Origin of the sequence: Rheinheimera tangshanensis (genome assembly GCF_014645135.1) — a bacterium.
Lineage (GTDB): Bacteria > Pseudomonadota > Gammaproteobacteria > Enterobacterales > Alteromonadaceae > Pararheinheimera > Pararheinheimera tangshanensis.
Genome location: NZ_BMLH01000004.1, coordinates 1 through 57,671 on the forward strand (window position 1 = coordinate 1; position 57,671 = coordinate 57,671).

Sequence of the window (57,671 nt, forward strand, 5' to 3'; positions counted from 1 at the left end):
AGGTTTGTTTGGCGATAGATCTGATCACCGAACACCATGAATGTTCTCACTTACTTAATTTTTTGTATCACCTCTATGATTTTACTCATATTTTTGTGGGGATACCTCAGGATCTGACCCCAATTTTATTCCTGTTCGGGATCTTGAGGTTTGGTTTTGCGGTTCTTATGCCAGACCTTAGTTTCCTGACCATTCCATAGCCTGATAATATTGTCTTTGTGGCGGATAATAATCAAAAGGCTCAGCATAGACACAGGAATGGTATACAAAGGTTTGATAAACCAGGTGAAAATGGGCGCAAGGCCTACAGTGACAATAGCTGCTAACGACGAATAACCGGTAGCTCCTACCAGCATCATCCAGGTCGATATTAATAAACCCGCTAAATCAAGCCCTATAGGCATCATGCTGCCAAAAGCTGTCGCAACAGCTTTGCCGCCTTTAAAGCCAAAAAAGATGGGGAATATATGACCTAAGCAAGCGCAAACCGCAATCATGCCCAGATAAAAGGCCTCTATGCCTAAAAAATACGATCCCCAGACCGGAATAGTGCCTTTGAGCACATCAAACACCAGTACCATAGCAGCTGGAACAGCGCCGCCTAAACGTAACACGTTAGTCGCGCCAGGATTACAGGAACCATGAGTGCGTGGATCCGGCAGTCTGAACAGTCGACTGACCAGAATAGCAGACGAGATTGAGCCGCTTAAATAAGCCAACAGCATCAATATCGCTATGGTTAGGGTCATGGATTAAGGTTCCTCAGTCCGACAAAATGCGCTAAAATCGCGACCTGTGTAATAAGCTGCTCAGAGTATAGGCTTTTTTAGTTTTTGCCTATCCGACCAGCCTACCTGAAACAAGTCTTTAACAAAAGCGGAAATCTATGACGGATATAGTTTTTATCAGGCAATTCAAGGTTCAGACGGTAATAGGTGTGTATGAGTGGGAAAAAGCCATACATCAAACACTGGAGTTTGATTTGGAGCTGGCCACCGATATCCGCCAGGCTGCAGCGACCGACGATTTACAATACACTTTGGATTACAGTGCTGTCTGTGACGCTATTGTTGAGCTGTGTAAGCAACCCCATGAATTAATTGAAACTGTGGCTGAAAAAGTTGCAGCTATGGTGCTGCAGAAGTTCGCTACTAAGGCGGTAAAAGTGACTATTGCTAAGCCAGCCGCTGTGCCTGCCGCCGCCAGTGTCGGCGTGTCTATTTCGCGTGGCAGCTGGTAATGGCGCTGATTTACATCAGTATTGGCAGCAATATAGAGCGGGATCTGCATATTCGCGCTGCTTATCTGGAGCTCACAGCACTATTTGGTGAAATTGGTTGCTCTCAAGTATACGAAAGTGAGGCTGTAGGTTTTACCGGTGATGCCTTTTACAATTTGGTGGCAGAGGCCAATACCGATTTATCTGTGGCTGATTGTGTCGCAGCCTTTAAGGCGATAGAACAGAAATATGGTCGTCCTGCTACATCGCCCAAGTTTTGTGGCAAACGGCTGGACCTGGATTTGCTGACTTACGATCAACTGGTCTGTAAAACACCTGTTGAATTACCGCGGGACGAGATTACTAAAAACGCCTTTGTGTTGTTGCCTTTGTCCGAGCTGGCACCAGAGCAAATCCATCCGCTGACAGGCTTGAACTATCAGCAGATGTGGCAAAACTACAAAGAAAACCAAAAGCTTTGGCCCATAGACTTTAACTGGCCGGATGCAGTTGCTGCCAAAGCTGTTTAGCGGTGCTGATAGCTTCAAGCCTTGCCTTGGCAACTTCCAGTTTAATCGCCTCACCTTTTAAACCCAAAGCGACTATAGCCTTCACATCAATAGCCCGAGCCGCCACTGCAAGCTGGCGCAAATAATCTGCTTGCGGATAAGCAGCCTGTTCAAAGCCAGTACGGCCGCGTAAATCGGCTATGGCACAGAGCAGCAATAAGTCCAGACGTTCGGGTTTACGCCATACATCTATGCCATCAAATAATTTTTGTACTGTGGCAGGCCGAAGCTCAAAAGCTTTGTGCAGCAACTGATGGTATTCACAGGCCAGCAGCGCCAAATCACGACAGTCATTTGGCACCCGAATACGACTACAAAGCTCCTGCACCAAAGGCAAGCCGCTATGCTCATGACCATGATGTTTAGGCCATAAAGCAGGGTCTGTGATGCCTTTGCCCAGATCATGGCAAAGCGCGGCAAAACGCACATCCAAACGGTCAGACAAGAAAGCCGCTTGTTTCAGCACCAGCATGCAGTGGATGCCGGTGTCTATTTCCGGATGCCACTGCGGTGGGTTGGGCACTCCCCACAGTTGATCCAGCTCTGGCATCAGTACTTTTAACGCGCCGCAGCTGTGCAGTAATTCAAAATAAGCTTGTGGGTCTTGTTCTGTTAAAGCGCGAGCCGTTTCCTGCCAGACCCGCTCAGCCGTTAAATGCTGTAACTCACCACTATGACTAAGCTCCGTCATTAACTGCAAAGTTTCAGCGGCAACAGTAAAACCTAAGTGAAAATAACGAGCATAAAAACGCGCCACTCTTAATACCCGCAATGGGTCTTCACTAAAAGCAGGCGAGACATGGCGCAGAATTTTTGCCTTGATATCAGCAATACCGCCGTAAGGGTCGTGCAGCTGACCAGCTTCATCCTTGGCGATGGCATTGATGGTTAAATCACGGCGCTGCAAATCCTGCTCAAGAGTCACATCTTGAGCAAAATAACAGGCAAAACCTGTGTACCCCTGGCCTTGTTTACGTTCGGTGCGGGCCAAAGCGTATTCCTGCTTGGTTTTAGGATGCAAAAACACCGGGAAATCTTTACCCACAGCCTGATAACCCAACCCCAGTAATTGTTCAGGTGTAGCGCCGACCACCAGCCAGTCCTGGTCCAAAGCCGGGTAGCCCAGCAGCTCGTCGCGAACAGCGCCGCCTACAAGATAAATGTTCAATCTCTTTCTACTCCAGCGACAACATAAGTTTTCAAAGCTTTCATGCAGTCTGTTTTTTTGCCATTATAACGCCTTGCTTACAATTGTCGCCCTAACTCAGCATCAGGAAGCTTATGTACACCGGATTTTTCGGTTTAACCAGTCAGCCTTTTTCGATAGCCCCTAACCCTGACTTTCTATTTTTAAGCGCCCGTCACGCTGAAGCGCTGGCGCATTTGCGTTATGGTTTGGGCGAAGCCGGTGGTTTTGTACTGCTGACAGGCGAAGTGGGCACTGGAAAAACCACAGTGTCCCGCTGTTTGCTGCAGGAACTGACCGATAAAACCGAAGTGGCTTTTATCTTAAATCCGACCTTAAACGAGCTGGAATTGTTGGCTGCTATTTGTGATCAGTTAAAAATTCGCTACAAAAAATCCGAAGCCAGCTTAAAAATGCTGACTGACAAAATTACTAACCGTCTGATGAAAAACCATCAGGCCGGCAAAAATACTATTTTAATTATCGACGAAGCACAGCATCTGCAACCTGCAGTACTGGAGCAACTGCGGCTGTTAACCAACTTAGAAACCAATACTAAAAAGCTGCTGCAGGTGATTTTAATAGGTCAGCCTGAATTGCAGCAGTTGTTGCAGCGCCAGGATTTACGTCAGCTCGCGCAGCGGATAACGGCCCGTTATCACTTAATGCCTTTGACTGAGCAGGAAGTACAGCAGTACATCAGTTATCGTTTGCAGGTAGCGGGTTGCAGCCGGCCTGTATTTACAGCTTCTGCAGTAAAAAAATTATTTCAATTATCTGGTGGTATTCCGCGTTTACTCAATTTAATCTGCGACCGCGCTTTGTTAGGGGGGTATAGTCAGCAAAAGGCATTAATTGATGCAGGTCTGGTCAATCAGGCGGCTTCAGAAGTGCTGGCAATAAAACCTCAAGCGGAAAAAGCGCCCTGGCCTGTTTGGGTATGGCCGCTATTAACGCTAGTGGCGTTAGGCGCAGGTGCCGGGCTGTCAGCATTCATTTGGTAGGAAACTTTTCATGTCGTTATTAATGGATGCGTTAAAGCAACAACAGCAAGTGCCAGTGGCCGCAGCAAAAACTGCATCAGGTCATGGCTGGCGTATTGCCGCTTTAACCTTATTAGTGGTTTTAGGTTTAGTGTTGGGGTTTTTTATAGGTCAGTATCAATTCGATACTAAAGAACCTGTAGCTGAAGTGGTGGTTGCTCCGGTTCAGGTTGCACCTGCTATTGCCAATGCAGCTGATATAGCGATGGAACTGCAATTGGCAGCTGACTTACTAAAACCAACAGAGCCAGTGCAACTGGAAGAAGTACCTGAAGAAGAGCCGCAATTGGTGGTATCTGCCAAACGTGGTGAGAAGGTGCTTGGCCGTTCACGAGCAGAAGAAATAGAAGAGGACTTTATAGATTTTGAACAAATGCAGGAAGCGGATGCAGAACAGGAACTGACCCCAGTTGATGAGCTACTGCCAGCAGCAGAACTGGAGCAGTCTGAAGTATCTGCGGAACTTCGGGGGAAATTTGAATCGGCTTTAGCTGCTGAAGATGGCTCGCAGCGCCGCAAACAAGAAATTAACTATCATGATGCACCGGCTGTGGACATTAACCAGTTGGACGATTTATTGCAGCGTCAGTTACCTGCTTTACGTTTTGAAGCTCATGTCTATGCCACAGAGGCTAAACAACGTTGGATCAAAGTAAACGGCAAAGACTTACAGCAAGGCCAGTGGGTGACAGCGGATATTCAGGTGAAAGAAATATTACCTCAGTATGTAGTGCTGCAATTTAATCAGGTACAGTTTAGTGTCGAAGCTTTAACAGACTGGAGTTATCAAGGCCGCTAAAGGTCTTGTTACTCCAGCACTGACTGGCGGAAAAGACGGATCATATCAATACCAAAATCTTCCGGCATCGCAGCGCTTTCAATCTCCAGATCCACTTTGAGGTTTGCCAGATCAACAACTGAAACTTCAATATAACGTTTAAATTTGCAGTTATAAAATACTTTAACGACAGGACGTAGCGGCTCCAGCTCATTGGCTTTAAGTACTATCCCCAGCTTTTCATTACTCAGTTTCACTAGCGTACCAACCGGGTGAATGCCTATAGCTTTAATAAACTGGGCCAAGAGCACAGGATCAAAACTCTGAGGCGATTCTCGTTTTAATATTTTCAGTGCTGAAATACCGCTCTGGCCTTCTTTATAGCAACGTTGTGCGGTAATGGCATCGTAGGTATCAACAATAGCGATCATCCGGCCATAGACTGAAATTTGTTGTTCAGCTAAGCCGTGAGGATAACCTTTACCATCCAGTCGCTCATGATGCACAGCTGCCACATCAATACTGACAGGACTTAAGCCTGGGATCTGCTGCAGAATTTCATGGCTGTACACCACATGACGGCGCATTTCCGCGAATTCTTCCGCGGTCAATTTACCTGGCTTATTCAGTATATTGTCAGATACCAGAATTTTACCTATGTCGTGTAATAAGGCGCCTGTCGCCAGTTGTTGGATCAGCTCTTCGTCAAACTTCATTTGTTTGGCAAAAATGGTCATCAGAATAGAGACGTTGACCGAGTGCTCCAGCAAGTAGGCGTCTTTTTCGCGGATGCGGCTGATGCAGAGTAAGGCATCCTGATTACGAAATACCGAGTCGATAAAGCCTGTAGCGCAGTCTTGAAAGGGTTGCAGGTTCAACGCACGGCCCGCCTGAATATCGGCAAAAGCTTTTTTCTGCAGGCTTTTTGCTTGTTGGTACAGCGCATTTGCCTGGCCAAGCTCTTGCTCAAAACTGACTTTTTCGCGGTTTCTGCCCGTTGTAGTAAGAGGAGTTATAGGCGTTGCAACCTCTGGTTTGGGTTGATCTAATGTTTTACTTAAATCAACAACCAGTTCCAGCACGCCCTTTTGCTTTAGCTGCTCTATCACTGCTGCAGTTCTGGCCCAGCCTTGAGTTTTAATTTCGATAGTGCCTTTTTGTTTGTGCACAGACACCACATACATACCGGGCTGTAACTCGGCAATAGACAAAACTTTAAGCTGAGCTGGTGCTGTCATAAACTGACTCTCTCTGATTGCCAAACTGGTTGATTCGCTAATATGTGTAAATATGAAAAAAATGATACATCATTTTCAGTTAAAAAAAAAGCCCGCAACAAGGCGGGCCCGAGATTTAATTAGCTTTCGCTGAAGTTTTAACCCAGGTTGTCTGTCATCGTCATTAACGAGGCATTGCCACCTGCAGCTGTGGTATTGATAGTGACGGTTTTTTCTGTCACTAAACGATGCAATAACTGATGATCAGCAGGGCTGGTGACCAAAGCACTGATAGCGCCATCACGGGCCGCCATCCACTGCGCAGATAAAGCTTTCAGTGGGTTGGTGCCTTCAATCACAGCTGTTGCCAGCGTTGGATGCGCTAACACTGCTTTTAAGCTTGGCAGCTTGACCCAGTGGAACAGGTTTGCTGGTAAACCGGCTTGCAGTAATAACTTACGGCAGGTATCCATCTCGGCTTGCTGAGCTTCGCCTGCAGTACTGACCACTGCATTACCTGATACCAAAGCTGTGATTAACGCCAGCATCCAGTGTTGGAAGCTGCTGTGTTCGCTACGAATAAGTGCCACTACACCTTTGGCTTCCAGATGTAACTGGTTAGATTCACCTGTAGGTCCTGGCAGAGTTATAGGCTGAGCCAGCTCTTTTTCGATAAACTGCAGCTGTTCGCGGGCGGCGGTGATCACCTCGTTTAAGTCGTGTTCTTGCTCTGATACCAGCTTGTTACCAGCCAGCTGGGCGATAAAACGACGTAACACAGAACCGCGATTCGTCACGTTTTGATTCAGCCAGGCCACCTGAGCCACAGCCATTTGCTGCAGTTGAGTATTGAGCTGGGCATCAAAACCGCTGGCCGCTTCTAACTGTTGTTGGACATCAGCATCCAAAGCAGGAGCCTGTAATTCATGTTCTTTCACCAGACGGCTTAAGTAGAAAGGGCCACCGGCTTTAGGGCCAGTACCCGACAAACCACGGCCACCAAAAGGCTGAACACCCACAACAGCACCAATCATATTGCGGTTCACATAGATGTTACCTGCTTTGATTTCGCTGGCAACTTTCATGGTGGTTTGTGCAATACGGCTATGGATACCCATAGTCAGGCCATAACCTGTGGCGTTGATTTGCTGAATGACTTTATCCAGCTCTTCGGCTTTAAAGCGGATGATATGTACCACAGGGCCAAAGACTTCACGTTCCAGCAGATTCAGGCTGCTGATTTCATACAAACGTGGTGCGAAGAAGTAGTGATCGCCAGCAGCTGGTGCATCACAAACATAATGCAAGGTGGCTTTGCCTTCCAGATACTGCACATGCTGGTTTAAACGCTCCAAGGCTTTGCTGTCAATCACAGGGCCTAAGTCAGTGCTTAACCAGGCCGGGTCGCCAACATGCAGCTCTTTCATAGCGCCTTTGATCATAGTGATGATCTTATCGGCCACATCTTCTTGCAGGAACAGCACACGAAGGGCAGAACAACGTTGACCAGCGCTTTGGAAACCAGAAGAGATCACATCGTCAACCACTTGCTCTGGCAGAGCGGTAGAGTCAACAATCATACAGTTCTGACCACCGGTTTCGGCAATCAGTGGCACTGGCTCGCCACCACGTTCGGCCAGCTTACGGGCAATCCAGGCACCGGTTTCAGTCGAACCTGTAAACATCACGGCCTGAATACGAGTATCCGGCACTATGACTTCACCCACCTGACGACCTGGTGCTATCACCAGTTGCACTACATTGTCCGGGAAACCAGCCGCTTTCATCAGTTCCAGAGTACGCACAGCAATTAAGCTGGTTTGTTCGGCAGGCTTAGCTACTACTGTATTGCCGGCCACTAAAGCGGCGCTGACCTGACCTAAGAAAATAGCTAATGGGAAGTTCCACGGGCTGATACAAAGCACTACACCACGGGCTTGAGAAGCTTGCAGGTTTTTAGTCGCTTCAGCAGCGTAATAACGACAGAAATCGACCGCTTCGCGTACTTCGGCCATGCTGTCTCCCACTGTTTTACCTGCTTCTTTAATACATAAAGCCAGTAATTCATCGCGGTGTAATTCCAGCTGATCAGCCAGTTTATTTAAAAGTGCAGCGCGTTCAGTCACAGCAGTCGCAGACCAGGCCGGGAATGCGGCTTCAGCGTTGGTTACTGTCTGCTCCATCTGAGCACTGTTGCTGTGATGATGGAAACCTATCACTTCTTTGGTGTTGGCTGGGTTAGTCACAGCAAAAGCACCTGCTGGTACTTCAATCTGGCTGACAGATGCTAACCATGTATCCATAGCTTCGCGCATAGCCGTGATTTGATCGATATCGGTAAAGTCCTGGCCTTTAGAGTTCAGGCGAGCTGCACCATACAGTTGGTCTGGTAACGGAATAGAGTTATTACGTTTTTTGCTCCAGGCACGTACTGTTTCTACCGGATCTTTTAATAAAGACTCAACCGGAATATTTTCATCCACAATGTTATTTACGAAGGAGCTGTTAGCACCGTTTTCTAATAAACGACGTACTAAGTAAGCCAGTAAGTCTGAGTGTTCACCCACAGGGGCGTAAATACGGCAAGGTACTTTGTCATCAGCAACAACCTGGTCGTATAGCGCATCACCCATACCGTGTAAACGCTGGAACTCATACCCAGTGCGATCCGGTGCCATTTCTAAAATAGTGGCCACTGTATAGGCGTTGTGGGTAGCGAACATAGGGTACATACTGTCGCGGTATTCCAGCATCTTTTTGGCACAAGCCTGATAAGACACATCGGTCGACGGCTTGCGGCTAAATACCGGGAAGTCGCTTAAACCTTCGGTCTGGCTGACTTTTACTTCAGTATCCCAGTACGCGCCTTTCACCAGACGCACCATCATTTTGCGGCCCACTTTCACCGTCAGCTCACGTAGCCATTCAATGACAAACAAGCCACGTTTAGAGTAGGCCTGAACTGCTAAACCAAAACCTTCCCAACCGTTTAATTCCGGATCGGAGAATACAGCTTCGATAATATCCAGGGATAAATCTAAACGGTCCGCTTCTTCAGCGTCGACAGTAAAGCTGATGTCATAAGCTTTGGCTGCAATCGCCAGTTGTTTTAAGCGTGGTACTAATTCACTGATCACGCGGTCGCGATGAGTAAATTCGTAGCGTGGGTGAATGGCCGATAATTTCACTGAAATGCCTGGGCTTTTTAATGGGCCACGTTTTTTCGCTGCTGTACCTATGACTTTAATCGCCATCATGTAGCTGTCGAAATAACGGTTGGCGTCGTCCATGGTGCGGGCGCCTTCACCCAGCATATCGTAGGAATAAGTAAAACCTTTGCTTTCCAGTTCTACGGCACGTTCTACCGCTTTTTCAATGCTGGTGCCCATGACAAACTGGGTGCCCATAATTTGCATCGCATAACGCACAGCCTGACGGATCACTGGCTCGCCCATACGACCACAAGTACGTTTTAATAAACCAAACTGAGCTTTTTTCTGATCGTCGCTGTAATTCACCAGCTTGCCGGTCAGCAATAAACCCCAGGCCGAGATATTCACAAATAAAGAGTCACTGTTGCCTAAATGCGAGCTCCAATCGCCGTTGGATAACTTGTCGCGGATCAGCAGGTCAGCCGTGTGTTTGTCTGGCACACGCAATAAGGCTTCGGCTAAACACATCAGCACTAAACCTTCGTCTGTCGACAAAGAAAACTCGTTCAACAGGGCGTCTACACCGCCTTTACCGACCTGAGCTTCACGGATATTCACTACCAACTGACGGGCTTTTTCCCAGGCACGGCTGCGCGCCGCAGGGCCAATATCAGCAATAGGCAATAAGTTGTTGAGTACCTGATCTTCATCAGCGCGGTAATGGTCGCGCATGGTTTGACGAATAGCGTGACTAGTGGTCAGTTGGCCTTGGAATAACATAGGGTTTTAATCCAGTGAATTGAAAAAAATTATGCTGCATTTTAGTGAAAGCGCAGCCCTATTTGGTGGTTTCTTTTTCAAACTAACCTTATATAATTCGGTTTATAAATCATAAAACCCGAAAAAATACTGCCATGACTCAAAGCGCCAAAGGCCGGTTACCGGACCGTATCGACATGACAATTCTAGACACGCTGCAAAAAGATGGACGTATTTCTAATGTCGAACTGGCAAAAAAGGTCAACTTAAGCCCAAGCCCTTGCATAGACAGGGTTCGCAAGCTGGAGCAGGACGGTTTTATTGAAGGCTACGGCGCCCGTTTAAACGCCAGTAAACTAGGTTTTGGTACTGCCGCTTTTATTCAGGTGACCTTGGACAGAACCACAGGTGCAGTCTTTGATCAGTTTCGCGATGCGGTGGTGAAAATTCCACAAGTGGCGGAATGCCATATGGTGGCCGGTGGTTTTGATTATCTGCTGAAACTACGCTTATCCAGTATGGAGGCGTATCGGGGCGTCTTGGGTTTGATAGTAGATTTGCCAGGGGTTTTGCAGACTCATACTTATGTGGTGATAGAGCAGGTAAAGCAGGATGCGGGTTTGCCTTTGAAGTTTGCTGCGGCGCCAGAGGGGAAGACGGAATAATTTTTGTTATTTGGCATGGTGCTGATCGGGCCATGTCGACTAATCACATCTGGGGGGAAATTGTAGGGGCGGGTCTTGCGCCCGCCCGTTGTGTTAGAGGAGTGAACGAAGCTGGTGTGTAGTTGTAACTGTTTTTGATTGATATATTTTTTGCTTGAAAGCTCTCGTCTTTGAGTTCACGTCGCAGGTGATTTTGCTTGGTTAAGTAGCTCAGACTAGCGTAAGGCACAAGGTTTCAGTACAGGCCTGCTGACGACCATTGGCCTTGGCGCGGTATAACTGCTCGTCGGCCCTGCGAATGGCATCTTCAATATCCTGATGTTTCGTTGTACCTTGCGCATTCACGCTGGCTATGCCTGCAGAAAAACTCACTTCAACGCCTAGTTGTATGTTCTCGGAGCAGTGCTGAGTAAAGCTGTGTTGCAGGCGCTGTAGTAGCGCTGCAATGGTCAAGGTATCTTGTTCTGTGGTGGCAAGGATAAACTCCTCACCGCCAAAACGGCCGATAATATCTGTTTGTCTGAGAGTAGCTTTCGCAGCATTAGCGAATGCAGCTAGCACCGCGTCACCAGCCTGATGGCCATGCTTATCATTGATTTGTTTAAAGAAGTCGAGATCCAACAATGCAATAGATAGTGGAAATCTTTGACGATGTGCAAGTTGGTGCAGTTGCATAGCTCGCTGAATAAAGGCGCGTCGGTTTAACAGGCCTGTTAATGGATCCGTGTCGGATAGCTGCTGCAATTTCTGTCCGAGCCGGAAGCTGCGGTAAAGGTACAGCGACAGCACTAGCGTGACCAGTACGCCAGAACCAATGATAGTCAGCATCATATACAACCGGGAGGTGGCCTTTTGTTCAGCAGCAGCCAATTGTTCGGCTTGTTTCGCTTTTTCTGCCGCTTGAGTTTCCTCCTGCGCCATCTCTAAGCGTACTTGATAGCTACTCAGCATCAGGCTTCTTGCTTCGGCATCTTTTTGTGCCCGCAGTTGTTGATAACGCTGGCTGGCTTCAAAAGCGGCTTGATAATTCCCTTCGACCTTGCGAATTTGCTGCAATAAGTCATACCTTTCCCAGTTGTCCGGATCTGTGATCCGGTTCAGCATAGCTTTGGCGGAAGGGAGATCGTTCAGTTGCAAGTAGGCTAGTCCGGCGTAATAAGCCGAACGCTCGTTGAGGCGGGGCATTTGCTGAGTAGTATTAAACTGCACTAGTCTGGCTATGTTAGCCAGATTGCCTTGCTGCACTTCGCCAAGCAGTACCAGCTTATCCATTACATCAGAGCAGGCTACATTGGTGTGAGCTGCTAGTGACGCTTTGGCGTAGCGGATTTTTTCTTCAAGAGGCAGAAAATAAATATTTGCCATGTTGCAGTATTGAATCGCGATAGTTTCATTCATACCTCTCTGTTGTGCGCGTCTGATCGTTTTATTATAGAGTGCTAATGCCTGCCCAGTATCGCCAATGGCCCCGCTGTGATAAGCCAATTCAGCTTCTAAATCTAAATAAAGCTCTTTGAATTGCTCCATTGATCCTGAATTCATTACTTCAGCTAATTTGAAGAGCGGTTTTGATATTTTATGAAACTGTTTGAGTTTGTAATAAACTTCAAGCTGATTCGTTAAAAACATTAAATGAGTTTGAGCGTCATTGATTAAAGCGGGATGTTGTTGCAGGCTGTCCAGCAACACTGCAGCTTGCTCCGCCTGATTCTGGTAGGTGTACATACCATAGCTTTTCATTGCCATTGCATATAGATAGAGTTCAGGCTGTAGTTCTGGTTTAATGAGTGCCAATGCTTTACCAAGATTCTCCTCAAGAGGAGCTAAGCCCAAATGCATCTTTATTCGGGCTTTTTCAAGGTATAAAGCTGCTTGACGAATCTGATTATTATTTGTCTTTGCAAGACGCTCATCAATTAATTCAATGGTTTTCGCTGCATCTATTGCTGAAGCTTTGTCTAATTCTTGCCGTTCAGCAAAAATCTGCTCAAGACTATATCGCTCTTCAGCCTGTGCGAAAGGAATGCAGCTCAATCCAGTCAGGGTTAAGGCGAATAATCTAAAGAAGAAACTTTTAAAGCGGTAACACACAGAAGTTCGCGGCTGTTCTAAAAAACGGCTCAAAAGGGGCAACAACCACAACATGAGTAGGTTCACTCCATGAATAAAAGGGCGCTACAGGCTCCTTAGATAGTGGCTAGTTATAAACGATTTTTAGCTTTAAACACAATGGTTTGGTGCTGCGGCGGTTTAAAGTCAGTGGGGGGCATAAAAAAACAGCTGCTGAGATCAGGGCATCAGTAGCTGTTTTTTCAGATCAGTATTGTGGGTATAGTACATGCCGCATTAACTTGGCTTCAATCACATCCAGCGTTCTTTGCGGCGGCGGCCTGGGATTAGGGATGGAACCACTAAACCAAACAGTAAACCGGCGAAACCTAAAATAGAACCTAATACCATTTTGTCTTGCCAGAAGGCGGATGGTTTTTCCTGCAGTTGTTGAGTCAGCAGGGCAATGGTTTGCTGCGCCGTAGCTGTGGCTTTTTCTGCTTGTTGCACTGCGGCGTCTGTTTCATTGAGTTGTTGTTGTAACTGATCTTTTTCTTGCTGCAACTGCGACACCAGACTTTGCTGTTGTTGTAATTGCTGCTGTAGTTGCTCGCTTTCACCGCCAAATACCGGAGTTAAGCTGACGTACTGTTTTAAAATCCAGCCGGTGCGGCCTTTGCTGTCGGTGAGTTGCCAGTATTCGGAGCTACTGTCTTCTGCAACCAATTTAATTTCTTCGCCAGCGGCTATGCTGCCAATAATTTTGTAGTCGCGGCCCGGGCCGTTGTAGAGATAAGTGATCAGCTTATCGCTGATATAAGCATTTTGTGGGCTGACCGGGGTGCCTGTTGGTTCTTGTTGTGCAGTGACGCTGGTGCTCAGCAGCACTGTGGCTAGTAGCATGCCTGCTTGCCATGGTCTTGAGGTGATCAACATAAAAATCCTAAAAAAACCGACCAACATCTGGCCAAAATTGAGAATTAAGCCGATCATAGGCCAGAAGCTAATGACTTGACAACTTCTTCTTACAGAACAGGAATTAAGCCGCTATGGCGATGGAAGCTGAACTTAAATTTTTACTCACCCAAAGCACACTACCTGCTTTGGACTCTATGTGGCAGCAGTTGGCTGTGGCAGTGCAAAAACATGAAAGCGTGCAGTTACTCAATGCTTATTATGAAACGGATGAGCTGTGGTTTCGCAGTCATGATGCGGGCCTGCGTACCCGGCTGAAGAAAGGTCAGTTTGAACAAACCATTAAACTCTCAGGGCAGCAGCATGGCGGTTTGCATCTGCGGCCTGAGTACAATTTGCCTTGTGCTTCGGTTTGGCCTGAACTCAGCGCTTTTCCTGCCGAAATCTGGCCGCAAGGTACAGATTTAGCGTTGCTGCAACGTCAGCTGAAACAACTGTTTCGCACCGACTTTGTTCGTCAAAGCTGGTTACTTACTTTAGCCGACGGCAGCACAGTGGAAGCCGTGTTGGATCAGGGCGAAGTAGTCTCAGGCGAACAAAAAGAAGTGATAGCTGAGCTGGAACTTGAGCTGCAACAAGGCGATGTGAAAGCCTTATTTGATGTATCGCGCCAACTGGTGCAATTGTTGCCGCTGCGTTTGGGCTGGCAGTCTAAGGCGGAACGGGGTTATCGTTTGGTGCAGAAGCAGCCTTTGGTCTTTATGCCACTGGATAACAGCAATACTGCAGCGTTATTAAAATCGCTGCAGTATCACGAGAGTTACTTTTTGCGCAGCCAGGATCCGCAGTCATGGCAGGTGATCGAACAATGTATCCAGGCCTTGTCTGTTATCTCTGAAGACTTTGCCGCTTTGTCATCGCCTGATGCAACACAAGCCTTGAGTTTTTTCAGCAGTGCAGCTTATAACTGTGCTTTGCTGAATTGTTCTGAATCTTTGTTTTCTGCCTGAGGTATAGATGAGCCAACCGACCGCCTTGTTAAGCCCTGTATTGCCTGCTGAGTTACAGCATGAAGTGGATTTGGTATGGCCTACTTTAGTCAGACCGGATTTAACTTCGGAGCAGCATCAGGATCTGCAATTACTGCTGGCGGTTAGTCCTTTTTTAAGCCGGGTGATGCAGCAGCAACCAGAGCTGATTGCTGTGCTGCTGAATAAAGATCTATTGGCTCAGCCTTTAATACATCTGAACCCATTGTCTGATCTTGCTGATCAATCCGAAGCTACTGTATTTAAAGCTTTGCGCCGTTGCCGAAACGCACAACTGGCGCAAATTCTGGCGGCCGATATTCTCGCTGTGAAATCGACAGAGCAGTGCTTGCTGGATATCTCCGCTATGGCAGATAACCTGATTAACAGTGCTTATCAGTGGGCTTATCAGGATATAGCTACTCAGTGGGGCCAGCCTTTGGATCAACAAGGCAAGCCTATGCCTTTACTGATCTTAGGTATGGGAAAATTGGGTGGTGGTGAGTTGAATTTCTCATCCGATATCGACCTGATTTTTACCTATCCGCACAACGGTGAAACCAGTGGTGGCCGCAGGTCGGTTGAGAACCAGCAGTTTTTTACCAAGTTAGGTCAGAAGCTGATATCCGCTTTGCATCAGGTCACAGCCGATGGTTTTGTCTTCAGAGTGGATATGCGCTTGCGGCCTTTTGGCGATTCTGGTCCGCTGGTGCTGAGTTTTGCTGCGATGGAAGATTATTATCAGGCGCAGGGCAGGGAGTGGGAACGCTACGCTATGCTCAAGGCGCGTATTCTGAATCCTGACTCTGTGCATGCGCCTGAGCTGAATCAGCTGCTAAAACCTTTTGTTTATCGCCGCTATATCGACTTCTCCGCCTTGGAATCGCTACGCCGGATGAAACAGCTGATCGAGCAGGAGAACCGCCGTCGTAATCGCGTGGACAATATTAAGCTTGGCGCTGGCGGTATACGCGAAGTGGAGTTTGTGGTGCAAACTCTGCAGTTAATCCGAGGCGGGCGTCTGCCTGAGTTACAGCAAGTCTCTATTTTCAAAGCCTTAGAGGCTTTGCAAAGTCAGCAGCTGTTAGAGCCACAACAGTATCAGCAATTGCGACAGGATTATTTGTGGTTACGTAAAGTGGAGCAACTGCTACAAGGTTTGGACGATCAACAAACTCAAACCTTACCGTCTGATGAGCTAAACCGGCAACGACTGGTGCTGGGGTTAGGTTTTAGCAACTGGCAGCAACTGACTGACACCACAGCAGAGGCCATGGGTCGTATTCACCAGCACTTTAAATTAGTGATTGATCAGGGCGATAACCCTGAACCGGAAGAAATGGTGTTAGGTCGTTTATGCTGGGACAGTGAATTGCCGTCAGCAGATTTAGCTGAGCATCTGGACTGGTTAGCAGCTGATGAAGCAGTGCAATTGCTGGAGCATTTAAAGCAGTTTAAACAGGATTGCCAAAAGCGCAGTGTGGGTCCCCGTGGTCGTGAGCTTTTAGAAAAACTCATTCCGTTTTTATTGCATCAACTGGCAAAACAGCAAGGCTCGGCTGTGGTATTGCAGCGGGTGCTGGGCGTGTTCCGACAGATTGTCAGCCGTACTGCTTACCTTGAGTTGTTATCCGAAAATCCGCCTGCGCTGCAGCAATTGGTGATGTTATGCCATAAAAGCGGCTGGCTGGCTGAATATCTGGCGCGCTACCCGTTGTTGTTGGACGAGCTGATAGACCCGGCTCAGCTGTATCAGGTACCAGACTCGACAGATTACAGTGACAAACTACGGCAAGTGATGCTGCGGGTACCAACGGATGATTTAGAGCTGCAAATGGAAGTGTTGCGTCAGTTTAAACAGGCCCAACAACTGCGCATTGCAGCGGCCGATATCACGGGTATTTTACCTTTGATGAAAGTCAGCGACCACCTGACCTTTTTAGCCGAAGCCATTATTGCCGCAGTAGTGGAGTTGTCCTGGCAACAAATGGCAGAAAAGTACGGCCTGCCAGCAGGTTTAAAGCCTGAAGATGCCAAAGCTTTTGGGGTGCTGGCTTATGGCAAACTGGGTGGGCTGGAGCTGGGATATGGCTCGGATCTGGATCTGGTCTTTGTGCACCAGTGTGACAATCTTGCGCCGACTCAAGGTGACAAAGCCATTGACTCCCGTCAGTTTTATATCAAGCTGGTGCAGCGCATCGTACATATGTTTACTACCCGAACTCCAAGCGGCGTGTTGTATGAGATAGATACTCGCCTGCGTCCTGCCGGTAATTCAGGCTTATTGGCCGTACATATTGATACCTATGCTGAGTATCTGGAAAAAGACGCCTGGACCTGGGAGCATCAAGCCTTAGTGCGCAGCCGCCTGGTGTATGGTGATGACAAAATTGCCGGGCGTTTTAATCAAATACGCAATGAAGTCTTAGCCAAACCACGGGATTTAGCCGTGCTGAAAACTGAAGTGACAGAAATGCGGCAAAAGCTGCGACAGCATCATGGTGAGCAGTCAACAGAAGTCAAACACGCGTCCGGTGGCATAGTGGATCTGGAATTCATCAGTCAGTATCTGGTGTTGGCGTATGGCCATCAGCATGCAGATTTGTATTTTTACAGTGACAATATTCGTATTCTGGATGCGGCTGCTGCTGCCGGTTTATTGCAGTTGGAACAAACTCAGGCCTTACAACAGGCCTATCAGCAATTGCGGGGCGTAAGCCACAGACAAACTCTGGATCCTGCTACCGAAACCGCACAGCAGTTAGAGCAGGCGATGGAGCAAGTACGGCAGGTATGGGAGCAGTTATTCGATTGACGAGAGGCAGCACGCGCCGCAAGAGGTTTAACTATTGACCCTGCGGCGTGGCGCGTTGATATTAATGCAGTTTTGCTGCAAAAACGGAATGATTTTGTCAGTCAGTACCACAGCTCTGGAGACATTACAAAAGTAAGCCTGAACGGGTTGTTCAAAGTCTGAGGAGATAGCTTGTGATGCTTCCTGAATGGCACTGATATAACTGAAGTCAGTTTGGAAATAATGTTTTACTTTATAGTCTTTGGACAAGACCCAAAAAAGTTCCACACCTTCTTTTCTGCCTTGCATCGTCAGCACTGTTTTTAAGGTATCACCCACGCGGAAACGTCGGTCGGTTTCCTGTCCTTTCCAGTTCTCTGGCAAGGCGACCATACGATTGGCTCTGTCCTGCAACAGTGAGACCAGATTACTGTGATCATCCGTCAGTTCTATGACAAAATCAGCCGAGTCTTCGTCGTTATTGGTAAAGGAGCTACGGATATTGCTGTAAAAGTTAGTAAAACCTTTTACTGCTTCAGAACCTTTTTCAGACAGTGTGTCCGGCTTGAAGTACAGCAATTCAGGTTTAAACATCACAATAGCAGCAAGTATAAACAATAAAGCCGCAAGCAATAAGTGCTTGATCCAAAACCACATAGCTTTTATCCCTGGTCAGCGTCAACGCATCATAACTTGCCTTGACGCCGCCCTGCAACTTCAGTTCATTGCTGCTGAGCCTGATGCTTTTTTAATACAAGCTCGGGTCGTCCGGATTTGGCCGGGTTTTAAAGCGGCGATGTAACCACATATATTGTTCAGGGTGCGCCAGAATACCTTGCTCCAGCCACTGATTAACACGAGTCACATCAGCTTTAGCATCATCACTTGGGAAGTGGTCAAAAGCAGGTAAGGCATCGACACGGTAACCCTGATACCCAGGCAAACGGTAACAATGAATGGGCACAGTTTCACAATTGGCGCTGCCGGCAAACAATAAAGTGCCTGTGGTGGTCGCTGTCTCTTTGACGGCAAAAAAAGGCACGAACTCAGCTTTATTGCGGCCATAGTCCTGGTCGGGCAGATAAAAGCAGACTTCTTTTTCATTTAAAGCCTTAATCATGGTGCGAACATCCCGCTTACCTATCAGGTAGCGATTGGAACGAACCCGGCCATGGTATTGGAAATACTCCATAATTTCATTGTCGTTTGGACGGTAAAAGCCGACCGCAGGGCAATGAAAACCAAAAGTACGGGCAATCATTTCCAGCGACAAAAAATGACCACTGAGCAGCAACACGCCTTTGCCCTGATCTAAAATGGCCTGAATATGTTCTTTACCGGTGAAGTGGCATAAAGGACGGGCGCGCCAGTCTGGCCACCACCAGCCGATAAAGGTTTCAAAAGCGGCTTTGCCGGTTTCTTTAAAGTTTTGTTTTACTAAGGCTTCGCGTTCAGCTTCCGGCATATCAGGAAAACATAATTCCAGATTGCGGCGGGTTACTTTCACCCTGGATTTCATGGTTTTCATTAGCAACCAGCCGACGCCTTCGCCCATTTTCATCAGCACAGGGTAAGGCAGCCACAGCAGCAGCCACATCAGGCCTAAACCACACCATAAGGGCCAGTGTTTTGGATGCAAAAAACCAATGGTGAAACGTGGGACATGAACCACAGCAAATCCTCGGGCAAAAAAAGAGCGGCTATTGTAACGAAAAAAAACGGGGAAAAAAGCGCTAACTGGTAGGAACAGGCTCACCTGAAACTGCAATTACAGCCTCAGGTGAGAAAGTCTGGAAGAAGCTTTAGTTACCTAAAGCTCTGTTTACAGTGAATAAATCTTCTTCAGTTAAAGTACCAGCTGCTTGTTTTAAAGCTAAAACAGACAGGATGTAGTCGTAACGGGCTTTGGACAGGTTACGGCGGGCATCAAACAGGTTACGGGTACTTTGCAACACGTCAACAATAGTACGAGTACCTACTTCAAAACCTGCTTCAGTGGCTTTTAACGCACTTTCTGCTGAAACCACAGCTTGTTCCAAAGCTTTGGTACTGGAGATCAAAGCGCCTACGTTGTTGTAGTTGCTGCGAACCTGACGAATGACGCTGCGGTGGCTCAGTTCTAAGTCTTCAGCTGCTTCAACATAGTTAGCTCGCACTACTTCTTCATTGGCGACAGTGCCGCCACCGGCGTACAACGGCAGAACCAACTCAATGCCTACTGAGCTGCTGTCTGAGCGTGGAGAGTTAAAACCAACTCCGGTATCACGGTTTTCACTGGTGCTGTTACTAAAACCTGTCTGAGCTGTCAGATCAACAGTAGGGTAGTGGCCAGATTTGGCAATCTGGATATTGTGCTCTGCAATATCTAATGACAGCTTACGAATTTTCAGCTCCAGGTTATTGTCCTGCGCAGTTTGCACCCAATCCTGTGGATTATTTGGTGTCGGCTGGCTGGTGCTGAAACGTGCTGTGTTTAATGGATCCAGTTGTGAATGGTATTCGCCGGTAATTTCGCGTAAAAATTCACGGGCTGTTTCTAAATCATTCTGAGCACTGATTTCACGGGCAACTGCACTGTCGTACTGCGCCTGAGCTTCATGTACGTCTGTGATAGCCGTTAAACCTACAGCAAAACGTTGTTTGGTTTGTTCCAACTGACGTTCAATGGCGCGTTTTTCTGCGACAACAAAACTTAAATTGTCGTTTGCTGTTAATACATCAAAATATGCTTGAGAGACACGAACTATTAGAGTTTGTACTGCAGCGTCATAAGCCGTTTGACCTTGCAATGCAGCTTTTTCAGCGATAGACAGGTTCTCATAACGGCTCCAGTCAAAGATCGATTGACGTAAACTAATGCCTGCGCTGGTTGTAGTCGATTCAGTTTTAAACTGACCGCCTGTATCATTATCGAGTTGGTCGCTGAAGGATTTATTTGCACCAGCGGTTAAATTCACCTGTGGCAGTAAACGGGCTTTAGACACATCAATACCGGCTTTGGCTGCATCACGGGTGGCGGCAGCTTTTAATACCTGCGGGTCTTTTTTGGTGGCTAACTGATAAATGGTTTGCAAATTTTCGGCATTCGCCTGCACACTCAGAAGAGCCAGTGCCGAGCCTACCAACGTGCCTAACAAGGTTTTTTTCATAACCGAAAGTCCATAATGTTGCGAAAGTGAACCAATAATACCTTGTTGGTATTAACTAAGTAATGATTAAAGCGTAAACAGCATAGCTTCAAGTGTAACAGAATGTGAGTCTTCAAATGTCTGATTTCAAGCCAGAAAATTATCCATCCTTTCATCGTTCTGATGTAAAAATACTCGACCAGACCACAGTTTTTCAGGGTTTTTTCCGGATCGACAGCTACAAAGTACGGCATAAGTTGTTTAACGGAGGTTGGAGTGACGAAGTAAAGCGAGAATTATTCGAGCGTGGTCATGCCGTCATTGTGCTGCCTTATGATGTAAAAAATGACAGTCTGGTGCTGATTGAGCAGTTTCGCATTGGTGCTTTGCAGAATCCAAACGGCCCATGGTTGCTGGAAGCTATAGCCGGCATGATTGAGCTGGGGGAAAGTGTTGAACAAGTCGCACAACGTGAGTCAGAAGAGGAAGCAGGTCTGAAGCTAACAGAATTCTGGCCTATGCTTAGCTATCAGAGTAGCCCAGGTGGCAGTACAGAACGTATTTATTTAGTGCTGGCGCGGCTTCAGCAGCAAGTAGAAACTGGTATCTATGGCTTGGCATCCGAGCAGGAAGATATTAAAGTTCACAGCTTATCGCGCCAGACCGCTATGCAATTGCTACAGGATGGCAAAATTGATAATGCGGCTACTGTCATCGCCCTGCAATGGTTAGCCTTGAATCTGGACAAGGTACGCAAGGGCTGGGCTGAATAAATTCACTACAAGAGAGGTTAAGTCGCTGGTATGCCAAATCTGGCCCGAAAACGTTATGTGCCTTACTTGCCTGATTTTCTCAGTTTATGTGAGAGGAATTACGCACAGCTACGTTTTTTTCTGCCGGTCAATCAACGCGCAGGCCAACGTTGCCTCATTCACATTAACGCCAGCGAAAGTTATCAGGTTGAGCTGTTAGAGCTGTGTAAATACACCACCACCGTCAGTATTGAACTCATTAGCCAGTCGATGACAGGCTGGTTAAAGCCCCGTTTTGAGGTGCGTTTGTACCACGATGCCCGTTTGGCGGAAGTCTTGGCCTGTCAGCAGGTTCGGCAATTAAAGGCGGTCTACAGTTATCCGAATGTAGATATGTTATTGCCGGATGAAAAACGCCAGATTAATTTGTTACTGCGCGACTGGCTGAATTTATGCTCACGCCGTGGTTACCAGAATGCTGAGTTATTAGCCTGATGGCCTATGTGTTTGGACTGCAAGACTCTTATCGTGTAATTCAAATTTCTGATTGTCATCTGCTGGCGGAACCGGACGGCTGGTTTTACGGTGTGCAGCCTTATCGTCAGTTAGAGGCGCTTGTCAGTCAACGGCATCGGGAGCAACCCGATGCGCTGATCCTGACCGGCGATTTAACTCAGGATCATAGTCTGGCTTCCTACCAACTGCTTGCACAACTCCTCAGTGGCTGGTCTTGCCCTGTATTTTATCTGCCTGGTAATCATGACGATATGGAGTTGATGCAACAGGCTTTTGTATCATCACCTTTTTCTCCGGATACGGAGCTAAGTCTGGGCGACTGGCGGTTGTGTTTACTCAATAGCAAAGGACCGACACCGGCTGGTCATTTTGATACAACACGGCAGCAGCAGTTACAACAGCAGTTGTTGTCTTATCCTGCTGAAGCTGCAGTCTGGTTGTTTTGCCATCATCATATCAGCCCCATGGGCAGTTTTATTGACCAGCATATACAACTGGATGCCTCGGTATTATGGCAGATCATCGGCTCTGATCGGCGTATTAAGGGGGTTGCCCATGGTCATTGTCATTATGCCTATGACAAAATACAGCAGGGTATCCAACTGGTGGGCTGTCCTGCCAGTTCGGTACAGTTTTTGTTAACACCAGACTATCAGCCTGTTGCTGCTCGTCCTGGTTATATTGAATGGATTTTTAATGCCAATGCAAAAGCGGCTAGCGCAGTAGATTGGCAATTTCTGGAAGGGTAAATGTCTAAACTTGTTGTCTATTTACATGGCTTTGCCAGTTCATCGCAATCCGAAAAAGCTCTTATCACCAAAGCGTTTTTTCAGCAGCAATTGCCTGATGTCGAACTCTTGATGCCGGATTTACCCTATACGCCAAGAGAAGCTGTAAGTGCCATTGAGCAGGCGTTGAATGGCCGGCGTCCTGATGCGGTGATTGGCAGTTCCTTAGGGGGGTTTTTAGCCACTTATCTGGCCGAAAAAAACGGTTGTTATGCCGCACTGATTAACCCGGCTGTGGCCCCTTATGAGCTGCTAAGTCAGCATTTCGGTACTTACCATCATCCGGTGCTGAAACAGGATTTTGAAGTGGCAGCAGAGCATATGCCACTGCTGGCTGAACTTGAGCATAAGCCATCTGCGTTGGACAGGTATCTGGTGCTGTTGCAGCAAGGCGATGAAGTGCTGGATTATCGCAAAGCGGTGCAGTTTTATGCTGGTTGTACAGTAGATGTGCAACCAGGTGGGGATCATAGCTATCAGGGCTATGCCAATTGCCTACCCGCTATTGTTAAGTTTTGCCAAATAGAGTAAAACAACTGGTTGTTAATACAGTTATACCCTATTTGAAGTAGCTGCACAGAGCAGATAGTGATACTCAGATTACTTTGGGTATATTCAATGAGTGATTTAGTCATCAAAGAAGTGATGTTTGCCCTATGACAGACCAGCAATACAACGCCGATTCCATTGAGGTGCTGACCGGCCTTGAGCCAGTGCAGCGCCGTCCAGGTATGTATACCGATACCACCCGTCCTAACCACTTAGGCCAGGAAGTTATAGATAACAGCGTCGATGAAGCTTTGGCTGGCCATGCCGATTTAGTGCATGTGATTTTGCACGAAGACCAGTCGCTGGAAGTCATAGACAACGGCCGTGGTATGCCGGTGGATATCCACCCTGAGGAAGGGGTGTCTGGTGTTGAACTGATCCTCTGCCGTTTGCACGCTGGTGGCAAGTTCTCCAATAAAAACTACCAGTTCTCCGGTGGTTTGCACGGCGTAGGTATTTCTGTGGTCAACGCCTTGTCCAGCCGGGTCGATGTAGCGGTGCGCCGTGATGGTAATGTCTATGAAATAGCTTTTGAACACGGCAACAAAGTCAGTGAACTGGCAATTACCGGTACTGTAGGTAAACGTAATACAGGCACCCGCGTGCGGTTCTGGCCTGCGCCGGATTATTTTGATTCGCCGAAGTTTTCGGTCAGCCGTATGCTGCATGTGCTCAAAGCCAAAGCGGTATTGTGTCCTGGCCTCACCATCAAGTTTGACGACAAAGTAAACAACCAGAGTTATCAGTGGTGTTATCAGGCCGGTATCCGTGACTATTTAATGGATGCGGTCAAAGACATGGTCGCTTTGCCTGAGCAGCCTTTTGTTGGCAGCTTAAGCGCCAGCCATGAAGCCGTGGAGTGGGCCGTGCTCTGGTTGCCTGAGGGCGGCGAGTTGGTGACAGAAAGTTATGTCAACCTGATCCCAACAGCTCAGGGCGGCACTCACGTTAACGGTTTGCGGCAGGGATTGTTAGAAGCGCTGCGTGATTTTTGTGAATTCCGTAATTTATTGCCGCGTGGCATCAAGTTAACACCTGAGGACGTCTGGGACAGGTGTAGTTACATTCTGTCGTTAAAAATGCAGGAACCGCAGTTCGCCGGTCAGACTAAAGAGAAGTTATCGTCCCGTCAGGCTGTGGCTTTTATCAGCGGTGTGGTCAAAGACGCTTTTAGCTTGTGGTTGAACGAACACACGGACATTGCTGAACAACTGGCTGAGTTTTGTATCAACAATGCGCAAAAACGTTTGCGTGCGGCGAAAAAAATTATCCGTAAGAAAGTCACTGCTGGTCCTGCCTTGCCAGGCAAGTTATCTGACTGTTCCTCACAGGATTTAAACCGCACTGAATTGTTTTTTGTCGAAGGGGATTCAGCCGGCGGTTCAGCCAAACAGGCAAGGGATCGTGAATTCCAGGCTGTCATGCCACTGCGCGGTAAAATTCTGAATACCTGGGAAGTGGAATCTGAGCAAATCTTGGGTTCACAGGAAGTACATGATATTTCTGTGGCTATAGGTATGGACCCGAACTCAGCCGATTTAAGTCAGCTGCGCTACGGCAAAATTTGTATTCTGGCCGATGCTGACTCAGATGGTTTGCACATCGCAACCTTATTATGTGCCTTGTTTATGCGCCATTTCCGCCCGCTGGTGGAAGCAGGGCATATTTATGTCGCTATGCCGCCTTTGTACCGTATTGATTGTGGCAAAGAAGTATTTTATGCGCTGGATGAAGATGAGAAAAAAGGCATTCTGGATCGGTTAGAAGCTGAGAAAAAACGCAGCAAAATCAACGTGCAACGTTTTAAAGGTCTGGGTGAAATGAACCCATTGCAGCTGCGCGAAACGACTATAGATCCAAATACCAGACGCTTGGTGCAACTGACCATCGATGATTTGGTACAGACGATGGAAATGATGGATATGTTGCTGGCGAAAAAACGGGCCACAGACCGGAAAGACTGGCTGGAGATGAAAGGCGACCGCGCTATAGTGGCTGTGTAGCTATTGAGCCGTGCCTGAGGGATTACAGATGAAACAAAAACAATACCTCAGAACATGGGGAACTCTGTTAAGCCTCTGTTTTTGTTTGGCAGCTCCGCTGCAGGCGGAAGACGCGGTCTGGCCTCAATGGCTGGTGCAGGTCAAACAACAAAAAGCGCAACAACCGGAGCAAATGCTGCAACTTCTACAGCAGCAACAGTCATTTTATGGCGATTGGCCTGTTGAGCTGCAGGTGCAGTACTTATTACAGCTCTCTGATGTGTATGAAAGTTTGGGCAAACACCAGCAGCAACAGGAAGTGGCTGAGCGAGGTCTGGCTTTACTGGGCGAGCGCCGGGATTTAATCACCATCGATTTTTGGAACAATTTAGGTTTTGCCCTGGAGATGCAAAGCCAGTATCAGCAGGCCTTGCATTATTATCAGCAAGCGTCGGCTTTGGCGACAGAGTTAAAGGCTGAAAAACTGCATATCGAAGCGGACATTAATATTGCAGCTATTTACAGCATTCAGGATAAGTTTCAGGAGGCTTTGGTGCTGCTCAAAAGCAGTTATGACAGAGCTCTGGTGCTAAAAGACCCTGAAATTCTCGCCTACGTAAATGCTGAATTAGGGCTGTTGTACGTAGGCCTTGGTTTTGACAAAGAAGCCATAGACTTTATGGAAAAGGCTATTGCAGGTTATGAGGCCTTAGGTTGGCAAAAAGACAAAATGGATGTGCTGTTTAATCTGGCCAGAAGTTACAGCTACTTAGAACAGTACGACAAAGCTATGCAAAGTTATGATCAGTTGTTGCAGTTGGCGGTGGCGCAGCAGGATCAGGCTAATTTGTATTTCGCCTATTTGGGTCTGGCTTCTACCAGTAAAGATAATGAAAAGCTGGATGCTGCTTTAGCCTATATCGAAAAAGCCGAACAGTATTTGCCAGGCTTGCAGTCGACTTATCAAAACTCAATGCATCATTACGAAAAAGCGCTGATTTATCGTGAATTAGGGCAAACCTCTTTAGCCAGCCAGGAATTGGCTCAGGCGGAGCAAAGCTTAAGCAAAGAAGAAAATGATGCCAATCAATCCAGCCAGTTATGGATCCTGAATTTAAAAGCCAAGCTGGAAGCAGACTCGGGTCGTTATCAAAAGGCCTATGAGCATCTGGACCAGTTTTTTAAGGGCTATCACAAATTACGCAATAAAGAACATGAGCTGTCGGTCGAAAAATTGCGTTTAGGTTTTGATGCACAGCGCCAGCAAGCACAAAATGAACTGCTGGAAAAAGACAATGAATTACAGGCTCTGCGCCTGCAGGAAGCAGAACGTAAAAGACAAAACCAATGGTTATGGATTGGGCTCTTTGGCTCTACCAGTTTAATTTTACTGGTATTACTGCTGTGGCAACTGGCACGCCGTCAGGCCCAGATGCAGGCACAATTGCAGCAAAAGTCACTTGAGAAAACACACTAGAAACAGGCTATAAGCTAACTATGACAGATATTATAATATCCAATGAAGGGACAGAGCAGCTGCCGCTGCGTCGCTTCACTGAAGAAGCCTACCTGAACTATTCGATGTACGTCATTATGGACCGTGCTCTGCCTTTTATCGGCGACGGTTTAAAACCAGTACAACGCCGTATTATTTATGCGATGTCAGAGCTGGGTTTATCGCATCTGGCAAAGTACAAAAAATCTGCCCGTACTGTCGGTGATGTGTTAGGTAAGTTTCATCCTCATGGAGATAGCGCCTGTTACGAAGCTATGGTACTGATGGCTCAGCCCTTTTCTTATCGTTACCCGCTCGTCGATGGTCAGGGCAACTGGGGTGCGCCGGACGATCCAAAGTCTTTCGCTGCGATGCGTTATACCGAAGCCAAATTGTCCCGTTTCAGCGAAGTGTTATTAAACGAGCTTGGGCAGGGTACTGTGGACTGGGTGCCGAACTTTGACGGCACTATGGACGAACCCCGCACTTTACCTTCGCGTTTACCGCATATTTTGCTCAACGGCGTGACGGGTATAGCTGTAGGTATGGCGACAGATATTCCGCCGCACAACGCTCGTGAAGTGGCCAATGCCACCGCCTATTTGCTGGACAACCCTAAAGCCACAGTGCCTGATTTGATGCAGTATATTCAGGGGCCGGATTATCCAACCGACGCTGAAATTATTAGTCCGGCGCATGAACTGCAGGCTATGTACGAAACAGGCCGCGGCAGTATCAAGATGCGTGGTTTGTATCAGCTGGAAGATGGCGACATTATTATCACAGCTCTGCCGCACCAAACCTCGGGTGCCAAAGTGCTGGAACAGATAGCTGCTCAGATGAACGCAAAAAAACTGCCTATGGTCAGTGATTTGCGTGATGAGTCCGACCATGAAAACCCGACCCGTATTGTGATAGTGCCGCGTTCCAACCGTATAGACGTTGAACAGCTGATGGCACATTTGTTTGCCACTACGGATCTGGAAAAAAGCTATCGGGTCAATTTAAACATTCTGGGTCTGGACCAAAGACCCCGGGTGAAAAACTTAGTGGAAGTCTTGTCGGAATGGCTGGTGTTCCGCCGTGATACAGTGCGTCGTCGTCTGCAATTCCGTTTAGATAAAGTGCTGGACAGATTGCATGTCTTAGAAGGTTTGTTGATCGCCTTTTTAAACATAGACGAAGTGATCAAAATCATCCGAGAGAACGATCAGCCAAAACCTGTGTTGATGTCGCACTTTGGCATTTCTGAACGTCAGGCTGAAGCTATTCTGGAATTAAAGTTACGTCATTTAGCCAAGCTTGAAGAGATGAAAATCCGCGGCGAACAGGCCGAGCTGGAAAAAGAGCGTGATTACTTAGAAGGTATTTTAGGGTCAGAGAAAAAGCTGACCAAACTGATTCGTGAAGAGTTGCTGGCGGATGCAGAAAAATATGGCGATAACCGCAGAAGCCCGATAGTGCAGCGTGAAGAAGCCAAAGCCTTAAGCGAAAAAGAACTACTGCCAAGCGAAGCAGTGACTGTTGTGTTGTCAGAAAAAGGCTGGGTGCGCTGTGCCAAAGGTCATGATGTCGACGGCAACAGCCTGCAATACAAAGCAGGGGATGGTTTTAAAGCGGCTGCTATGGGCCGCAGTAACAGATACGCTGCCTTTATCGACTCATCGGGGCGCAGCTTTGCGGCGGAGGCTCATGATTTACCTTCAGCCCGTGGTCAGGGTGAGCCGCTGACCGGCCGTTTTACTCTCGTGGCAGGGGAGACCTTTGAGCATGTACTGATGGCGGAAGACAGTCAGAAGTTATTGCTGGCCAGTGATGCTGGTTATGGTTTTGTTGGCACTTTTGCCGATTTAGTCAGCCGTAATAAAGCCGGTAAAGCGGTATTAAGCTTACCGACTGGCGCTAAAGTATTACCACCTGTGCCTATTAAAAATCCGGAAACAGATTTAGTGGTCGCCATCAGTACTGAAGGTCGTATGCTGGTGTTCCCTGTGGCTGATTTACCGCAGTTGAGTAAAGGTAAAGGCAATAAGATATTGTCTATCCCTTCAGCCCGTGCCGCCAGCCGTGAAGAGTATCTGAAACTATTAACCGTAGTGCCTGCTGCCACAGCTGTGACCTTAGTGGCGGGTAAACGCAAAATGACCATCAAGGTGGATGATTTAGCCCATTACATAGGGGAACGTGGCCGTCGTGGTAACAAGCTGCCTCGTGGTTTGCAGCGTATAGACGAGCTGCTGACCGGTGAAGTGGCTGGAGATACTGCGGAATAGATGTTGTTGCTTTGCGGGCGACCATAAAGGTCGCCCCTACGGTATTTAGGGTTGCTCATTGCAGGGGCGGGGTTTATCCCTGCCCTTGTACTGCAGCGTCAGATGCAACTTATTATTTCCCCTAAGTAATTGAGGTTGCAGCGAGGCGACAAGTCAGCACGACCCCAGAAGCATAGTTTACTATGTGACTGGGGCGGGATGGCGCAGTCAACAAAGCTGCAGCGTCAAGTACGACGGGGAAACAGATCAAACCAGACTTATGATGCCAAACCGTTATACTCAGGCCCTTGTAAAATACAGGGGCCCTTTTGTGTTAGCCATTATTCGTCTGGTGCTGGTCACCATCTTTATTATAATCAGTGCCTTAGTGGGTTTGCTGATCTGTCTGGTGCGTCCTTTTTATGTCCCGAATGTCGCCTTGTTTTCCAGCTGGTATGGCTGGTCGGCCTGGATCTTTGGTTTAAAAGTGGAAGTTCGCCAGTCTGCTGAAGTGACGGCAGCTATGCCCTGTGTATTTTTAGCCAACCATCAGAATAACTACGATTTATTCACCATCAGCAAAGCCTTGTTGCCAGGTACTGTCACCATAGGTAAAAAAAGTCTGAAATGGATCCCGTTTTTTGGTCAGCTGTATTGGCTCAGTGGCAACATACTAATCGACAGAGCCAACAAATCAAAAGCTGTAGGCACTATGCAAGGCGCAGTCGACCGTATAGTGCAGGACAAAGTATCGGTGTGGGTGTTTCCAGAGGGCACCCGCAGTTATGGTCGTGGTTTATTGCCTTTTAAAACTGGCGCTTTTCATATAGCTCAGCAAGCCAAAGTGCCGCTGGTGCCCATCTGCATGAGTAACACCGGCAAAGTACGGTTAAACAAGTGGAATAATGGCAGAGTCATTATTGAAATCATGCCACCTATTTATCCTGAAGCAGGAACTCCGGCCCGTGAACTGGCTGAAACAATACGGCAACAGATGGCAGATAAGATTAAGCTGCTTGATAGCGAAGTGGCAACCGACTACACTGCCGACTCATTGACTGTCACGGGGTAATATCATGGAAAACTGGCAAGAATTTACTGAAGACACCATAGCTGCATTGATGGAAGATGGCAGCGATCCGGATGCGGAATACACCATCGAACACCATTTTTACCATGAAGATTTTGCCCGCTTAGAAAAACTGGCTGTGGAAGTCTTTAAATTAGGTTACGAAGTAACAGACGCCGAAGAAGTTGAATTTGAAGAAGGCGGCACAGCCTGGGTATTCGACGCTATTCGTGAACAGTCGCTGGATGGCGCCAGCATCACAGCAGATGCGATTAAACTGGAAGCCTTAGCGCAGAAGTTTGGTGTCGAATACGATGGCTGGGGCACCTATTTTGAAGGTGGTGAAGACGAAGACGGCGACTTCGAGGATGACGAAGACGACGGCGACGAAGCTCCACGTCATTAAGTAAAACCTGCTTTTACCTATTCAGATCTCTAATCTGTTGGGATCAAACAAAAAGGCCAGAGCTACCACTCTGGCCTTTTTCTATTACAGTCTCATATTTCTTTTTCGTATAATCTTGCTACTTTAAAGTATTTTAAGTTATTAGTTGGCTCTGCTTTAATGCTTAAAGACATACAGATGTCCTTAAGGAGAACATAGATGGCGGCAAAAGAACTATCTGCAGATTTGCTGAACCAATTGCTCGATAAACTGGAAAAACTGGTGGGTCGGGTTGAGTTTGGCTCTATTGAACTGGTGTTTCATCAAGGTAAATTAGTGCAGCTGGAAAAAAACGAAAAACTACGACTGGATAAACCTTAGTCTCAAAGGTTCAGACTGTTTCCCTCAGTGAACCTGCCCGTCGTACTTGAAGCTGCTGCTGTGTTGACCATGCTCTATCACCCCAATCACATAGGCCACTATGTTCATGGGGATTCTTTCACTGGTCGCCTTGCCGCAACTGCAATTACTTAGGGAACCAATTTTTTCACCTGCTTCTGCGCACCGGACCACCGGATCTGAAGTGATGTTGAGCCACTAATACAAAAACTGTGCTGGCTACAACCTGAACTCAGAGCCTAACTATGAGCATCCGCATAGATCAGATCAATAAAAAATTTGGCGACTTTGTTGCCGTCGATCATGTCAGTTTATCCATTCAGACTGGCGAATTAACCGCCTTACTTGGCCCTTCAGGTTCAGGCAAAACCAGCTTATTGCGTATTATCGCTGGCTTAGAACAAGCCGACAGTGGCAGTATCCATTTTGATGATCTGGATATCAGCGCCCGCCATGTTTCAGAACGTGGTGTAGGTTTTGTGTTTCAGCACTATGCGCTGTTTAAGCATATGACCGTCTATGAAAACGTCGCTTTTGGTTTAACAGTCAAACCCAAAAAGCATCGTCCTTCACCGGAGCTTATCCGCAAAAAAGTGCAGCATTTACTAGAGCTGGTGCAACTGGACTGGACGGCCGACCGCTATCCGTCACAGCTATCCGGTGGTCAGCGTCAACGTATTGCCTTAGCCCGGGCTTTGGCCGTAGAGCCTAAAGTACTGCTGCTGGATGAACCCTTTGGTGCGCTGGATGCCAAGGTCAGAGCTGAATTGCGTCGCTGGCTGCGACGACTACACGATGAAATTCATGTCACTAGTGTGTTTGTCACCCACGATCAGGAAGAAGCGCTTGAAGTGGCAGACAAAATAGTGGTGATGAACAAAGGCCGGATTGAGCAGCAAGGCTCACCCGAGCAAGTGTACGACAACCCGGCCAATCCTTTTGTCTATGAGTTTTTAGGCAATGTAAACCTGTTCCATGCCCGGGTGAAACAAGGCAAAGCCGACATTGGCCAGTTCTCTGTAGCATCGCCGGAATTTACCAACGAACAGGAAGAAAGTGGTTTTGCTTATGTACGGCCGCATGAAATTGATCTGTTGCTCAAACCTACGGACGAGGCTTTGGAAGCTAAAGTCGACCTCATTACCACAGTAGGGCCTAATGTCCGGTTGGAGCTACTAGCCAAAGATAGCCAGCAACTTATTCATGTCGAGCTGGCGCGCGATCGTTTTAAACAACTGGGTTTATCATTGGGCCAACAAGCCTGGGTGAAGCCCCGTTATACCAAGGTTTTTTTGGGTGAGGGTATTTAATATTGTCAGTATGCGCTAATGCACAGTGAATAAAAAAGGCAGCTTCAGCTGCCTTTTTCGATGGAATCACTTTAGAAGCGATAACTCAGATCGGCGTAATAAGAGCCGCCGTTAAAGCCAAAAGGTGCATTGGTATTAGGGTAGATAAAGATGCCATTGAAGCTGTTGATCTCTGGTTGTTTATCCGGATAGGTATCAAACAGGTTGTTGGCACCAAAACCAAAACGTAACAGGTCTGTCAGCTCATAGTGGAAACTGATATCCACTGTGGTTTTACCGCTATAAGTTTTATCGCCTGTGGCATAACCAATAGTGTAAGGACCAAAGTAGTTGAACCTCAAATTAGTTTGTAGCTGTTTGTAATCCTGCGTCAGGCTCCAAACCGCGCCTTTGTGCGGGTTAGCTTTGGTTAAACGTACCTGTTCCACCCGGTCAAACAGCTTACTCTGAAGACCATCCAGTAAAGCAGGCACACGAATGGCGTCTATATCCGTATCGTTGTATTGCGCACTGAATGAGGTTTTCCATTCACCCCACAAACCAGCATCCCACTGATAAGCCACTACAGCTTCCAGGCCCTGAGTGGTGGTATCTACTGCGTTGGTAAAGAAACGAACAGAGTTTGCACCTGAATCACCCAAGATATCAGCTAAAGCAGTACTGTCGGCACGGCTGACGCTGCCTGTCAGGATCACACGATCGTCCAGCTCAATACGGTAGCCATCCAGCGTGAAGCTAAAGCCGTCATCGCCCTGAAAGGTGATACCGCCACTGAAACTTAACGCCGACTCCGCTTTTAAATCACCCTGGCCAATAGCTCGGGTGACCGCAGATATATTGTTAAAAGTACCGGACTCCGTGGGGGTCAGTACACCAGTTTGTGGATCGGCCACGAAAAGTGTCGACAAGTTAGAAAAATACAGTTGCTGCACGCTAGGAGCACGGAATGCATCGTTTGCGGTAGCACGGATAGCCCATTTCTCAGTCAACTGATAACGGCCAGACAGTTTCCAGCTGGTGTCACTGCCAAAGTCGGAATAATCTTCCTGACGCAAAGCAGCACCCCAGGTAAAGTCGTCGGTTAAAGCGTTTTCAAGTTCCAGATAAAGCGCAGTATTGTGGCGTGATTCGTCAACTTCTGACTCTGGTGTAAAACCACCAAAACCCTGAATGCCTCCGGCTTTATTCTGATAACCATAATTGCGCCATGACAACTGTTCGCCAGCGTTGATCTGATAACTGTTGTGACGACGGCTTAAGCCTGTTGAAACCACCAGTTCTGAGTCGTTGACAAAGCTGTATCTTTTACTGGCATCCAGATTAAAGTTTTGCTCAGCATTGACCAGCTCACCGGCATACGCGCTGGTTGGGCTGTTGGGGCCAAAAGATGCATTCAGCGAATTATTGACATAGTATTTGAAGCTGCTTTCGCCTGTGCCTGCTGAAAAATCCAGACGCCAATCGGCCACATCAAATTTGACACCTGCCGTTAAGGAGTAATCACCTGATTCCGGTGCTATTTCCGGCAGATAACCGTCAGGATAAATTTCCGGGATGTTACGGGCGTCTTTTGCTATCCGGTAGAATGCACCTGAAGCTGATTCTCTGTGGCTGGCTCCACCAAAGGCGTACCATTCTGTGCTGCCATACTCGTAGCCTGCATTAACAAACACAGCTTGTTGTTTAAAAGCTGCATCTCCTACTTTGTGACTTAAGCGGTTAAAACTGGCTTCGCGCGGGTCCGGAGCTCCATTGACCGGGTTGTATTGCTGACGTGGGTCTAAACCCGCTCTGTTGGTACCATTTTTGTGTTGCTGTTCAACACTGAAGTTTACAAAACCTGTATCGGCAAAACGAAAGCCTGAATTGATAGCGGCTTTGTAGTATTCACCATCGCCTTCATAGGTTTGTCCGCCACTGGCTGTAACTTCACCTGAGCCAGCCTGATCTTTCAGTACTATGTTAATTACACCTGCAATAGCATCTGAGCCGTATTGAGCCGCGGCACCATCACGCAGCACTTCAATACGTTTAATAGCTGAGACTGGGATTGCATTCAAATCGACGTTGGAACTACCGCGGCCCATAGTACCGTTCAGGTGCACCAAAGCTGTGCCATGGCGTCTTTTCCCATTCACCAGTACCAAAGTATGGTCGGGCGACAAACCTCTTAAGCTGGCTGGTTTTACTGCATCAGAGCCGTCTGTAATAGAAGATGTTGGGAAGTTAAAGCTGGGTACCAGCATTTGCAGAGCTTTGGCAGTTTCCAGTGCGCCTGTGCTGGCTAACTGAGCTTCGTCAATAATATCGACAGGAGCGCTGGTTTCTGTGGCGGATCGCACAGATAAACGGCTGCCGATCACGGAAATTTTTTCTACATCGGCCTGCGTCTGTTGCGCCAAAGCGTTATTGCTATAGGCACTGCTGAGCAGCGCCAAAGTGATAGCGGATGCCAGTGGAGTTTTTATCGTCATGCTAAGTCCTTTCAATGATGTATTACCTTCAGATCATACCGAAACTTTTATGTAAATATTTCAACAAATTGTGATTTGATATTTCAAATAGATATAAAGGTTTTTTGAATAAAAAAGGCCCCGCCAAAAGTTAGCGGGGCTATATTGGGGTAGTCACTGAAGTCGATAAAGACTCTGGACCACAAGCAACAGGACAAGGAATAGGACGTAGCTGGGGTAGCACTTCTTGTGCTCTACGAATTTCGAATCCATTCAAACCAGAGTAGTTGCCACTTCTCGCTGACGGTGAGTTGCGACAACAACTTTAATCTATTAGATCGAAATGTTTGTGTAAACTGTATTTATATTCCAAAATTGAATATAATATTTTGGAGGTGGTAATAACCCTTGCCTTGCTCCTTTTGGTTCTTTCTTAGAACTGAACTGAATTGGCCCACTCCCGTATAGCACTTATACTGGCCGACTCTATTTCTCGGAATTTGTTATGAAAAACATCAATTTAAAATTTGCGCTCTGGCAGCAGGTGTTAGTTGCCATGGCGCTGGGTGTGATCGCGGGTTTAGTCTTAGGTACTGACGCGTTGCTATTAAAGCCGTTAGGAACCGCCTATATCAATGCGATTAAAATGTTAGTGATCCCGCTGGTGTTTTTTAGTTTGATTTTAAGTATTACCTCACTGGGGCAAGGCAAAGGCTTAGGTCGTATCGCCAGTAAAACTGTGGGGTTATTTTTACTGACAGCTTTGATTGCCAGCCTGATAGGTCTTGGTGTCGGCACCGCCTTTCAGTTTGAAACAGGCCAGAACTTAGTGGCAACACAAGTGACTGAAAAAGTCATACCTCCTGTCAGTCAGGTGTTGGTGGATTTAATTCCGGCCAATCCAATAGCAGCTATGGCGCAGGGCCAGGTTTTACCTGTGATGTTATTTGCGATTTTACTTGGACTGGCACTGCGAAATATAGGCGAAAAAGGCACAGCTATGCTGGCATTGGTGCGCTCTGGTGCTGATATGATGTTTGAAGTCACCCGGCTGGTGCTGCTGTTTACTCCTGTGGGTGTTTTTGGTTTGATCGCCTGGGTGGTTGGTACTTATGGTCCGGAAATGCTGCTGCCGTTGGGTAAGTTTATTTTGGCTATTTATGTGGGCTGTTTGCTGCATATCAGCCTGACTTATGGTGGTTTTGTGCACTTTTTCAGCTCAATGAAAGTCACTGACTATTTCAAAGCTATTTTCCCCGTGCAGCTGGTCGCTCTTAGTACCTGCTCCAGTTATGCCTCGTTACCAGCCAGTTACAAAGCTGTGACTGAGGATCTGAAAGTATCTAAAGATTACGCAGGTTTTGTTTTGCCCTTAGGCTCCACCATTAATATGGATGGTTGTGGTGGTATTTATCCGGCAATAGCCGCTATCTTTATAGCGAACTTATATGGCATTGAGCTGCAATTTATTGATTATCTGCTGATCGTCGGTACTGCCACTTTGGCTTCATTAGGTACAGCCGGTGTGCCCGGTACGGCACTGGTAATGCTGACTGTGACTTTATCCGTAGTAGGTTTACCACTGGAAGGTATTGCCTTTATCGCTGCCATCGACCGTATTGTCGATATGATCAGAACCACCACTAACGTCACAGGTGACACTATGGTGGCTTTAGTGATCGCTGAGCAGGAAGGCTTGCTGAGCGAATCAAGGGCCGGGGATCAGCTAAAAGATGACACTGTATTTACCAAAGTTTTGACAGAAACTCCAGTTAGCTGCGACATTCGCAGCTAACCCCATCAGGTAAAGGTTAATGCGGTTGACCAGCGGCTAAATCTTTAGCCGCTTTGTATTCCAGCAAAGATTTCAGCAGCAGTGTGACTAAAGCCAATAAAGCCAATAAAGACGATACGGCAAAAGCGGCAGCAAACTGGTATTCGTTGTACAAAATTTCAATATGCAAAGGCATGGTATTGGTTTGCTCACGGATTTTGCCTGACACCACACTGACAGCACCAAACTCACCCATAGCGCGGGCATTGGCTAAAATCACGCCGTATAACAAGGCCCATTTCACTGAAGGTAAAGTAACCCGGAAAAAGGTTTGCCAGCCGTTGGCTCCTAAAGTTAAAGCGGCTTCTTCCTGCTCTTTGCCCTGCTCTTGCATCAGTGGAATAAGCTCACGGGCGACAAAAGGAAAGGTGATAAAAATAGTCGCCAGCACTATGCCGGGGACGGCAAACATAATACGTACCTCATGGTCCATCAGCCAGTCGCCTAAATAACCCCGGGCGCCAAAAATCAGCATCAGGCTTAACCCCACAATCACAGGCGAAACGGCTATTGGCAGGTCTATCAGGGTGATCAGCAGCTGGCGGCCTTTAAACTGAAACTTGGCGATTGCCCAGCTGGCGGCCAGACCAAAAATCACGTTGCAGGGTACAGCAATAGCAGCCGCTATCAGTGTGAGTTTTATTGCATGTAAAGCCGCAGGTTCACTGATGGAAGCCCAATACAGCTCAGCACCACGGGCAAAAGCTTCGCTAAACACAATAATAAGCGGCAGCACCAGAAACAAAGCTAAAAATAACAATGCTATGCAGGTCAGCAGCAGGCGAACCCATAGAGGTTCAGTGGTTGCTTTACGTAAAGTTGCAGCTGCCGGATGAGGTGAATGAAGTGGGGTACTGCTCATGCTTTAGCTCCATGTCTGTTATTGCTCCAGTGTTGGAGCAGGTTAATCAGCAGCAATAAAATAAAGGAAATCAATAACATCACAGAGCCCAAAGCGGCAGCACCGGCATAATCAAATTGCTCTAAACGGGTCATGATGAGCAGTGGCGTAATTTCAGTTTTCATCGGCATATTGCCGCTGATAAAGACCACAGAACCGTATTCACCTACAGCGCGGGCGAAAGCCAATGCAAAACCTGTAAGTAAAGAGGGCAACAAGGCTGGGAATAAAATGCGGCAAAAGGTTTGTAAGCGGTTCGCACCTAAACTGGCGGCTGCTTCTTCAATCTCTTTTTCCAGATCTTCGAGCACAGGCTGCACTGTGCGCACTACAAAAGGCAGGCCGATAAAAATCAACGCTAAAGTCACACCTAAAGGGCTGTAAGCGGCTTTAATGCCTAAAGCACTTAAGTGCTGACCAATCCAGCCATTGGGGGCATAAATGGCTGTCAGCGCTATGCCTGCTACTGCTGTGGGTAAAGCGAAGGGCAAATCGACTAAAGCGTCTATCACTTTTTTGCCAAAGAAGTTGTAGCGCACTAACACCCAGGCGACGATCAAACCAAACACCAGATTGACAGCTGCTGCAATAAAAGAGGCGCCAAAGGTCAGTTGATAACTGGCGATAGCTCTGTCGCTGGCCACTACTTTCCAAAATTCAGCCCAACGTAACGTCAGGCTATGACCCAATAAAGCAGCTAAAGGCAGTAGCACTATTAAGCTTAAATAAAAGGTGGCAAAGCCCAGAGATAAGCCAAAGCCGGGTAATACTGTGGGCTTTAGCCAGGATGATTTGGTCACTAGAAGGATCCTCCTTTGTGGTTATCCGCTTCTGGCTGTATTTATGCTGAAGCGAGACGGGCTGGGATAAACCCAGCCCCTACAGTGTCGCGACCCTGCAACTGCATATCGTCGCTTTCTAATTCGTTGTGTTGGCTAGTTATAAATTTGATCAAAAACGCCGCCATCACCAAAGTGTTCTGGTTGGGCTTTTTGCCAGCCACCAAAGTCGGCAATGGTCACCAGCTTCAGTTGTGGGAACTGTGTGCTGTACTCTGCTGCCACTTCTTTATCACGGGGTCTGTAGTAATGTTTGGCGGCCAGTTGTTGGCCTTCTTTGCTGTACAGGTACTGCAGGTAGGCAGTCGCCACTTCGGTGGTGCCTTTGGCTTCGGTGTTTTTATCTACTACGGCAACAGAGGGCTCAGCCAGAATAGACAAAGACGGCACTACTATTTCAATTTTGTCTTTGCCTAATTCATTGACTGCTAAAAAGGCTTCGTTTTCCCAGGCCAATAACACATCACCTATACCACGCTGCACAAAAGTGGTGGTTGAACCCCGGGCGCCAGAGTCCAGTACAGGCACGTTTTTAAACAGCTTGCCCACGAAGTCTTTGGCTGCATCATCGGAGCCGTATTTCTGCTCGGCATAAGCCCAGGCCGCTAAATAGTTCCAGCGGGCACCGCCTGAGGTTTTTGGATTCGGAGTGATCACTTCCACCCCTTCTTTCACCAGGTCGTCCCAGTCTTTGATATTTTTTGGATTACCTTTACGCACCAGAAATACTATGGTGGAGGTGTAAGGGGCGCTGCTGTCGGCTAAGCGACTTTCCCAGTTTTCCGGCAGTAACTTGCCAATTTTTGCTAGTGGGTCGATATCGCCGGACAACGCTAAAGTCACTACGTCTGCCCTTAAGCCATCAATGACAGAACGTGACTGGCTGCCGGAGCCACCATGTGATTGTTCAATTTTGACGTTATCACCAGTTTTTTGCTGCCAGTAAGCCGAGAAGGCTTTGTTGTAATCACGGTATAACTCACGGGTTGGGTCGTACGACACATTGAGTAAGGTAATATCTTTGGCCATTAAGCCTGAACTTAAGGTCAGTACAGTAGCGGCCAGCACTAATTTACTTTTGATGCTTTGCATAAAATTTTCCTGTTCAAGTAGTTTTTAGAATCTGAAATCCAGACCTAGAGCCAAAGTGCTGTCTTTAGGTTTTACCGTGCCAATCAGACTGTCCCCTTCGGTTTCTAACTGGGCGTAGTAGCTGTAAAGCCGTGCTGCGTCACTTAATTTGTAATCCACACCCAGGGCCAGAGCTGTCACATCTACATCGCCGTAGCTGCTGTTGGCTGGTGTTGAAGTTGAACTGCCGTATTGAGCTTTGGCTGTCCATGGGCCTGCGACTTTCCAGGCCGCGTTCAGCACATAACCATCCTGTTCAATAAAGGCATTGCCTGAAGCGCCATCCCATTCGCTGATAGGATTGAGGCCGTTTTGTGCGCCAGAACTGGATACTGAAGAGCCAACGAAGGTAGAGAAGGGGCCAATACGGTCTGTGTCTTTATGGGCTTCAGCGGTTTGGTAGATAGCCCCTAATTTCACCGGGCCAACAGCTACTTCGCCTAAAACCCGGATGGCATCAGTGGTCGCCACATTGTTGTCGATGGCAACACCGACAAACCATTTGGATTTACCGTAAGTTAAAGCGCTGGAATAACCGCTGGCTAAATCACTGTCATCCTGGGGATTGTTGGCGTTGACTGCTATACCTGTTTCTTCGCTTTGTACTGCTGCAAAACTGAATTCAAAACCTTCAAGGAAAATAGGCGAGTTGTATTGGATGACGTTATCGGCGCGGTTTTCGCCGACCAGATAACTGCCAATATCGGCCAAAGCGGCATCGTTAAAACGGTCGATGTCGCCCCGTACGACTGTATTGGTTTGCAGGGTTTTCAGTGGCGTATCGTTTTTGCCGATAAGCAGCGTACCCCATTGACCTTGCAAGCCAGCGTAGATATTGCGCTGAGTCAGCTCACGGCCATTGGCGTTGGTGCCGTTGTCTGTGTCTATACCGTATTCCACCAGGTAAATAATCTTCAGATCGGCAGACACGTCTAAATCACCACGAATACCAAAACGCGAGGCATTGCTTTCGACAGAAGTATTGTCCAGCTCATCGGCTATGCTGGTTGCACCACTATGCTGATAGCTAACAGGGTTAGTGGCTGGTGTGGTTTGAGCAAAATTTAACTTTTCGAAATTATACTGCTGAGCGCTGACATTAATTTTGCCGTAAATGGTCGGGAAACCGGCCTGGCTGGGTAAGCTGACCAACAAAGCTGCACTCAGGCTGGCCAGTTGAAAGCTTTTATAAAAACGGGTGGGACGGGTTCTGGCTTTACTGTGTAAACCATAATATTGAGTGTACTGAGCTGACATAACATTCTCCGCAAGTTTTTTAAAACTTCCGGCGTTCCGGTCAGTCTGTTTTTTTTGTTTTTGTGTTCCTGGATGTTTTTATTTTTTACGAAGCGTTAGTTGTGGAGGCTTCGGGTCCTACGACTGTAATTGCTTTCAGCTTTAGCCGTCTGGACGCTTGAGATGAATGTAGAGGATATTTATATTCTTAAAAAGAACGAAATTCGTATTTGATAGTTTAGAAAGGAATAAAAAATGAAATTGGGGTCAGATCACATTGTTAACTGTTAACAATGTGATCTGACCCCATTTTTAGAGCTTCGCCAGAGCCTGAGCTAAGTCGGCAATTAAATCATCGGCATCTTCCACGCCTATACTCAGGCGCACCAGATTTTCGGTAACACCGGCTCTTTGTCTGTCTTCTGCGGTCATAGCCGCATGAGTAGTGCTGGCTGGATGACAAGCTAAGCTTTCCACATCACCTAAGCTTACGGCTTGAGCGAAGAGTTGCAGCTGATTTAAAAATACTGCAGCTTTGGCAAAACCACCTTCGATATCCACAGCCACCATGCCACCAAAACCAGTGGCTGTGTCTGCTACAGCCTGATGCCCCGGATGACTGGCATGACCCGGATAATACACCTTGGCCACTTTAGGATGAGCCGCTAAAAAGTCAGCCACTTTGCGGGCGTTTTCGATATGAGCATCCATCCGCAAAGTCAGAGTTTTTACGCCACGTTGCAGTAAATAAGCTTCCTGCGGGCCTATAGGCGAGCCTATATGCTTCAGTGCCACTGTGCGGATTTTCTGCATCAGCTCACTGCGTCCTGCCACTATGCCAGCAATAATATCACCGTGGCCAGATAGGTACTTAGTACCGCTGTGCATCACAATATCAGCACCTATTTCCAGCGGGCGGAATAAATAAGGCGTTAAAAAGGTATTGTCACAAATCACCAAAGCGCCGACTTTACGGGCCGCTTCCACCACAATACGGCTGTCTATCACTTTTAAGGTGGGGTTGGTAATAGGTTCAAATAACACCACTTTGGTATTGGGTTTCACCCGTTCGGCAAAGTCTTTATCGCTGCTGTAACGGCTTAAGGTCACACCAGCGCGGGTTAAGGTATTCCGTAAAAAGGCGTCAGTACCGCCGTAGACCGGGTCGATAAAAGCCACTTCATCACCTGCATTAGTCAGCGCATACATAATGGCGCTAACAGCCGCCATACCGCTGGCCACGACTAAAGCTTCATCAGCCCCTTCCAGCGCTGCTAATTTCTGCTCTAAAGCTGAGGTTGTAGGGTTGGCAAAACGACTGTAGATATAACCCGGATTCTGGCCGGAAAAACGCGCCTGACCTTCTTCGGCTGTACCATAACTAAAGGTACTGGTGAAATACACCGGAGTGGCTAAAGCGCCGGTACTAGGGTCGGGTTGTTGCCCGGCATGAATACTTAGAGTACGGAATTTCATAATAAACCTTGGTTATATTTTTTATTTATGTTTAGTTGTGCTGAGCTTAAACAGCTTTTGCTAACACTGCGTAATGAGCCGCAGCTACATCACGATGCGAACGTAACCGTCCTTTTAGCACATTCTGGCCGACCTGATAAAACAATGGGTTAGTTGGATCGCTGGCCGGACCTTTAGCTTCGTCAGCTAAATGAGACGGTAACTGCAATAAAGGCACGGTCGCATCCAGTTGAGCTGCCATAAAAAAGGCACAGGAGTAACGCTCTACACCGGAATTCGGGCTAACAACACGGTGTAAAGTCGCTTTTAAATAGCCATTGGACGCCAGTTCCAGCAGCTCTCCAATATTGACGACAAAAGCGCCTGGCAGTGGGGCTACGCTGACCCAACCTTGTTCAGTTTCCACTTCTAAACCGGATTGGTCGTCTTGCACCACCAAGGTCAGGTAACCCGGATCTTTATGGGCGCCCACACCTTGTTTGCTGTTTGACGCTTTGGCATCCACGCCTGGATAACGAATAAGTTTCATATGCTGATAAGGACCAGCTTTGATAGTGTCATCTAAGGCATCAGCAGGTTGTTGCAAGGCCAGCATTAAAGCGCGCATTAATTTTACTGTGGTATCTGACAAGGACTGTTGCCAGTTCAGCAGTTCAGTTTTCATCTGTGGTAAAGCCGTTGGCCATTGGTTAGGACCAATCAAACCTTGCCAGGCCGGGCTGATATCCGTCTGTGCCGGGACTTCTTCTTCCCGCATCACATCAAACTGCTCGCGGATATCCGGCTGACCACGGGTGAGCTCACCACCTAAACCTGTGTAACCACGAAAATGCGGAGAGTGAATCATCTGCACTTGCTGTTTATCGGTCAGTGGCAATGCAAAAAACTGTTTGGTCAGCGCTAAAATCTGTTGTTGTTTCTGCTGCGTCTGGCCATGACCTGTCAGGTAAAAGAAACCCACATCACGGGCTGCAACACGCAATTGTTGAATAAAAGACTGTTGCTCAACGGCTGTGCCATCCATCAGGCTCAGATCCAGCACAGGTAAAGCCCTGCTGGCCTCTGGTGTAGCGTTGCCGGATAAAAACTCTTGTGTTGAATGAAGCATAAAAACCTCGTTGTGCTTAGGGTTCTGTATCACAGAGCTGTGGCCCTGGCAGAAAGTGAGCGCATTCTAGGCCTGAGTAGACAGTTAAATAACTAATGGATTGGTCTTGTATAGATGAATTAGAAATAACCGGATGTCTGGATAGTTAGCGGTCTTTAAGCATAAAAGTCTTACTATCTAAAACTTTATGGAATAAAAGAATGGCCAGTTATGCTTTTCAAGCCAGTCTTTCGCTAACTCGCTTATTTCTAACACTATTTCGTAAAAAATGGATAGGACGCATAAATCTGTGCGTTTTTATGGATTAAAAGCCTGAGCGTTTCTATATCGCTAAAAGTTATAACCAAGATAAATTTGGCCTGTAGCTTTATCGTTGTTGCTGAATAGAAAAAGGCACCCGAAGGTGCCTTGCGTATGGAACTACTGACACTTAAGCAATCAGGATAAAGCCTACAAAAGCTAAACTGGCCGCAATTAAGCAATAAGGTAGCTGTGTTATAGCGTGTGAGACCAGATGACAACCTGACCCCTGAGCTGCTAATACAGTAGAGTCACTGTAGAAACAGGCTTGACTGCCAAAAGAGCTGGCTGATAACAAGGCGCCAATCACTAATGGAATATCCGCTTCTACCGCATAAGCTAAAGGCATCACGATAGGAATGGATACCGCAAAAATACCCCAGGATGAACCCGTAGCAAAGGACAACACGGCCATAGCTAAAAATACGATAGCAGGCAGCATCTGCGCTGTCATATAAGGCGTCAGGTTTTCAATCACATACTGAGGCAGCAATAACTTATCGCAGACATCTTTAAAAATAAAAGCAGCGATCACAGTACAGATGGCTGGCAACATAGTTTTAAAGCCATTCATCATCACTTCCATCATCTCACCCAACGGCATCAGACGCTGGTAGCTATAAAAGGCAATGGTCAGTACTAGAGTGACCAACAAGCCTTTGAGTACATCGATATCAAAGTAGATGGTAAAACCAATCAGCATCAGCATAGGTACGATAAAGTTACGTAGCTTGCCGTGTTTATTACTCTCTTCAAACTCCTGTTCCATCGAATGCACAGCATACTGATCACCAGCTGGAACTGTCTGGCCTTGTACATGGTGATGACTGGCACTGGCTTGTGCACCTACATCAGGCAAAACATCCAAAGGAGTACCATTTTGTGCAGCCAGTTCAGCTTTTTTCATTGGACCTAGCGCAGGCATAATTTTTAGTGTGACTAACAGCACAATGGATACTGCCAGCCAAGGGTAGAGCATATAAGGAATAGCCTGCATGTAGACGTCTATTCCTTGTCCTGCTTCTGCTACTTTATTGTTTTCCAGTAAGCCACCAAAAAAGATAGCCCAGGTCGAAATAGGGATAATGACGCAAATAGGCGCTGCGGTAGAGTCCACTATATAAGCCAGCATTTGACGGGAAATTTTATATTTATCCGTCACGCGTTTCATCGCCTCACCCACGCTTAAAGCGTTCAGGTAGTCGTCGATAAAAATAATGCAGCCTAAGACAAAGGTCATGAACATGGATGATTTGGGCCCTGTCGCCAGCTTAGAGGCTGAACGGCCAAAAGCCACAGCGCCTCCTGTATGGATCAACAAGCCAATCAGGGAGCCAAAACCACCACAGACCAGAATCAACCAGCCAATGGTTTCATCCTGCATTACGCTGGTCGAGATTTCAGCAAAGGTATTCAGTAACTCAAAAGGTTGAGTTGGAAACAGCATCAGCAAACCTGCAACTGCGCCCACAACCAGCGACAAAATAGGCCGCTTCAGCCAGATGGCAACGGCCATCACAACAACTGGTGGGATCAAACTAATGGCACTTGGTGAATCCATTTAAGGGTTCCTTCACAAAGCCTGGCAACGCCAGAAAAATAAAAGCCAACCGCAGCATGAACTGCATACGGAGTGTTTGGGGTTTTAGCTGCCAGAGCCCGGGACTGAATCGCACTGCTTATGCTGCAGGTTTGCCAGATCAGGGTAAACAACAAGATGAATTTACACGGGTTAAATTCAGGCGCGCAATAATAACAAAAAAAATACTTTGCACAATCTCCCGTCGTACTTGAAGCTGCAGTGTTGTTGGCTTCGTTCGCTCTCCCTAGTCACCTAGACAACTATGCTCTTGGTGTTCAGTCGCTTGCCGCCGAGCTGCAACTCTAATTACTTAGGGAATATATGAGAGTATCTAAAGAACTGTGGAATTGAGAGGAAAGTGTTGGGGAAAACTCACTGCCGCGCTCTGCGGCAGTGAGTAAAGAATTACTTAGCGTTGTTGATCAGCTCTAACTTAGCTAATACATCAGCATTAAAGCTCAACTGCACTGACTTTTGTGCAGCATCCTGAGTTTTTACTAATTCAGTTAATGTAGGGTAGCTGGCGGACAATGCAGTTACGTCGTATAACCACAGAGTCTGACCGTCTTTTTCTGTTTTGCTGGCTGGCTCACCCAGTTTTTCAGCAATAGCAGCCTGAGTAGATGTGCCTTCAGTTAAACCTAAAGCTGTGCGTACTGAGGTATTTAAAGCTGCGGTTTTAGCGCTGTCTTTGGTTTCTTTCAGCATGCTGCCGGCGCCGTCTTTGACTGCATTTAACCAATCCGCCTGAGCTGGAACTGCTGTCACTACTAAGGCAACGAATAAGGCGCTTAACTTTAATTTCATGATGTCTCTTCCATTTGAGAATGAATCAGGGAACCTGCAACTGCTTGTTGCAGGCGGCGCGGATGGTATAGCAGATTGCGCTGTAGTCCAAGTTCTTTACCGGAAATTTACAAAAATTTGCGATAAGCCTGCTCGTAAAGCGTTAAGCTGGATAAAGAGTGAATACAGGCCTTCATCCTTGTTTTGCAAAGCATAGTGTAAAGACCAGAGTCTGGAGTGCGAAATGACCTGAGTTTGGTTTACATCAAAGAACTTTGCCAGAAAGATGAGTACAGTGGTGTTGTGCTACAGAATACTCTGAGCTTTCAGATATCAGATGGAACATAACAGCTAAGGTGAAATGGAGTATGACTGCAATACAAACCAAAGTACTGCTGGCAGCAGGGGCTGTCAGTGCAGCTCTGTTGTTGTATTACCTGAATTTTTCAGGCGCACAAACGGACAATCTGCTGAAAAGTAATGGCCGGATAGAGGCCACTGAAATTGCAGTCGCCAGCAAAACTGCAGGACGGATCAAAGAGTTACTGGTAGACGAAGGTGATTTTGTTGAAGCAGGTCAATTGGTTGCAACAGTGGAATCCGAATCTTTGGTGGCGCAGTTGCATCAGGCGGAAGCTCAGCTGCGTCAGGCGCAAAGTGCCACTGTGACTGCCGATAGTCAGTTGTTACAACGTAAAAGTGAAAAAGCTGCGCTGGAAGCGCTATTAATTCAGCGTAATGCTGAGCTGGTTGCCGCCAGAAGCCGAGCCAGTCGCACAGGTACTCTGGCTGAGACGGGGTCTGTATCAAAGCAGTTAGCAGAAGATAACGATACCTTAGTCACCAGCGCAAAAACCGCAGTCAGTTCAGCCAAAGCACAAATAGAAGCAGCGTTAGCTGGTATTGCAGCAGCCGAAGCACAAGTAAACTCTGCCGCCTCAGCCGTAGATGCGGCAAAAGCTACAGTCGCCCGGGTGCAGTCTGAGCTGAGTGATAACCAGCTTAAAGCGCCCAGAGCCGGACGTATTCAGTACCGCATTGCCCAAACTGGTGAAATTGTTGCAGCAGGTGGCAAAGTGTTAAGTCTGATTGATGTGACAGACGTACACATGACCTTTTTTCTGCCCTCTGTTTTGGCTGGCCGTATTGAAGTAGGTAGTGAAGTCAGGGTGGTGCTGGATGCTGTGCCCAATCTGTCTATACCGGCGGAAGTGTCTTATGTGGCTGACGTAGCGCAGTTCACGCCTAAAACGGTCGAAACCGCTAATGAACGTGAAAAGCTGATGTTCAGGGTCAAAGCTAAAATTAATCCGCAGTTGCTGCTCAAGCATAAAACCAAAGTAAAAACAGGCTTGCCCGGTGTAGCTTATCTGCGCTTGGATAGTTCCCAGCCTTGGCCTGCTTCCATACCCGAACTGGTGCAGTAATGACAACTCTGGTTGCACAGCTGCAGCAGGTGCAGCTTAGCTACGGTACAACCAAAGCGCTGGACAGTATTTCACTGGATATTCCTGCCGGAGTGATGGTGGGCTTAATTGGCCCTGACGGGGTGGGGAAATCCAGCTTATTGGCTTTGTTATCCGGTGCCCGCGCTATTCAGCAAGGCAAAGTGCAGGTGTTGGGTGGTGATATGGCAAGCAGCGAGCATCGCGATGCAGTGTGCGCCGATATTGCTTATATGCCGCAGGGGCTGGGGAAGAATCTTTATCTGACGTTGTCGGTGGAAGAGAATCTGCAGTTTTTCGCTCGTTTATTTGGCCACAATGCCAAAGAGCGTCGCCGCCGTATCGACGAGCTGACCAAAGCCACAGGTTTGTATCCATTTTTGCAGCGCCCGGCTGGTAAGCTGTCCGGCGGTATGAAACAAAAATTGGGTTTGTGCTGTGCGTTAATTCACGATCCGAAGTTGCTGATCCTGGATGAACCTACCACTGGCGTTGATCCGCTGGCGCGCAGTCAGTTCTGGCACTTGATCCGCAGGATCAGGCAAAACTCGCCAGATATGAGCGTTATAGTCTCTACTGCGTATATGGACGAGGCCGAAGGCTTTGACTGGTTGATTGCGATGAACTCGGGCCAAGTACTGGCGACGGGCAGTCCGGCCGAATTGCATCAACACACCCTCACTCAACATCTGGAAGCCGCTTTTATTCAGTTATTACCTGAGTCGGCAAAACAAGGATACCAGCCTGTAGTGGTGCCGCCTTTAGTCAGCGGCGACAACAGCATTGCTATTGAGGCCGAAGGTTTAAGCATGGTCTTCGGCGATTTTAAAGCCGTCGATAACGTCAGTTTTCAGATCAAAAAAGGCGAGATTTTTGGTTTTCTCGGCTCCAATGGTTGCGGTAAATCCACCACGATGAAAATGCTGACAGGCTTATTGCCTGCTACTTCAGGCCGGGCTTTGTTGTTTGGCCAGAACTTAAACCCGGACGATATTTCCACTCGCAAAAGAGTGGGGTATATGTCACAGGCTTTCTCTTTGTATTCTGAATTGACAGTACTGCAAAATCTGGAGTTACATGCCAGATTATTTCATGTACCAGCAGCACAGGTAAGCGACCGGGTCGCAGCAATGTTACAGCGGTTTGGCTTACAACAGGTATCCGCTTTATTGCCAGAGCATTTGCCTTTGGGGATGCGCCAGCGTTTGTCTTTGGCTGTGGCTATGGTGCATCAACCTGAGCTGCTGATCCTGGATGAACCGACATCAGGTGTTGACCCTATAGCTCGTGATTACTTCTGGCAACTGATGATTGATTTGGCGCGCCAGGATCAGGTCACCATTTTTATCTCCACTCACTTTATGAACGAAGCTGAACGCTGTGACCGCATATCCCTGATGCATGCAGGCAAAGTGCTGGTCAGTGACACACCAGCGCAGATTATGGCGAATCAGCAGTCTGACACGCTGGAGCAGGCTTTTATTCGTTATCTCGAACAGGCCGGTGCCAGAGACAACAGCACGGATACAGAGATTAGCTTAGCCTCAGCCAGTACAGCTGAGCCTGTTAAAAAAGCGTTCAGTTGGCAGCGACTCTGGAGTTTTACCCAGCGCGAAACTCTGGAGCTGCGTCGTGATCCTATCCGCTCTGCATTGGCGCTGCTGGGTAGTCTGGTACTGATGTTGTTTATCGGCTACGGCATTACCATGGACGTAGAAGATTTAACTTTTGCAGTGCTGGATCAAGACCAGTCTGTTTTGAGCCAAAACTATGTGCTGAACTTATCAGGTTCGCGCTATTTTGTTGAAAAGCCGCCACTCAATAGCCAGCACGAGATTGATCAGCGGATGCGCAGCGGTGACATTAGTCTGGCGATCGAAATTCCGCCCGGTTTTGGCCGTGATTTGTCGCGTGGTCAGCAGGTAGCTGTAGCCGCCTGGGTCGATGGATCTATGCCAAACCGGGCTGAAACTATTAAAGGTTATGTGCAGGGTATGCATTTGCATTGGTTGAGGTTACAGGCGACTGAAGCACTGGGCACAGATGCCAGCAGTCTGAGCTCAGCTATTGAAACCCGTTTTCGTTACAACCCCGATGTAAAAAGTCTGGTGGCTATGGTGCCAGCAGTGATCCCTATGTTGCTACTGATGATCCCGGCGGTGCTGACGGCTTTATCCGTGGTGCGGGAAAAAGAGTTAGGCTCCATTATTAATCTGTACGTCACACCTGTTAGTCGGCTGGAGTTTTTACTGGGTAAACAATTGCCCTATATAGCTCTGGCTTTCGTCAACTTTTTACTGATGTTAGTCACAGCTATCACTTTATTTAAAGTGCCGCTGACCGGCAGTTTTTGGGCTTTAAGTCTAAGCGCTTTGGTCTTTGTGCTGTTTTCTACTGGTTTTGGTTTATTTGCCTCTACCTTCACCAAAAGCCAGATAGCCGCTATTTTAGCCTCGGTGCTTGGCACTATTATTCCGGCTGTACAGTTTGCCGGTATGATCACCCCGGTGTCGGCTTTAGAAGGTGCGGGTCGTCTGATTGGTGAAGTGCATCCGGCCAGTTTTTTTCTGACCATCAGCAGAGGTGTATTCAGTAAAGCCTTGCAGTTGAGTGATATTTATCCTGCTCTGTTACAAATGACGCTTGCTGTACCTGTGATTATTCTGGCCTCCGTCTTGTTATTGAAGAAACAGGAGCGCTGAGCATGCACAATAAACTAGCCAATGTGTATCGGCTTGGAGTCAAGGAGCTGTGGAGTTTGTGGCGCGACCCTATGATGTTGTTGCTGATTTTGTATGCTTTTAGTGCCAGCATTTATGTCGCTGGCACCTCCATGCCTGAAACCTTGCACAAAGCCCCTATTGCAGTAGTGGATGAAGATCAGTCCGGTTTGTCTGGCCGTATTATTTCGGCTTTTTATCTGCCTTATTTTATGCCACCTGAGCTGATCAGCTTGTCAGAGGTGGATGCTGCGCTGGATGCAGGCATCTACAGCTTTGTGCTGACTATTCCGCCCGATTTTGAGCTGGATCTGCTGGCTGGCCGTTCGCCGAAAATACAACTGAGTGTGGATGCAACCCGCATCAGTCAGGCTTTTAGCGGCAGCGGTTATATAGAACAGATCGTCAGCAGCGAAATTAGTGAATTTAGCCAAAGGCACAGGTTAAACAGCAGTTTGCCGGTGGATTTAGTGCTTAGAGCCAGCTTTAACCCTAATTTAACCGCTAGCTGGTTTGGCTCTTTGATGGAGGTGATTAATAGCGTTACCATGATTTCCATTATCCTGACTGGCGCAGCGCTTATTCGCGAACGTGAGCATGGCACTATTGAACATTTGCTGGTGATGCCGGTGACCCCCGGTGAAATCATGCTGTCGAAAATTCTGTCGATGGGAATGGTCGTGCTGGTTGCGACAGGTTTTTCCTTAACTGTGATGATTAAAACTGTACTGGCTGTGCCAGTGGAAGGCTCGGTCCTGCTGTTTTTACTGATCACAGCACTACAGCTGTTTGCCACCACCTCTATGGGGATTTTTATGGCAACAGTAGCGCGTTCTATGCCGCAATTTGGTTTATTGCTTATTCTGGTGTTATTGCCTTTACAGCTGTTATCCGGTGGTATGACACCCAGAGAAAGTATGCCTGAAGTTATTCAAGTCATAATGTTGGCGGCACCTAATACTCACTTTGTTGCTGCCTCTCAGGCTATTTTGTACCGGGGGGCAGGCCTTGATGTTGTGTGGCCGCAAATATTGTCTCTGTTGTTGATTGGTGGGCTATTGTTTCGTTTCTCGCTGCAACGATTCAGGAAATCTTTAAGTACTATGTAAAGGGCTATGGAGGGAGGATCCCTATGGGATGGATAGTGCGTGCTCTGTTGTTTGTCAGTGGTGTTATTGCCAGCTGGTTTGTGTCAGTGGAGGCCAGTAATTACATTGTCTATCAGTTGGTGATAGCTGTAGGTCTGGTCACCTTGTGTGCTGCGGCTTTGGTCTATCTGCCGGCGTGGTGGCGCCGTTGGACCTCTGGTTCAGGCCATCGAAAGTAACAAAAAAGGCGACCCGCAGGTCGCCTTGGTCTTCTATGCAACTGACAGTTAAATCGCAGCTATTTGTGCCTGCTGAGCTTTTAACTTGCTGATAGCTTCTAAAGCTTCTGAGAGTTTTTCACGCTCTTTTGCCAGCACGGCTTCAGGGGCTTTGGCGACAAAACCTTGGTTCGCCAGTTTGTTAGCCACGCGGTCATGTTCCTGCTGAGCTTTTTCCATCAGCTTGGCAATACGCGAGAGTTCAGCTTCTTTGTCAATCAGACCAGCCATAGGGATCAGAATATCCATCTTACCCAAAAGCTGAGCTGCACAAGCTGGTGCTGTGTCGCCATCGGCCAGCACAGTAATGGCTTCTAACTTCGCCATATTCTGCAGGAAGGCCATATTGCTTTGTAAACGGCGGCTGTCGTCGCTGGTCAGGTTACGCACCAGTACAGACAATGGCTTGCTTGGCGCTATATCCATTTCGCCACGCACGTTACGAATCGCCACGATAAAGCTCTTCACCCATTCCAGATCGGTAGTAGCAGTTTCATTGACCAGCGCCTGATTAAATTCTGGGTAGGCCTGCAGCATAATGCTGTCGCCTGGCTTCACATCGGTGCGGATCATAGGAGCTACACGTTGCCAAATCTCTTCAGTGATAAACGGCATGATAGGGTGCATTAAACGCAGCAAAGATTCCAGCACTGTCAGTAAGGTATGACGGGTGCCACGTTGCTGAGCTTCGCTGCCTTTAAACAATACAGGTTTGGTCAGCTCTAAGTACCAGTCGCAGAACTGGTTCCAGGTGAACTCATACAGCGTATTAGCCGCCATATCAAAACGGTAGCTGTCTAAATAACCACGGAACTGACTGATAGTTTGTTGGTACTGGCTGATGATCCACTGATCGGCCAATGACAGCTCCATTTCGCCTGCTTTGCCATCAACAGACAGACCACAATCTTTGTCTTCAGTCATCATGGTGACGTAACGGCTGGCGTTCCACAGTTTGTTACAGAAGTTGCGGTAACCATCTAAACGTTTCATATCCCAGTTGATATCACGGCCAGTAGAGGCCAAAGCCGCTAAGGTGAAACGTAAAGCGTCTGTACCGCTGGCTTCAATCCCCTCAGGGAATTGTTTTTTAGTCTGGTTGCCGATTTTTTCCGCCAGCTGTGGCTGCATCATATTGCTGGTGCGTTTAGCCAGCAGGTCGTCCAGACTAATGCCGTCAATCATATCCAGCGGGTCAATCACGTTGCCCTTGGATTTTGACATCTTGTCGCCGTTTTCATCACGAATAAGACCAGTCACATACACCGTCTTAAACGGCACTTGCGGTTTGCCATTTTCATCTTTGATGAAATGCATCGTCATCATAATCATCCGGGCAACCCAGAAGAAAATAATGTCAAAACCTGTGACTAACACGTCAGTTGGGTGGAAGGTTTTTAAATCTTCAGTGTTCTCAGGCCAGCCTAACGTAGAGAAAGTCCAGAGCGCTGAGCTGAACCAGGTGTCCAGCACATCGTTGTCCTGACGTAATTTCACGTCAGCGCCTAACTCGTGCTTAGCACGTACTTCAGCTTCATCACGACCTACATAAACTTTGCCCGCTTCGTCGTACCAGGCTGGAATACGGTGACCCCACCACAGCTGACGGCTGATACACCAGTCCTGAATGTCGCGCATCCAGCTGTAGTACATGTTTTCATACTGCTTAGGCACAAACTGAATATCGCCGTTTTCCACAGCTTCAATGGCAGTTTTAGCCATAGGTGCTACACGTACATACCACTGGTCGGTCAGTAATGGCTCAATCACCACACCAGAACGGTCGCCGTACGGCAGGGTGTTGTTGTGATCTTCTACTTTGTCCAGCAGGCCAGCCGCATCAAAAGCTGCGACTATGGCTTTGCGGGCTGCGTAACGCTCCAGGCCCTGGAATTCAGCCGGGATCATGGCGTTATGCGCTGGGTTGGCTTCGCCATTCGGGAAGAAACACTCACCTTCAGTGCGAATAGTGGCGTCCGCCGTCATCACGTTAATCATCGGTAACTGATGACGTTTACCTACTTCGTAGTCGTTAAAGTCGTGAGCTGGTGTAATTTTTACGCAGCCTGTGCCTTTGTCTTTATCGGCATGTTCGTCGGCCAGAATGGGGATACGGCGATTCACCAGCGGCAGCAGCACTTCTTTACCAATCAGGGACTGGTAGCGTTCATCGTCCGGGTTGACTGCAACACCGGTATCGCCCAGCATAGTTTCTGGACGGGTAGTGGCAACTACTATGTAGTTTTTGCCATCGGCCGTCGTCACGCCATCAGCCAACGGGTAACGTAAGTTCCACAGATGGCCTTTTTGTTCTTTGTTTTCTACTTCTAAATCAGAAATAGCCGTATGCAGCTTAGGATCCCAGTTCACCAGGCGTTTGCCACGGTAAATCAGGTCGTCCTGATACAAGCGCACAAAAACTTCCTGCACTGCATTCGACAGGCCGGCGTCCATAGTAAAACGCTCTTTGTCCCAGTCGACTGAGTTGCCTAAACGGCGCATTTGTTCAGTGATGGTGCCACCGGATTCGGCTTTCCATTCCCATACTTTTTCAATAAAGGCGTCGCGGCCCATGGCGTGACGGTCTGGTTTGCCTTCAGCGGCCAGTTTACGCTCTACGACCATTTGCGTGGCGATACCAGCGTGGTCAGTACCCACTTGCCATAAGGTATTTTTGCCCTGCATACGCTTGTAGCGGGTTAAGGCATCCATAATGGTTTGCTGGAACGCATGGCCCATATGCAGGCTACCGGTCACGTTTGGTGGTGGGATCATGATGCAATAGGCACCATTGCTGTTATCACCGCTAGGCTTGAAATAGCCTTTGCTTTCCCATGCCTGATACATGGCTTGTTCAACTTGACTCGGGTTAAATGTCTTTTCCATCTTTGCTACCTAAAACTCTCACTAAAAACGCAGGCCGGCCATCAGAGCTGCACTGTTTGCGGGGTTAACCCCGACTGGCGATAAAATTTAAATCGTTCCCGCGCCTGAACCTTTAACTGTTCTTCGGCTGGAACAAATTCGATAATCTGTTGAAAACGCTGACTAAAAGGCGGCACTGTTGCCGACAGGTTAATTAAAACCGGCCTCGCGTTACTTGGAGGCAGCCAGCTGATTTCCACCGGAGCACCGCGTGCCGGGCCTTCGCCCGCCAGATTGTGTGGCACAAATCGCATCGGATCAAAGCGCCATAATACCTCATCCAGCAGTTCGGCGTCCGCCTGATTTTGGCAGAACACAAAAACCCGCTGTCCGGCCTGATACAAATCGGCGCAGAGTTTGGCGGCTACATGAAAAAAAGCTGGCTCGGTTGCCAGCTGTGATTCAGTGTCTGCCGCCGTTTCCGGCAGCAGATAAAAACTGACTTGAGGCACTGTTATCCCTCGATGTCGGTTCCGACACGGTTAATTAAAAACTGGGTCAACATAGCCACAGGGCGGCCTGTTGCACCTTTGTCTTTACCACCACTGCGCCATGCAGTGCCGGCAATGTCCAAATGCGCCCAGTTGTATTTACGGGTGAAGCGCGACAGGAAACAAGCTGCGGTAATAGTACCGGCAGCACGGCCACCTAAGTTACTGAAATCCGCAAACGGGCTTTCCAGTTGATCCTGATAGTCATCCCACAAAGGCAGACGCCAGGCTCTGTCACCACTTTGCTCCGAGGCATTTAAAATTTCATGCGCCAGCGGGTTATGGTTACTTAACAAACCTGAGGCATGTTTACCCAAAGCAATGACACAAGCACCTGTTAAGGTCGCTACGTCAATCACCACGTCCGGGTCAAACCGCTCAACATAAGTTAAGGCGTCACAGAGCACTAAACGGCCTTCAGCGTCTGTATTTAATACTTCAACCGTCTGGCCAGACATAGTAGTTAAAATATCACCAGGGCGATAAGCGCGGCCATCCGGCATGTTTTCAGCGCCAGCCAGCACAGCCACCATATTCACAGGCAACCCTAAACTGACCACAGCATGCATAGTACCCAGCACTGAAGCTGCGCCACACATGTCGTATTTCATTTCGTCCATCGCATCGCTTGGTTTGATGCTGATGCCGCCGGTATCAAAGGTTAAACCTTTGCCGACCAATACCACAGGCGCGCTGTTATCCATAGCGCCGTTGTATTTAATCACTGCCATTTTGGCTTCGTTTTCAGAGCCACGGCCAACAGCCACATAAGAATGCATACCCAAAGCTGTCATTTCAGCTATGCCCAGCACTTCGACCGACACTTTATCGTGTTGGGCTAAGGCCACTGCCTGATCGGCCAGATAAGCCGGAGTACAGATATTTGGCGGCATATTCGACACGTCTTTACACACCTTGATACCAGCAGCCACAGCTAAACCGTGTTCAACGGCTTTTTCGCCTATGGTTAAATCGCGACGGGTCGGTACATTAAAGACAATTTTACGCAGCGGCCGACGGGTTTCGTCTTTGCGGCTTTTTAATTTGTCGAATACGTACAGGCAGTCTTGGGTGGTTTCTACCGCATGACGGACTTTCCAATAGGTATCGCGACCTTTGACATGCAACTCAGATAAGAAACACACAGCTTCCATTGAGCCTGTTTCATTTAACGTGCTGATAGTTTTAGCAATGATTTGGCGGTACTGACGTTCGTCCAGCTCACGTTCTTTGCCACAGCCGACCAGCAGTACACGTTCACTCAACACGTTGGGTACATGGTGTAATAACAACATCTGACCGGGTTTGCCTTCTAAATCGCCCCGGCGTAATAAATTGCTGATGTAGCCTTCGCTGATTTTATCCAGCTGTTCGGCAACCGCTGACAAGCGGCGCGGCTCATATACGCCGACAACGATACATGCACTTCGTTGTTTTTCCGGACTACCGCTTTTTACGCTGAACTCCATGCTCACTCCTGATTCTAAGACTTCCGGCCACTATACCAAGTTAGTTCGGTGTTACAGTGGGCTTCTTTGTGATGATATTTTGTCCTGCTTTATAAAAAAGCTCGGATTTATCGCCACTTTAGTCAATAATAATTGCTGTAAATATCCAGTTTACTTAAAAATCGTCAGGGTTCCAGCAAAAAGACAGGTTTTAGGGGGCATTTTTGATTGTTTTTCGTTATCTGATTGGTGAAGTGTTCAAATCCCAATTAGCGGTCTTCCTGATCCTGATCACTATTATCATGAGCCAGCGCTTTGTGAAAATTTTGGCTGACGCATCAGACGGTGATATTCCAGGTCAGTTAGTACTGACCATTTTGTCATTAAAGCTGCCACAACTGGCGGTGATCATTATTCCGCTGAGTGCTTTTTTAGGCGTGCTAATCGCCTATGGCCGTATTTATGCCGACAGCGAAATGACGGTATTACACGCCACCGGTATCAGTGAATGGTATGTCACCCGTTTAACTTTGATCTTGTCTGTGGTGATAGCACTGGGCGCAGGTTTTGTTACTTTGTATTTAAGCCCTTGGGCCACAGAGCGCGAATATCAGATTTTAGAAAAAGCTGAGGCCGACTCTGGCCTGAGTAGTTTAATTCCTGGACGATTCCAGCAAACCTCGAATGAGAAAGCTGTAGTTTTTGTACATGAAATCAGCCGCGACGGTGGGCAATTAGAGCGGGTGTTTCTGGCGCAAGCTCCTGCTCAGGAAGGTGGCCAGACCTCAATTGTGTACGCTGAATCCGGTAATGTAAAAGAGGACGCCAGTGGCGCTCAGATGCTGGAGCTGAACAGCGGCCGCCGTTATGCCGGTGAAACCAGTTCTCCGGCTTATGAAGTGGTCGAGTTTGGTAAATACCAAATTCAAATTCGTGAACAGCAGGTCGAACAAAAACGTCGTAAATTATCTAGTTTGCCGACAGATGAATTGCGTAATCAAAAAGGCCCTGAGGCTTCAGCGGAGTGGCAATGGCGCATCGCTATACCATTGTCTATTCCTATTCTGATGCTGATCGCCGTGCCGCTGAGTAAAGTCAATCCGCGTCAGGGTAAATTTGGCCGTTTATTACCAGCTTTGGCCTTGTATTTGCTGTATTACATTCTGCTGATTGCCTGCCGCTCAGCTATTGAAGACGGTAAAATTCCGCAGCAATTAGGGATGTGGTGGATCCATGGTCTTGGGCTTTTATTTGGCATTGTGTTGCTGGTGAAACACCGCACTCTGGGTCAGAAGTTTAAAGCATTAATCACGGGGCGCTCTTCTCATGTTTAAGATCCTCGACCTGTATATAGGCCGCACTATATTGACCACAGTGCTGATGACTGTCTCTGTGTTGATGATTTTATCCGGTATGTTCAGGTTTATTGACCAGCTGCGTTTAGTCGGGCGGGGTGACTACGATATGTTATCCGCTGGTTTGTTTACGTTATTCAGTGTGCCCGGCGACTTGATACTGTTTTTCCCTATGGCGGCTTTAATAGGCGGCTTGGTCGGTTTGGGGATGCTGGCAAGTAATAGTGAGTTGGTGGTGATGCAGGCCGCGGGCTTGTCGCGCTTGAATATTATCAA

The 57,671-nt window shown here is 47.7% G+C and carries 46 protein-coding genes (1 of these 46 running past the window's edge); 25 read left to right on the forward strand and 21 right to left on the reverse strand.

The genetic code is table 11. The features are described 5' to 3' along the window. Positions 1–125: 125 nt before the first annotated feature. On the reverse strand, positions 126–749 hold the full coding sequence (plsY, locus tag IEW88_RS08995; protein WP_053424226.1) for a glycerol-3-phosphate 1-O-acyltransferase PlsY: 624 nt from the start codon (positions 747–749) through the stop codon (positions 126–128). A gap of 137 nt (positions 750–886) precedes the next feature. On the opposite strand from plsY, the gene folB reads away from it, so the two are divergent. Beyond that, a complete protein-coding gene (folB, locus tag IEW88_RS09000; RefSeq protein ID WP_147903926.1) occupies positions 887–1,240 on the forward strand; it encodes a dihydroneopterin aldolase in 354 nt (117 codons plus the stop codon). Next, positions 1,240–1,749 (forward strand): 2-amino-4-hydroxy-6-hydroxymethyldihydropteridine diphosphokinase, encoded by a 510-nt coding sequence (folK, locus tag IEW88_RS09005; RefSeq protein ID WP_147903927.1) that lies wholly within the window; start codon positions 1,240–1,242, stop codon positions 1,747–1,749. Before folB ends, folK begins: the two co-directional genes overlap by 1 nt. On the opposite strand, the gene IEW88_RS09010 is transcribed toward folK, so the two are convergent. After that, complete coding sequence (locus IEW88_RS09010; protein ID WP_147903928.1) at positions 1,712–2,956, reverse strand: multifunctional CCA addition/repair protein; 1,245 nt, start codon at positions 2,954–2,956, stop codon at positions 1,712–1,714. The two genes, folK and IEW88_RS09010, sit on opposite strands and share 38 nt — an antisense overlap. Positions 2,957–3,069: 113 nt before the next feature. Here IEW88_RS09010 and IEW88_RS09015 point away from each other — a divergent pair, with 113 nt between their 5' ends. Beyond that, on the forward strand, positions 3,070–3,978 hold the full coding sequence (locus IEW88_RS09015) for an ExeA family protein (RefSeq protein ID WP_053424230.1): 909 nt from the start codon (positions 3,070–3,072) through the stop codon (positions 3,976–3,978). A gap of 10 nt (positions 3,979–3,988) precedes the next feature. Continuing rightward, positions 3,989–4,816, forward strand: coding sequence for a general secretion pathway protein GspB (locus IEW88_RS09020; RefSeq protein WP_147903929.1), 828 nt, complete (start codon positions 3,989–3,991; stop codon positions 4,814–4,816). Between the two features lie 8 nt (positions 4,817–4,824). Here the strand turns inward: IEW88_RS09020 and IEW88_RS09025 are convergent, their stop codons facing one another. Next, entirely contained in the window at positions 4,825–6,033 is a 1,209-nt protein-coding gene (locus IEW88_RS09025) for a cyclic di-GMP phosphodiesterase (RefSeq protein ID WP_147903930.1), read from the reverse strand. A 137-nt stretch (positions 6,034–6,170) separates the two neighbouring features. Continuing rightward, positions 6,171–9,944 (reverse strand): bifunctional proline dehydrogenase/L-glutamate gamma-semialdehyde dehydrogenase PutA, encoded by a 3,774-nt coding sequence (putA, locus tag IEW88_RS09030; RefSeq protein ID WP_147903931.1) that lies wholly within the window; start codon positions 9,942–9,944, stop codon positions 6,171–6,173. A gap of 176 nt (positions 9,945–10,120) precedes the next feature. Between putA and IEW88_RS09035 the strand changes: the two genes are divergently transcribed. Next, complete coding sequence (locus tag IEW88_RS09035) at positions 10,121–10,588, forward strand: Lrp/AsnC ligand binding domain-containing protein (protein WP_425543300.1); 468 nt, start codon at positions 10,121–10,123, stop codon at positions 10,586–10,588. A gap of 210 nt (positions 10,589–10,798) precedes the next feature. On the opposite strand, the gene IEW88_RS09040 is transcribed toward IEW88_RS09035, so the two are convergent. Next, complete coding sequence (locus tag IEW88_RS09040) at positions 10,799–12,712, reverse strand: GGDEF domain-containing protein (protein ID WP_185148577.1); 1,914 nt, start codon at positions 12,710–12,712, stop codon at positions 10,799–10,801. A 237-nt stretch (positions 12,713–12,949) separates the two neighbouring features. Next, entirely contained in the window at positions 12,950–13,573 is a 624-nt protein-coding gene (locus IEW88_RS09045) for a TIGR04211 family SH3 domain-containing protein (protein WP_185148578.1), read from the reverse strand. A 113-nt stretch (positions 13,574–13,686) separates the two neighbouring features. Between IEW88_RS09045 and IEW88_RS09050 the strand changes: the two genes are divergently transcribed. After that, positions 13,687–14,562, forward strand: coding sequence for a CYTH domain-containing protein (locus IEW88_RS09050; RefSeq protein WP_147903935.1), 876 nt, complete (start codon positions 13,687–13,689; stop codon positions 14,560–14,562). Between the two features lie 7 nt (positions 14,563–14,569). After that, positions 14,570–17,395 carry a bifunctional [glutamate--ammonia ligase]-adenylyl-L-tyrosine phosphorylase/[glutamate--ammonia-ligase] adenylyltransferase gene (gene glnE / locus IEW88_RS09055; protein WP_147903936.1) on the forward strand — a complete coding sequence of 942 codons (2,826 nt, stop codon included), beginning with the start codon at positions 14,570–14,572 and terminating at the stop codon, positions 17,393–17,395. Between the two features lie 27 nt (positions 17,396–17,422). On the opposite strand, the gene IEW88_RS09060 is transcribed toward glnE, so the two are convergent. The 3 genes from IEW88_RS09060 to tolC form a co-directional block, all read right to left on the reverse strand. Further along, positions 17,423–18,031 (reverse strand): TcpQ domain-containing protein, encoded by a 609-nt coding sequence (locus tag IEW88_RS09060; RefSeq protein ID WP_053424239.1) that lies wholly within the window; start codon positions 18,029–18,031, stop codon positions 17,423–17,425. Positions 18,032–18,122: 91 nt separating this feature from the next. Further along, positions 18,123–19,046 carry an LpxL/LpxP family Kdo(2)-lipid IV(A) lauroyl/palmitoleoyl acyltransferase gene (gene lpxL / locus IEW88_RS09065; protein WP_147903937.1) on the reverse strand — a complete coding sequence of 308 codons (924 nt, stop codon included), beginning with the start codon at positions 19,044–19,046 and terminating at the stop codon, positions 18,123–18,125. A gap of 130 nt (positions 19,047–19,176) precedes the next feature. Further along, positions 19,177–20,523 carry an outer membrane channel protein TolC gene (gene tolC / locus IEW88_RS09070; RefSeq protein WP_147903938.1) on the reverse strand — a complete coding sequence of 449 codons (1,347 nt, stop codon included), beginning with the start codon at positions 20,521–20,523 and terminating at the stop codon, positions 19,177–19,179. 116 nt (positions 20,524–20,639) lie between these two features. Between tolC and nudF the strand changes: the two genes are divergently transcribed. From nudF to IEW88_RS09125, 11 genes are all read left to right on the forward strand, one after another. Further along, complete coding sequence (gene nudF / locus IEW88_RS09075; RefSeq protein WP_147903939.1) at positions 20,640–21,275, forward strand: ADP-ribose diphosphatase; 636 nt, start codon at positions 20,640–20,642, stop codon at positions 21,273–21,275. A gap of 30 nt (positions 21,276–21,305) precedes the next feature. Continuing rightward, entirely contained in the window at positions 21,306–21,749 is a 444-nt protein-coding gene (locus IEW88_RS09080) for a DUF1249 domain-containing protein (protein WP_053424242.1), read from the forward strand. Beyond that, positions 21,749–22,519 carry a metallophosphoesterase gene (locus IEW88_RS09085; protein ID WP_221411398.1) on the forward strand — a complete coding sequence of 257 codons (771 nt, stop codon included), beginning with the start codon at positions 21,749–21,751 and terminating at the stop codon, positions 22,517–22,519. The genes IEW88_RS09080 and IEW88_RS09085 overlap by 1 nt, the downstream gene beginning before the upstream one ends. Continuing rightward, positions 22,520–23,089, forward strand: a complete 570-nt coding sequence (locus IEW88_RS09090; protein WP_147903941.1) for a YqiA/YcfP family alpha/beta fold hydrolase — start codon at positions 22,520–22,522, stop codon at positions 23,087–23,089. It begins immediately after the preceding gene. Between the two features lie 125 nt (positions 23,090–23,214). After that, entirely contained in the window at positions 23,215–25,110 is a 1,896-nt protein-coding gene (parE, locus tag IEW88_RS09095; RefSeq protein WP_147903942.1) for a DNA topoisomerase IV subunit B, read from the forward strand. Positions 25,111–25,138: 28 nt separating this feature from the next. Then, on the forward strand, positions 25,139–26,566 hold the full coding sequence (locus IEW88_RS09100; protein ID WP_147903943.1) for a tetratricopeptide repeat protein: 1,428 nt from the start codon (positions 25,139–25,141) through the stop codon (positions 26,564–26,566). Positions 26,567–26,586: 20 nt separating this feature from the next. Then, positions 26,587–28,857, forward strand: coding sequence for a DNA topoisomerase IV subunit A (parC, locus tag IEW88_RS09105; RefSeq protein WP_147903944.1), 2,271 nt, complete (start codon positions 26,587–26,589; stop codon positions 28,855–28,857). A 310-nt stretch (positions 28,858–29,167) separates the two neighbouring features. Continuing rightward, positions 29,168–29,908 carry a 1-acylglycerol-3-phosphate O-acyltransferase gene (locus IEW88_RS09110; protein ID WP_053424404.1) on the forward strand — a complete coding sequence of 247 codons (741 nt, stop codon included), beginning with the start codon at positions 29,168–29,170 and terminating at the stop codon, positions 29,906–29,908. A gap of 4 nt (positions 29,909–29,912) precedes the next feature. After that, positions 29,913–30,311: a ribonuclease E inhibitor RraB gene (rraB, locus tag IEW88_RS09115; RefSeq protein ID WP_053424260.1), complete on the forward strand. Its 399-nt coding sequence runs from the start codon at positions 29,913–29,915 to the stop codon at positions 30,309–30,311. A gap of 198 nt (positions 30,312–30,509) precedes the next feature. Continuing rightward, positions 30,510–30,671, forward strand: coding sequence for a YezD family protein (locus IEW88_RS09120; RefSeq protein WP_082335728.1), 162 nt, complete (start codon positions 30,510–30,512; stop codon positions 30,669–30,671). A 263-nt stretch (positions 30,672–30,934) separates the two neighbouring features. Continuing rightward, entirely contained in the window at positions 30,935–31,999 is a 1,065-nt protein-coding gene (locus IEW88_RS09125) for a sulfate/molybdate ABC transporter ATP-binding protein (protein WP_147903945.1), read from the forward strand. A gap of 71 nt (positions 32,000–32,070) precedes the next feature. Here IEW88_RS09125 and IEW88_RS09130 read toward each other — a convergent pair whose 3' ends face one another. Continuing rightward, positions 32,071–34,473 carry a TonB-dependent receptor plug domain-containing protein gene (locus tag IEW88_RS09130; protein WP_221411399.1) on the reverse strand — a complete coding sequence of 801 codons (2,403 nt, stop codon included), beginning with the start codon at positions 34,471–34,473 and terminating at the stop codon, positions 32,071–32,073. Between the two features lie 484 nt (positions 34,474–34,957). On the opposite strand from IEW88_RS09130, the gene IEW88_RS09135 reads away from it, so the two are divergent. Continuing rightward, positions 34,958–36,247, forward strand: coding sequence for a dicarboxylate/amino acid:cation symporter (locus IEW88_RS09135; protein ID WP_147903946.1), 1,290 nt, complete (start codon positions 34,958–34,960; stop codon positions 36,245–36,247). Positions 36,248–36,263: 16 nt separating this feature from the next. Here the strand turns inward: IEW88_RS09135 and cysW are convergent, their stop codons facing one another. From cysW to IEW88_RS09175, 8 genes are all read right to left on the reverse strand, one after another. Beyond that, positions 36,264–37,148: a sulfate ABC transporter permease subunit CysW gene (cysW, locus tag IEW88_RS09140; RefSeq protein WP_147903947.1), complete on the reverse strand. Its 885-nt coding sequence runs from the start codon at positions 37,146–37,148 to the stop codon at positions 36,264–36,266. Next, positions 37,145–37,987, reverse strand: coding sequence for a sulfate ABC transporter permease subunit CysT (cysT, locus tag IEW88_RS09145; RefSeq protein ID WP_147903948.1), 843 nt, complete (start codon positions 37,985–37,987; stop codon positions 37,145–37,147). Before cysT ends, cysW begins: the two co-directional genes overlap by 4 nt. A 135-nt stretch (positions 37,988–38,122) precedes the next feature. Next, positions 38,123–39,118, reverse strand: a complete 996-nt coding sequence (locus tag IEW88_RS09150; protein WP_147903949.1) for a sulfate ABC transporter substrate-binding protein — start codon at positions 39,116–39,118, stop codon at positions 38,123–38,125. A gap of 24 nt (positions 39,119–39,142) precedes the next feature. Beyond that, on the reverse strand, positions 39,143–40,414 hold the full coding sequence (locus tag IEW88_RS09155; RefSeq protein ID WP_147903950.1) for a porin: 1,272 nt from the start codon (positions 40,412–40,414) through the stop codon (positions 39,143–39,145). Between the two features lie 291 nt (positions 40,415–40,705). Further along, positions 40,706–41,869 carry a trans-sulfuration enzyme family protein gene (locus IEW88_RS09160; RefSeq protein WP_053424264.1) on the reverse strand — a complete coding sequence of 388 codons (1,164 nt, stop codon included), beginning with the start codon at positions 41,867–41,869 and terminating at the stop codon, positions 40,706–40,708. A 46-nt stretch (positions 41,870–41,915) separates the two neighbouring features. Next, the gene (locus IEW88_RS09165; protein WP_147903951.1) at positions 41,916–42,977 is read right to left on the reverse strand and encodes an isopenicillin N synthase family dioxygenase; all 1,062 of its coding nucleotides are present in this window, start codon (positions 42,975–42,977) and stop codon (positions 41,916–41,918) included. 430 nt (positions 42,978–43,407) lie between these two features. After that, positions 43,408–44,838: a Na+/H+ antiporter NhaC family protein gene (locus IEW88_RS09170; protein WP_147903952.1), complete on the reverse strand. Its 1,431-nt coding sequence runs from the start codon at positions 44,836–44,838 to the stop codon at positions 43,408–43,410. Between the two features lie 426 nt (positions 44,839–45,264). Continuing rightward, positions 45,265–45,666, reverse strand: coding sequence for a hypothetical protein (locus IEW88_RS09175; RefSeq protein WP_147903953.1), 402 nt, complete (start codon positions 45,664–45,666; stop codon positions 45,265–45,267). 347 nt (positions 45,667–46,013) lie between these two features. Between IEW88_RS09175 and IEW88_RS09180 the strand changes: the two genes are divergently transcribed. The 4 genes from IEW88_RS09180 to IEW88_RS09195 are packed head-to-tail and all read left to right on the forward strand — an operon-like array spanning position 46,014 to position 51,137. Beyond that, on the forward strand, positions 46,014–47,072 hold the full coding sequence (locus IEW88_RS09180; protein WP_147903954.1) for an HlyD family secretion protein: 1,059 nt from the start codon (positions 46,014–46,016) through the stop codon (positions 47,070–47,072). Next, positions 47,072–49,792 carry a ribosome-associated ATPase/putative transporter RbbA gene (gene rbbA / locus IEW88_RS09185; protein WP_147903955.1) on the forward strand — a complete coding sequence of 907 codons (2,721 nt, stop codon included), beginning with the start codon at positions 47,072–47,074 and terminating at the stop codon, positions 49,790–49,792. The genes IEW88_RS09180 and rbbA overlap by 1 nt, the downstream gene beginning before the upstream one ends. Positions 49,793–49,794: 2 nt before the next feature. Next, entirely contained in the window at positions 49,795–50,919 is a 1,125-nt protein-coding gene (locus IEW88_RS09190; RefSeq protein ID WP_147903956.1) for an ABC transporter permease, read from the forward strand. A gap of 23 nt (positions 50,920–50,942) precedes the next feature. Beyond that, entirely contained in the window at positions 50,943–51,137 is a 195-nt protein-coding gene (locus IEW88_RS09195; RefSeq protein ID WP_147903957.1) for a hypothetical protein, read from the forward strand. 48 nt (positions 51,138–51,185) lie between these two features. Here the strand turns inward: IEW88_RS09195 and IEW88_RS09200 are convergent, their stop codons facing one another. Genes IEW88_RS09200 through pepA form a run of 3 tightly spaced genes read right to left on the reverse strand, consistent with a single transcriptional unit; the run spans position 51,186 to position 56,061 of the window. Continuing rightward, positions 51,186–54,062: a valine--tRNA ligase gene (locus tag IEW88_RS09200; RefSeq protein WP_147903958.1), complete on the reverse strand. Its 2,877-nt coding sequence runs from the start codon at positions 54,060–54,062 to the stop codon at positions 51,186–51,188. Between the two features lie 41 nt (positions 54,063–54,103). Beyond that, entirely contained in the window at positions 54,104–54,553 is a 450-nt protein-coding gene (locus IEW88_RS09205) for a DNA polymerase III subunit chi (protein WP_147903959.1), read from the reverse strand. Between the two features lie 2 nt (positions 54,554–54,555). Next, positions 54,556–56,061, reverse strand: coding sequence for a leucyl aminopeptidase (gene pepA, locus IEW88_RS09210; protein WP_147903960.1), 1,506 nt, complete (start codon positions 56,059–56,061; stop codon positions 54,556–54,558). Positions 56,062–56,264: 203 nt separating this feature from the next. On the opposite strand from pepA, the gene lptF reads away from it, so the two are divergent. Both lptF and lptG read left to right on the forward strand, forming a co-directional pair. After that, the gene (gene lptF / locus IEW88_RS09215) at positions 56,265–57,374 is read left to right on the forward strand and encodes an LPS export ABC transporter permease LptF (RefSeq protein WP_053424276.1); all 1,110 of its coding nucleotides are present in this window, start codon (positions 56,265–56,267) and stop codon (positions 57,372–57,374) included. Then, positions 57,367–57,671: the 5' end (the start) of an LPS export ABC transporter permease LptG gene (gene lptG, locus IEW88_RS09220; RefSeq protein ID WP_147903961.1), read on the forward strand. The gene runs 760 nt beyond the window's last position; 305 of the gene's 1,065 nt are visible here — the first part of the coding sequence; the start codon lies at positions 57,367–57,369; the stop codon falls past the right edge of the window. The genes lptF and lptG overlap by 8 nt, the downstream gene beginning before the upstream one ends.

Coding starts and splice junctions, on each gene's coding strand:
- IEW88_RS09085 (WP_221411398.1), top strand. CDS start 21,749: ATGGCCTATGTGTTTGGACTGCAAGACTCTTATCGTGTAATTCAAATT.
- folK (WP_147903927.1), top strand. CDS start 1,240: ATGGCGCTGATTTACATCAGTATTGGCAGCAATATAGAGCGGGATCTG.
- IEW88_RS09190 (WP_147903956.1), top strand. CDS start 49,795: ATGCACAATAAACTAGCCAATGTGTATCGGCTTGGAGTCAAGGAGCTG.
- IEW88_RS09200 (WP_147903958.1), bottom strand. CDS start 54,062: ATGGAAAAGACATTTAACCCGAGTCAAGTTGAACAAGCCATGTATCAG.
- IEW88_RS09150 (WP_147903949.1), bottom strand. CDS start 39,118: ATGCAAAGCATCAAAAGTAAATTAGTGCTGGCCGCTACTGTACTGACC.
- IEW88_RS09125 (WP_147903945.1), top strand. CDS start 30,935: ATGAGCATCCGCATAGATCAGATCAATAAAAAATTTGGCGACTTTGTT.
- parC (WP_147903944.1), top strand. CDS start 26,587: ATGACAGATATTATAATATCCAATGAAGGGACAGAGCAGCTGCCGCTG.
- IEW88_RS09035 (WP_425543300.1), top strand. CDS start 10,121: ATGACAATTCTAGACACGCTGCAAAAAGATGGACGTATTTCTAATGTC.
- IEW88_RS09130 (WP_221411399.1), bottom strand. CDS start 34,473: ATGACGATAAAAACTCCACTGGCATCCGCTATCACTTTGGCGCTGCTC.
- IEW88_RS09060 (WP_053424239.1), bottom strand. CDS start 18,031: ATGTGGTTTTGGATCAAGCACTTATTGCTTGCGGCTTTATTGTTTATA.
- IEW88_RS09195 (WP_147903957.1), top strand. CDS start 50,943: ATGGGATGGATAGTGCGTGCTCTGTTGTTTGTCAGTGGTGTTATTGCC.
- IEW88_RS09120 (WP_082335728.1), top strand. CDS start 30,510: ATGGCGGCAAAAGAACTATCTGCAGATTTGCTGAACCAATTGCTCGAT.
- cysW (WP_147903947.1), bottom strand. CDS start 37,148: ATGAGCAGTACCCCACTTCATTCACCTCATCCGGCAGCTGCAACTTTA.
- IEW88_RS09050 (WP_147903935.1), top strand. CDS start 13,687: ATGGCGATGGAAGCTGAACTTAAATTTTTACTCACCCAAAGCACACTA.
- IEW88_RS09100 (WP_147903943.1), top strand. CDS start 25,139: ATGAAACAAAAACAATACCTCAGAACATGGGGAACTCTGTTAAGCCTC.
- rraB (WP_053424260.1), top strand. CDS start 29,913: ATGGAAAACTGGCAAGAATTTACTGAAGACACCATAGCTGCATTGATG.
- folB (WP_147903926.1), top strand. CDS start 887: ATGACGGATATAGTTTTTATCAGGCAATTCAAGGTTCAGACGGTAATA.
- pepA (WP_147903960.1), bottom strand. CDS start 56,061: ATGGAGTTCAGCGTAAAAAGCGGTAGTCCGGAAAAACAACGAAGTGCA.
- plsY (WP_053424226.1), bottom strand. CDS start 749: ATGACCCTAACCATAGCGATATTGATGCTGTTGGCTTATTTAAGCGGC.
- IEW88_RS09080 (WP_053424242.1), top strand. CDS start 21,306: ATGCCAAATCTGGCCCGAAAACGTTATGTGCCTTACTTGCCTGATTTT.
- IEW88_RS09015 (WP_053424230.1), top strand. CDS start 3,070: ATGTACACCGGATTTTTCGGTTTAACCAGTCAGCCTTTTTCGATAGCC.
- IEW88_RS09020 (WP_147903929.1), top strand. CDS start 3,989: ATGTCGTTATTAATGGATGCGTTAAAGCAACAACAGCAAGTGCCAGTG.
- IEW88_RS09160 (WP_053424264.1), bottom strand. CDS start 41,869: ATGAAATTCCGTACTCTAAGTATTCATGCCGGGCAACAACCCGACCCT.
- IEW88_RS09045 (WP_185148578.1), bottom strand. CDS start 13,573: ATGTTGATCACCTCAAGACCATGGCAAGCAGGCATGCTACTAGCCACA.
- IEW88_RS09155 (WP_147903950.1), bottom strand. CDS start 40,414: ATGTCAGCTCAGTACACTCAATATTATGGTTTACACAGTAAAGCCAGA.
- IEW88_RS09090 (WP_147903941.1), top strand. CDS start 22,520: ATGTCTAAACTTGTTGTCTATTTACATGGCTTTGCCAGTTCATCGCAA.
- parE (WP_147903942.1), top strand. CDS start 23,215: ATGACAGACCAGCAATACAACGCCGATTCCATTGAGGTGCTGACCGGC.
- IEW88_RS09135 (WP_147903946.1), top strand. CDS start 34,958: ATGAAAAACATCAATTTAAAATTTGCGCTCTGGCAGCAGGTGTTAGTT.
- putA (WP_147903931.1), bottom strand. CDS start 9,944: ATGTTATTCCAAGGCCAACTGACCACTAGTCACGCTATTCGTCAAACC.
- tolC (WP_147903938.1), bottom strand. CDS start 20,523: ATGAAAAAAACCTTGTTAGGCACGTTGGTAGGCTCGGCACTGGCTCTT.
- rbbA (WP_147903955.1), top strand. CDS start 47,072: ATGACAACTCTGGTTGCACAGCTGCAGCAGGTGCAGCTTAGCTACGGT.
- IEW88_RS09170 (WP_147903952.1), bottom strand. CDS start 44,838: ATGGATTCACCAAGTGCCATTAGTTTGATCCCACCAGTTGTTGTGATG.
- nudF (WP_147903939.1), top strand. CDS start 20,640: ATGTCTGATTTCAAGCCAGAAAATTATCCATCCTTTCATCGTTCTGAT.
- IEW88_RS09165 (WP_147903951.1), bottom strand. CDS start 42,977: ATGCTTCATTCAACACAAGAGTTTTTATCCGGCAACGCTACACCAGAG.
- IEW88_RS09025 (WP_147903930.1), bottom strand. CDS start 6,033: ATGACAGCACCAGCTCAGCTTAAAGTTTTGTCTATTGCCGAGTTACAG.
- glnE (WP_147903936.1), top strand. CDS start 14,570: ATGAGCCAACCGACCGCCTTGTTAAGCCCTGTATTGCCTGCTGAGTTA.
- IEW88_RS09175 (WP_147903953.1), bottom strand. CDS start 45,666: ATGAAATTAAAGTTAAGCGCCTTATTCGTTGCCTTAGTAGTGACAGCA.
- IEW88_RS09180 (WP_147903954.1), top strand. CDS start 46,014: ATGACTGCAATACAAACCAAAGTACTGCTGGCAGCAGGGGCTGTCAGT.